Origin of the sequence: Bradyrhizobium sp. 27S5, assembly GCF_037217225.1 — a bacterium.
GTDB classification, from domain to species: Bacteria; Pseudomonadota; Alphaproteobacteria; order Rhizobiales; family Xanthobacteraceae; genus Bradyrhizobium; species Bradyrhizobium septentrionale.
Map to the genome: position 1 here is coordinate 8,954,062 of NZ_CP147714.1, position 55,949 is coordinate 9,010,010.

Consider the following 55,949-nt stretch of genomic DNA (forward strand, 5'->3'; position numbering starts at 1 on the left):
GATGACCGGCATGATCGCGGCCACCGGCTCGCCGGAGAGCGGCCCGATGCGCATCGGCGTGCCGCTGGTCGACATCACCACCGGTCTCTATGCGGCGATCGGCATCCTGATGGCGCTGTCGGAGCGGCAGCGCTCCGGGCTCGGCCAGTTCATCGAGACGACGCTGTACGAGACCGGGCTTGCGATCATGCATCCGCACACCGCGAACTATTTCATGCACGGCAAGCCGCCGTCGCTCACCGGCAACGAGCATCCCAACCTCGTGCCCTACGCGATCTTCCCGACCAAGACCGACAACATCTTCATCGGCGTCGGCAATGACGGCACCTTCCGCAAGCTCGCCAAGGAAATCGGCAAGCCGGAGCTCGGCACCGATCCGCGCTTTGCCCGCAACAAGGACCGCATCGCCAACCGCGATGCGCTGCGGGCGGAGCTTGCCGCGGTGTTCCGCCAGCACGAGGCCGAGCCGCTGTGCAACCGGCTGCTCGCGGCCGGCCTGCCGGCAGGCCCGGTGCAGAAGATCGACCAGGCGCTGACCAACCCGCACACCATCCATCGCGGCGACGTCATCGAGAAGGATTGGTACAAGGGCGTCGCCTCGCCGATCCGCCTCGAACGCACCAAGCCGAGCCTGCGCCGCACGCCGCCGAAGTTCAGCCAGCACGCCGCGGAAGTGCTCGGCGAGTTCGGCTACTCCAAGGACGAGATCAACGGCCTGGTTGAGAAGGGCGTGGTCTGCGGTCCCCAGCGCAAGCGCTAAACCTCACGCCTGCTCTGCGGTGCAACGTCGCGTCCGGCGTTGCACCGCACGGACGCGGCCGCAATCTCCGCCTTTTTTACCGCTTCCCTTTGCTTCGGCTTCCCCCCTACCATGACTTTCGTTTATACGGTCATTTGAACGTCATCCGGCGCTGTTAACGCGCGCAACGAAAGATGGCGTTCCAACCGGGAGGGGTTTTGATGATCTTTCGACGACTCGGCGCTGCTGCGGCAGCCGCTGCCGCGCTTGCATTCGCGTCGCCAGCATTTGCGGTGACCGAGATTCAGTGGTGGCACGCGATGACCGGCGCCAACAACGACGTCATCGTCAAGCTGGCCAACGACTTCAACGCCGCGCAATCCGACTACAAGGTCATCCCGACCTACAAGGGCGGCTACGCCGACACCATGAACGCCGGCATCGCCGCCTTCCGCGCCGGCAACGCGCCGCATATCATGCAGGTGTTCGAGGTCGGCACCGCGACGATGATGGCCGCCACCGGCGCCGTCAAACCGGTCTACAAGCTGATGGCCGATGCCGGCGAGAAGTTCGATCCGAGCGTCTACCTGCCCGCGATCACCGGCTACTACTCGACCTCGAAGGGCGAGATGCTGTCATTCCCCTTCAACTCGTCGTCGACCGTGATGTGGGTCAATCTCGACGCGCTGAAGAAGGCCAACATCGCGGAGATTCCGAAGACCTGGCCGCAACTGTTCGATGACGCCAAGAAGCTGAAGGCGGCCGGCTACGCCACCTGCGGCTTCTCCGGCTCCTGGGTCACCTGGGTCAATCTCGAGCAGCTGTCGGCCTGGCACAACGTGCCGCTCGCCAGCAAGGCCAACGGCCTCGACGGCTTCGACACCGTGCTCGAATTCAACGGCCCGTTGCAGGTCAAGCACCTCGAGACTCTGGTCGAGTTGCAGAAGGACAAGATCTACGACTATGCCGGCCGCACCAACACCGGCGAAGGCCGCTTCACCTCGGGTGAGTGCCCGATCTACCTGACCTCGTCGGCCTTCTTCGGCAACGTCAAGGCGCAGGCCAAGTTCAACTTCACCGCGGCGCCGATGCCGTACTATCCCGACGTCAAGGGCGCGCCGCAGAACTCGATCATCGGCGGCGCCTCGCTCTGGGTCATGGGCGGCAAATCGGCCGAGGAATACAAGGGCGTGGCCAAGTTCCTGACCTTCCTCTCGGACACCGACCGCCAGATCTGGATCCACAAGGCCTCGGGCTATCTGCCGATCACCAAGGCAGCCTATGCCAAGGCCAAGGAAGAGGGCTTCTACAAGGACCAGCCCTATCTCGAGACCCCGCTGCTCGAGCTCACCAACAAGGAGCCGACCGAGAATTCCCGCGGTCTGCGCCTCGGCAACATGGTGCAGCTGCGCGACATGTGGTCGGAGGAGATCGAGCAGGCGCTGGCCGGCAAGAAGACCGCCAAGCAGGCGCTGGACGCCGCCGTCGAGCGCGGCAACCAGATGCTGCGGCAGTTTGAAAAGACCGCCGTCCGCTGACATGATGCCTTCGGCATGATCCGGAAAAGTGCGAAGCGGTTTTCCGGAAAGATCATGCCCAAACGACGAGCTAAAGCGCGACGATCTCGTCGCGCTTTAGGGCCATCCCCCGGCAGGCCGCGACCTCGCGGCCTGCCCTTTTTGCCGAGACCATGCAAAAGCAAGCGATTTTCCAATCAAAGCTGTTGCCTTACGCGCTGGTTGCTCCGCAACTCGCGATCGTCCTGATCTTTTTCTACTGGCCGGCCGTGCAGGCGGTGATCCAGTCCTTCCTGCTGCAGGACGCCTTCGGCCTGTCCACCAGCTTCGTTTGGTTCGAGAACTATCTCGAACTGTTCAAGGACCCGACCTATTTCGCGGCGATCGTCAGGACCTTCGTGTTCTCGTTCGCGATCGCGGTCTCCTCGCTGTCGTTCGCACTGCTGCTCGCGGTGATGGCCGACAGGCCGCTGCGCGGCTCGACGCTCTACCGCACGCTGCTGATCTGGCCCTACGCGGTGGCTCCGCCGGTGGTCGGCGTGCTCTGGGTGTTCATGCTGCACCCCTCGCTCGGGGTGCTGTCGCGCTATTTGCGCGGCATGGGCATCGACTGGAATCCGCTGCTCAACGGCGACCAGGCGGCGGCCCTGATCATCCTCGCCGCGGCCTGGAAGCAGATCTCCTACAATTTCCTGTTCTTCCTCGCCGGCCTGCAGAGCATCCCGAAGAGCGTGATCGAAGCCGCCGCGATCGACGGCGCCCGTCCGATGCGGCGGTTCTGGACCGTGATCTTCCCGCTGCTGTCGCCGACCATCTTCTTCCTCCTGGTCATCAACATCGTCTACGCCTTCTTCGACACTTTCGGCATCATCGACACCATGACCCGCGGCGGTCCGGGCAAGGCGACCGAGACGCTGGTCTACAAGGTCTATACCGACGGTCTGCTCGGCGGCAATCTCGGCTCCTCGGCGGCGCAGTCGGTCATCCTGATGGTCATCGTCGTCGTGCTGACCGGCATCCAGTTCCGCTTCGTCGAACGCAAGGTGACCTACTGATGGTCGAGGAGGAAGGCTTCCAGCGCTATCTGGCTCACGCCATCCTGTGGATCGGGATCGCGATCGTTGCCTTCCCGGTCTATCTCGCGATCGTCGCCTCGACCCAGGACAACGCGGTCATCGCCAACGGCCAGATGTCGCTGTTGCCGGGCGGCCACTTCCTCGAGACCTACTACCAGACGCTGTTTGTCGGCACGAGCGGCTCGACCCGCGAGCCGGTGCTCAACATGATGCTGAACTCGCTGATCATGGCGCTCCTGATCGCGGTCGGCAAAATCGCGATCTCGATCATCTCGGCCTACGCGATCGTGTATTTCCGATTTCCCTTCCGGATGGCGATCTTCTGGATCATCTTCATCACCCTGATGCTGCCCGTCGAGGTGCGCATCTACCCGACCTACAAGATCGTCGCCGATCTGCATCTGCTCGACAGCTATGCCGGCCTGTCGCTGCCGCTGATCGCCTCGGCCACCGCGACGCTACTGTTCCGCCAGTTCTTCATGACCGTGCCGGATGAACTGCTCGAGGCCTCGCGGATCGACGGCGCGGGCCCGTTCCGCTTCTTCTGGGATACGCTACTGCCGCTGTCGCGCACCAACATGGCCGCGCTGTTCGTGATCCTGTTTATCCTCGGCTGGAATCAGTATCTCTGGCCGCTGTTGATCACCACGCGCGACGACATGCAGACCATCCAGGTCGGCATTCGCAAGATGATCACCACGACCGACGCGCTGACCGAATGGCCGGTGGTGATGGCGACCGCGCTGCTGGCGATGCTGCCGCCGGTGTTCGTCGTGGTCGCGATGCAGAAACTGTTCGTGCGCGGATTGGTGGAGACGGAAAAGTAATGGCTAACGTCACGCTGCGCAGCGTCCGCAAGACCTATCCCGGCGGCTTCGAGGCCATCAAGGGCGTCGATGTCGACGTCGGCGACGGCCAGTTCTGCGTGCTGGTCGGCCCCTCCGGCTGCGGCAAGTCCACGCTGCTGCGCATGGTCGCGGGGCTCGAGACCATCACCGGCGGCGAGATCGACATCGGCGGCCGCGTCGTCAACCAGATCGAGCCCGCCGATCGCGACATCGCGATGGTGTTCCAGAACTACGCGCTCTATCCGCACATGAGCGTCTACAACAACATGGCCTACGGCCTGCGCAACCGCGGCATGGCCGAGACCGAGATCAGGACCCGGGTGGAGGAAGCCGCCCGCGTGCTCGAGCTCTCGCCGATGCTGGAGCGCAAGCCGCGCCAGCTCTCCGGCGGCCAGCGCCAGCGCGTCGCGATGGGCCGCGCCATCGTGCGTCAGCCGAAAGTGTTCCTGTTCGACGAGCCGCTGTCGAACCTCGACGCCAAGCTGCGCATCGCGATGCGGGTCGAGATCCGCAAGCTGCAGCGCCGGCTCAACACCACCTCGATCTACGTCACCCACGACCAGCTCGAGGCGATGACGCTCGCCGACATCCTCGTGGTCATGAATGGCGGCCAGGTCGAGCAGATCGGCAATCCGCTCGACATCTATCAGAGGCCGGCGACCACCTTCGTCGCCTCGTTCATCGGCGCGCCGCCGATGAACCTGATGCCGCTGCGCTCGGACGAGCTGAAGTCCCAGATCACGGGCGCCGATGGCGCCGGCATTGCTGGGATCCGGCCGGAGGATTTCGTCATTACCAACGAGACGGTATCCGGCGGCGTCGCGCTCGGCCTGACCGTCGAGGCGATCGAGCATGTCGGCGCCGAGACCTTCGTCTATGGCAGCCGTCAGCGCGAGCAGCAAAGCGTGGCCGCCAATCCCGGCGAGCTGCCGCCGGGCGAGGTGATCGTCCGGGTTCCCGGCGCCACCGGCCCCGCCATCGGCGAGCAGATCCGGGCGGTCGCCCCGCGGGACAAACTGCATCTTTTTACCGCTGACGGCCGCAAGCGGGTCGGGCAATAACCAATCGGGAACGATTGGGAGCCATGCTGGCGCGTTTTCGAGCGAAGTGGACGCCGGTTCGCGTGAAGAAAACGCGGTCAAAACAAAAGGCTGGAGCTTCGGTTCTGATTTCATCAGACCCGATATGCTCCAGGCGGCATTTACGCTGGTTTCAGAGGCGCTTGAACGCTATCCAGATCACTCCCATATTGGCTTGTGACCGACGGGCAAGCGGCCCGCCGGTTGCATGGGGTGCCGCAAGGGCCCCTCAAAGTCGCTTCGAGAGGACTTTGTAATGTCTCGTGTTCCATCGTTGTCCAGTCCGTTCCTTCTGGGATTCGACGAGATCGAGCGTGCGCTCGACCGCGTCGTGAAGGGCGCCGACGGCTATCCTCCTTATAACATCGAGCGGTGCGACCGTACCAACGGGCAGCCTGAGCGGCTTCGCATCACACTGGCGGTGGCGGGCTTCACCCGTGACCAACTCGATGTGACCATTGAGGAAAATCAGCTCGTCATCCGCGGCCGCCAGCAGGACGACAAGGCTCGGCAATACATCCATCGCGGCATCGCCGCGCGCCACTTCCAGCGCACCTTCGTGCTGGCGGAGGGGATGCAGGTGCTGGGCGCGGATCTGAAGAACGGGCTGTTGTCGATCGACCTGGCCAGGCCAGAACCTGAACGGGTCGTTAAGACAATCGCTATCAGTGAACACGAATAATAGAAACCAGGAGCGGACTCGACCGCTTATCTGACTGAGGAGTCGAGACCATGAGTGAAGCGAGTATCATCTACCAGTCCGACAGCGTCACGCCGGAAGCGCTGGCCCATCTGGGCGAGGGCCATATCGCCTATGTGAAGCAGGTCCGTTCCGAGGACGTGCCCGACCTCTTTCCGCAGGCGCCGAAGATCGCGCCGGGCCTCAAGCTGTTCGCACTGCATGCCGCCGACGGCACGCCGATCATGCTGACCGACAGCCGCGAAGCCGCGATCGCGAACGCCTGGAGCAACGAACTGCAGGCCGTTAGCGTCCACTGACGCTGCGCTGAATTCAGCATCCGCGAATTCAATGCGCGGGCATGCCTCGACACCGGTCGAGGCGGCCCGCGCATTCTTATTTTGGGCTCCGTCCTGCGGGTAGTTGCAGTTGTCACAACTTTAACGAAGCCCGCGGTAAGCTTCCCCGATATGACGCCATGGGTGCGCGGTGCCTATGATCAGTAGATCGTCTAACTGGGGTGTTCTGTTTGGCGGACTGGCCTCGCTTGTCGTCGCCTGCTGCCTCACTCTTGCTTGGTCGAGAGAACCCGGCAGCTTTGTCATGTTGCTGGTGTTGTTCGTGCCCGCTGTCACGATCATGGGCGGCATCGCCGGCGGATTTCTGTTCGGCATCGTCGGTACCATCATTGCTCTCAGCAGGCATCGTATCGAACCGTCACCGCTGAGTTATGCGCTGCTGGGAGGACTTGTTTCCCTGGGAGCGCTGGTGCCGTACGCGTCGTGGATAGCGGGCGGGATCCTTCCAGCGCTGCAAGGGCGGCAGGGTGTTTATGTGTTGCTTCCGACCGGGCTGCTACCGGTTATGATCGCGGGCCTCCTTGTTGGATCGAAAGTTGCTTCGGAAGAGAACGCGCACGCGACGCATGGCGCGCAGACAACTCCACCCCCGCTCGGTGGGTCTCCTACTTGAGCCGCGGGCTGAGACTGGGCCGCGACAGGCGGCGGAACGCATCAATCATGTGACGATCCGCGTAGACGTGGCGAGCATCGGGCCCATGCACAGCTGCACCTCGCCCGGCACATTGTAGGTGCGCATGATCGCGCGGCTGTCGCGCATGCCACAAGCCTCCCGCTGCACCACGAACATCCAGAGCGCGTGGCCGGCCTCCCGCACCAGAACGCGCCGCGCCTGCGGCCTGGATGCAGGCGCGCCCGAGGCCAGTTGCGCGGCATCGAACTCGCGCAATTTGGCGAGGGCTTGTTCCAGCGCACGCCCCATTCGTCCGAGCGCAGAAGCCTTCTCCTCGGCGAGCTCGTAAGCGAGGACGTCGAGGGGAGTACGAAAGCGAAAGTCGAGGGACATCGGTATTCCCTGGGGCCGCGTGCATGATGATGCGCCCCAGATTCTTCTGGCGTGATGGAACGCTTGTCAATAGGCGCTCACGCCGGTGCTTTGGGCAGCAGACCCATGCAGCGGCCTCATTTCGCTCGGCGCCATTCCATGCTGTAATCAGGCCTCGCGACCAACGGTCCGCGCAGCGCTGAGCCTCGATGAACGCAACGCGATAGGGGAATTTGCAGCAAAAGATTATCCGCCGCCAAATCGATTGAGGGAGATGCGACCATGCAGAAGAGCTCGCTGATCAGTCTCATTGCTTCGGTGCCGATCGCCATCCTGGCAACCGGCATCGCGATTTCCGCGCAGGACAAATACACTCTGCAAGTGCCTGGTGGGCTCGCATTCTCCGAGTTCAGGGGATACGAGGACTGGTCGGTGATCGCGATCAGCGAGAACGAAGGCGTCATTGCCGTGATCCTGGGCAATCCGGCGATGATCGGCGCTTACAGGGAGGGCGTGCCCGGCAATGGCAAGCCGTTCCCGGACGGCGCCAAGATGGCGAAGATTCATTGGCTTCTGAAAAAGCAGGAAGCGTATCCCGGCCAGCCCACGGTGCCGGGCGCCCAGCACGACGTCGACTTCATGGTGAAGGACAGCAAGAGGTTCGCCGACAGCGGCGGATGGGGATACGGCGCGTTCGAGTATGACGCGGCGACCGAGGTATTCAGGCCCGCAACCACGGCGGACAATCCGCCGCAGGAAAACGACGCCAAGTGCGGCTATGCGTGCCACACGGTCGTGCAGAACCGCGACTATGTATTCACCGAGTACGGAAAGCGGTGAAAGGCCGGATTGCGCGAGCTAACGCTCCGTCAGCCGTGCGCGGATATCCGGCTTCAGTTTCTCGCTGAACCGAAGTTTTCCGCGCTGATGGCGCGGTCCAGGGCTTCGATCAACGCTTGAACCTCGACGAACTTGCTGCGTGCCCGCTCCGCCTTGTCACGGTCAAAGGGAGCGGCCAGCACCTTCGCATGTGTGTCCCTCTCCTCGATCATGCGATCGCGGGCCTTCTTCAGTGTTTCAAGTCGCTCGCTCATCCGGGTTTTCCCTTACATACCTTCCTCGTTCGCAACCAGGGCTTCAGCCGAACGCAGCCGGAAGATCGCCCTTCCGGAAGAAGACCATGGGCTCATCATCATAGTCGCCCATTTCCGGGTCGCCGGTGGACGAAAATGCAACGACGGCGAGCTTGCTCAACGCCAGTCTCTCCGCTGTTCGCAGCGCGCCATTTGCCGTCTTGCAGACGATTGGAGAGTCGGGCTTCAGATGTCCGCCCTTGCCGGCGTTGAATGCCTGCACGACGTAGGTTGTTTCGCGGGCCATGATGGCTCCTTAAGCTGCCGAGCGACGCGGTTGATGCCAACGACTGCGAACGGCCGCGCTCAGCGCTTCATCGCTTCTATGAGCGCAGAAATCTTGATCGTGGCGAAACTGGAAAAGGTGTCGGACACGGCATATGGCAAAACGATCTGGTCATTGTGCCTCATCGCACCGCAGGTATAGACGACGTTGGGGACGTAGCCTTCGCGCTCGGACGGTTCAGGCCGCAACAACGGCTCGCTCGAGCGTGCCAGCACCCTGGATGGGTCGCGCTTGTCGAGCAGCGCCGCCCCGATCGAGTATTTGCGGACCGGGCCAACACCGTGCGTCAGCAGCAGCCAACCCTCATCAAGCTCGATCGGCGACCCGCAATTGCCGATCTGGACGAACTCCCAGGGAAATTGCGGCCGCAGAACGGCCTGACCGCCTTCCCATGTATAGACGTCGTCTGAAAAGATCAGGTACAGGTTCTCGTTATCCTGTCGCGCGATCATGGCGTATCTGCCGTCGATCTTGCGCGGGAACAGCGCCATGCCCTTGTTGCGTGCCGCGGCGCCCCGCAAGGGCGTCAGTCGAAACGACATGAAGTCGCTGGTCTCGATCAATTCGGAACGGATCGCCCGTCCGCTGTAGGCCGTATAGGTCGCGTAGTAGGTTTTTCGATCACCGTCGCTGAATTCAACAAAGCGCGCATCCTCGATGCCGTTGGATTGGGATTCGGTGATGGGAAAGATGACGCGCTCGCTGAGCTCTTCCTCACCCTTGAAAGTCAACTCGACACGCTCGCCGTCCGGACCGGATATGCGATGGGAAATCCGGGGTAGCGAGGCGAGGCGCGCCGTCGGATCAACGGTCAGGCTGCCATCGGCAGCGATCGTTCCGGTTCGAAAAGTCAGTGACGACACGTGCCCTTCGCCGATCGCACGCAGACTGATGACGACGCGTATGCCGCCGTTCGGCGCACCCGATTGATCGGGGTGCGGCACGATGCTGGGATTGAACAAGGCGGAGGCTTCGAACGAATACTCACTGAGAAAATAGGCGCCAACCAGCTGGCGCTGGGTCTTTGAAAAGACGCCATGCGTCGCGAACGCGTCTTCCATTTCATCCGCGCGGGCTTCGAAGGTCTCCAACAGGTTCCGATGGCGGCCCTGGAAATTGTCCAGGACGTCCGCGAGCTGAGCGGCAACGGCATCCGGATCGAGTGCGAGAACCCGATCGACGATATGATTTGCGCGTATTTTATCGGTCGGATTCAGATCGCGCGGTTCAGTCGCCGGCTTGAACGGCCGCACGATGACCCGCGCGGGATCGGGGCGCAGATGAAGCGCCTGCCGATTCAGGAAAGTAGCTTGTGACACGGTATCCTCGGCTCGCTGGATTGGAGGTGAAATTCAGGCGCCTACAGCCCGCAAGGCCGCAGGCTTGGTCAGGCTGGTGTTGACGCGCGCGAGCTGGCGCATCTCTGCAAGTCCGAGGAGATAGCAAACAACCGATTCGCCACCGCGGTTTTCGTTGGCACGATCGGGGTGCAATCCATCGCGGCAACTTCCAGTTTGCGAATCGACCAACGCCACCGACAGATCGTTGCTGCCGAGAAACCAGCCGAAGGCGCGCGCTGCCATGGCCTTCCATTCAGCATCGCCGCTCGCGCGCCAGGCCGCAAGGCAGGCTGCGATCGTCGCCGTTGCTTCCACGGGCTGCTGATCGAAGGCACGGGGATGTTGCCGCTGCTCGCCGAACCCGGCGGTGCCGACCGGCCGGAAATGACCCGCTGCTGTGGTTTGTTGCGTCATGAGCCAGCGCAGGGACCTTAATCCAGCATCGAAATATTCTGGCACTTTCGTCGCCACGCCCGTCAGCATCAAGGCCTGCGGCAGCCGCGCGTTGTCGTAAGCCAGCCCTTCTTCAAACCACACCCAGTCCGGCGTCTCGACACACGCCAGGCAAGACATCAAGCGGTCGGCAAGAGACAGCCGGATCTCCCTGGCGTGGAGATCGTCCGGAGTCACTGCGCAATAGGCGTCCAGGCCCAGAAGCATGAATGCCCACGCTCGCGGTGAACGAAAGCTCTCCGCAGTCGACAATGCCTCGGCGAACAAGGCAGCGGCCCATCGGCGCCGCGACGGGCTCAGATCACTGCGCGCGGCCTCGCCCAAGGCCCATAGCGTTCGCCCATGGCTGTCTTCGGAACCTTTGTCTTCAAGCCAGGTTCGATTGAAGCCCATGAAATTGCGAAACTGCCTGGTATCGGGGTTCCACGCGTGCTGCACGAAAGCCGCAAAGCGAGTCGTCAACAGCTCCGGCAGCGGCTGTTCACCCGGATTGTTCAGTGCGCAGGCCAGCAGCAGTGCGCGGGCATTGTCGTCGACGCAATAGCCGTGCGCGCGATCGGGCACCGAATGGACCGCGTGCTGGAACAGGCCGGTATCGTCGCACATCGACAGGAAGTGGCCGATCTGCATGTCCGGCGGCGCGGGATTGCGGAGCTCCGGCGATCCTACGTCGGAGCGCGCGAAGAGCTTCGGCCTGTGCGCTTGCCGTGCAGTCTCGAAGACCGCCATGTAACGCTCGGCCGTGCGTTCCCATGTCATCGTTCGGCTCGCCGCGTAGGCGCGCCGCGACATCGCCTGCCGGCGAGCGTCATCGGTGAGCAACTTTGCGATTTCGTTGCCGATCGCCGAGGCGTTGCCGAAAGGCACCAGAACGCCGCATCCATCTGCCAGCAGCTCGCGCGCGTGCCAATAGGGCGTCGAAACGACCGGCCTCCCCAGTCCGAAGCTGTAGGCCAGGGTCCCTGACGTCATCTGGGCTTCGTTGAGATAGGGCGTGACGTAAACGTCGCACATCGAGATGAATTCGAGCAGTGTCGCCAGATCGACGAACCGGTCGAGGAACACCACCTGACCGTCTATTCCGAGTTCGCGCGCTCGCGCCATCAGGCCCTCGCGATACCCCTCGCCCTGGTTTCGAACCAGGTTGGGGTGTGTTGCGCCGAGCACGACGTACACCGCATCCGCGCAGCGTTTCAGGATCGACGGCATGGCGTCAATCATGACTTCGATGCCCTTGTTCGGTGACAACAGGCCGAATGTCAGGATGACTGACTTTTCCTCAAATCCGAGCCTCGCCTTCGCTGCATCAGGCTCGACAAAGGCGACATCGGGAATGCCGTGGGCGATGATCTCGATCTTGTCCTCCGGCACCAGATAGATATCGCGCAACAGCTCGCGCCCCTTGTCGGCCATTACCACGACCTTCGACGACAAATCGACGATGCGCTCCATGACCATACGTTGCCTGGCCGTCGGATCGGCCAGCACGGTATGGAACGTCGTCACCACCGGCATGGTAAGGCGCGACAGCAGCACGAGGATATGAGCACCGGCTTCACCGCCGAAAATCCCGAATTCGTGCTGCAGGCACACGATGTCGAACTGGCCGGCATTGAGGAAATCCGCGGCGCGCGTGTAATCTTCGAGATTGCCGTCCTTGATCTGAAAAGCGACCGCCAAGGGATAATCATAGACTTGACCGCGATCGGTCATCGCCACGATGCAGGCCTCAAGATCCGGGCGCGAAACCGATATCGCGTTTCGCAGGTCTGTCGTGAAGGTTGCAATTCCGCATCGGCGCGGCAACGAGTTGCCGATAATGGCGATACGGCGGGGCGGTGTCATGTCTGTACCTCGATGATCCGGCTTGATGTCGGAGCGTGCACGACGCCGGATGCGGCGGCAGATTTGGTCGTTCGTTCTGCGCAATCCTGCAGCAGGGCTGCAATTGGATCAGGTCCCGGATAGGCGATCAAAATACTCATCCCCTGCAGGCCAACCGCGATGTCGGCGCTGTCGCCTTCGGCAAAGATTGCGTCCCCAACGGAGGTAGCGGTCGACCCGATGCGCCCGCTCCCTTCGATCACAAGGATCCAGGTTTCCCGATCGGTATCGAGCGCCCAACGCGAATTCGCCTGAAGGTCGATCTGCTCAAGAATGAAATGCGGATTTGCGACGAGAACCTTCCGGACATCGGTGAGACGTCGTGGAGGCGATTGCGTTGGGGGTGGCCCCGCAACCGAGGCCGCCACGGCGCTATCCTCATGCAGCTCGCGATTCCGGCCAAAGTCGAACAAACGGAATGTCGTATCGCTGCGCTGCTGGATCTCGGCGAGCACGATGTCGGCTCCGAGCGCGTGAATTGTGCCGGCGGGGACGAAGATGACGTCGCCCTTCACGACAGGATACCATTGCGCCAGGCCGGCAATCGAGCCGTCCCTGATCGCTGCGCGCAAAGCCTGCGGCGTGAGATGTTGCTTTAGCCCCAGCGCAACCTGCGCGCCCGGCGCCGCCGAAAGGATGTACCAGGCCTCGGTTTTCCCGTTCGGCAGACCGAGGGCGTGCGCAAGCTCATCATCCGGATGAACCTGGATCGACAGGGGCTGGCTGGTGAACAGCAGTTTGAACAGGAGTGCCGGAATCGGCGCGCTCACGCCCGTACGCTCAAGCCACAATTCTCCCACCGGATCGGCGGAAGCGTCGATGCGGCTCCAGGGACGCAGATCGACACACCCCCACGGCTTGCGGGTGATCTGTATCGAGGCCTGCTCGATGGTCATCGATTGTCCTGACCCAAAACGCGCATGTCGAAACGACATGCCGCTGGTCGATTTCCGCTCAGACGGTTTGGCGTGGCTAAGACGTCGCGCTTCGCAACAGCGCGCTGTCACAACGATTCGATCACGACATCTGTTCCAATGGCCACTCTGACGCCCGGGAACAGCATTTGGACTGGCTGTGCCCTCTTCGGCCGCCCTCGCTGTCTCCCGTTGCCGTGCAGGCGCTGTCACAAACCTCAGCAGCCGCGACAGATATTCTTCAGCTTGGCCGCGATTCGGGCGTCTTCCGCAATCAACGGATCCTTGTATTCAGCTCGCGGGGCGCTGTTATCGACCGCCCGCGGCTCCTTCGATTTCAGAGGAAACGCCGCGTCGTAACAGCTGAGGCGCGCGCCCGTGCTTTCGATCGCGCGGCAGTTCAGTTCTGCGGCGAGAGCGCCTTGAGCGAATGTGCCAAGCGCCAAGGCGAGAATAAGCGTCCTCATGCAGGTGCCTTTCCGTTCAGTATTCAAACTGAACATCCAATCATCTTTCCTTTTGCCCGCCGATTGGTGCCTTGCTCGCCTTCGGCCGAGCCGTGCTCCGGCGAGGTATCGACGCAGCCATTGAAAATCTGCCGGCGTTTCTTCACGTTTCGAGCTGATCGAACTCATCAGGCATCAGGACCTGGCCTCGCGGCGTGCATATCCGCACGTCCATATAGCCGTCCTGCAGAAGCTCCCTTGCCTTCGACAAAGCAGCAGCGATCGTGGCGCGGCCAAGGTTGACGCGGCCGAACTGATGATTTCCACTGACCAGGTATTGGAGCTGCGTCGTCTTATCCATGCAAGGCGGCCGCAGCAGCCACCAAGAGCAGAAGAAATAGCGGGACGATCACCGGCGGCACGATCCAATCGGCCAGGCGAAATCGAGACACGTATGCTCCTCATCTTTTGGCGGGAGCCCTACGTTACCCTCAGTCACCGGTGAATGCCGTGGATGGACGGTGATGACGCGACTCTACGCTCAGGTCCGGCAAATAGCGAGCTTTTAAAACCTTGTGCGGCAACAGCGCCAGGTCCATGGCGCCCCGGAACCACGCAAGCGCCCTAGTTGCCTGAACGCTCCGTCAGCCGCGCGCGGATATCCGGCTTCAACACCTTGCCGACCTTGGAACGCGGGAGATCGTCCCAGACCTCGATCTGCTTCGGCGTCTTGATGCTGCCGATCTGCTGCTTGACGAAGGCGGCCAGCGCTGTTGCATCGATCTTTTGGCCGGCGCGCGGCTGCACCACCGCGACGATGCGCTCGCCCCATTTGTCATCGGCTAGCCCGATCACCGCGCAATCCTGCACAGCTTCATGCGCGCGCAACGCGTTCTCGACCTCGATCGAGTAGACGTTGAAGCCGCCCGTGATGATCATGTCCTTGGCGCGATCGACGATGTAGAGATAGCCGTCGCCGTCGATGTAGCCGATGTCGCCGGTATGGTGCCAGCCATGCGCCGAGGCCTCCGCCGTAGCCTGCGGGTTTTTGTAGTAACCCTCCATCACGAGCGAACCGCGGACCACGATTTCGCCGCGCGATCCGGCCGGCACGAGCTTGCCGTCGCCATCCATGATGCCGGCCTGCACCAACGGGCTGATCCGACCGGCGGACGATAGCCGCTGCATCGCGATCGTGCCGTCCGGATTGTAGTGATCGGCCGGCGCCATCATCGAGATCATCATCGGCGCCTCGGTCTGGCCGAACAGCTGCGCCATCGGCCCGATCCGCCGCAACGCTTCCGCAAGCCGCGCCGCCGAGATCGGCGCCGCGCCATACCAGAAGCATTGCAGCGAGCCGAGCTCGGCCGCGTCGAGCTTGGGATGATCGAGCAGCATGTAGATCACGGTCGGCGGCAGGAAGGTGTGGGTGACGCTGTAACGCGCGATCAGCGCCAGGAACTCGCCAATGTCAGGGTGGTGCATGATCACGATGCGGCCGCCGAGCGTCATGATCGGAAAACAAAGCACGCCCGCGGCATGCGTCAGCGGCGCCAGCGCGAGATAGACCGGACGGCCCTTGAACGGATAACCCATCAAGGTCAGCGCCGTCATCGCCTCGATGTTGCGTCCCGACAGCATCACGCCCTTCGGCTTGCCGGTGGTGCCGCCGGTGCCCGGGATCATGGCGAGATCGTCGATCGTGTCCCGTTCATAGGGATCGTCGGCGAGACCGCTCAGCCAGCGGTCGAACGACGGCGCGAACGGCAACTCGGTATCGAGGCAGACCAGCGTGCGCAGCCTGGGCAGGTCCTGCCTGACCGCCTCGACCATCGGTGCAAAGCTCGAATGGAACAGCAGCAGGCTGCAATCGAACTGGTCGAGGATGAACTTGTTCTCGGCCGCCTCGTTGCGCGGATTGATCGGGCACCACACGGCAGCAGCACGCGAGATGCCGAACACGCAGGCGAACGCGAGCGGATCGTTGCCGGACAGGATCGCGACCTTGTCGCCGGGCGCGACGCCGGATCGGTCGAGCCCGCGCGCTATCCGGTAACTCAGCCTTTGCACCTCGCCATAGCTGAGGTCGCGTCCGTCCATGGTGAGACACGGCGCGTCGGCGCCGAGCGAGGCGCCCTTGTCGAGATAATCGATGAAGCGCATGGCGGGCCTCGCGCGAGAGGCGGGTGGCGCGAACAACCGCGCCACCCGCGATTGACTCAGTCGTGCACAGTCAGGACCGGCTTGCCGACAAGCCCGAAGCTGCGCAATTGCCCGAGCAGTTCGTGATGGCCGAACGCCTGGCAGCCGGAGGCGAAGCCGACACGCTTGGGCGGCTGCTGCAGCAGGTGCGCAGCGGCATAGGCCTGCAGCATGCCGGTCTGCTTGTAGTTGCTGTTGCCGTAGATGACGCAGTGCGCGCGCCCCAGCGAGCCGGAGGCATACACCGAATCCATCGACTTGTTGACGCGCGGGTTCTCGCGCGGTGGCATGGTGTTCATCACGCCGGCAGCGGTCTGCGCCAGGGCTGCGTAGCGGTCGTCGGGGTTCATGTTCTTGGTCGCCTCCAGCGCGGCGGCGACGATCTGCGGCACGCCCAGCATCAGCGCGCGGTTGAACACGCCGCCCAGCACCTTCACGTTGGCCACGCGCGGATCGTGCTTGAACCACACCGGGTGCGAGGTGCCGCCCCAGGGCAGCGCCAGCGCCAGCTCGTGCTGGCCGGGGATCGCGAGGTTGTAGAGGCCGGCATCGGGCTGATGCTCGACATACTTGTTCTGCTCCAGGTAGTAGGCCTTGGCCATCGCGGCGTTGACCAGGATGGTCTGCGTCGAGGCGATGGTTGGGCTCCCGCCCCAGAACACGGCGATATCAAGCGTGTCGAGGCCGGGCGTCTCCAGGCAGAGCTGCGCGGCGATCTCGCCGGTGGTGTACATCTGCGCGATGCCCGGCGCCAACAGCAGGCCGGCATTGGCGAACCTTGTGCCAAACTCGTGTTCGAGCGTGATCAGCCAGTCCTGCTCGCCTGTCGTGTCGGTGTAGTGGCACTTGGCAGCCAGACAGGCCTGCACCACCTCGACGCCGAACTTGGCGAACGGGCCCACGGTGTTGAGCACCACCGAGGCGCCCTTGAACAATTCAGTCAGTGCGGCCGCGGTGTGCGGCACCGTCACCACCTCGTAGTCGGCGGTCTCGATACCGGCCACGTTCGACTTCATCGCGGCGTTGAGCTTCTCGGCGCTGCGGCCGGCGGCGATGAAGGGGATGTTGTACTCGCGCAGATATTCGCAGACCAGCCGGCCGGTGTAGCCGGAAGCGCCATAGACGATGACGGGCTTCTTCTCGCTCATTGCGATCCTCCGAAATGCTTGTTGTCGGCTTTGTTGCTACATGCCCATGCCGCCATCGACCGGCAGGCCGATGCCGGTGATGAAGCGGGCGTCGTTCGAGCACAGGAACACCGCGGCGTCTGCGATGTCGGAAACCTCGGCGAGCTTGCCGAGCGGCGTCTGCTCCACCACCGAGCCGACGGCGGCGTTGACGTCGGGCGCCAGACCGATCTTCACGATGTCATTGGCGAGCTGCAGGCCCATGTCGGTCGGGATCAGGCCGGGATAGATGCAGTTGACGCGCACGCCGTAGCCGAGCTTGCCGGCTTCCATCGCCGCGACCCGCGTCATGCGGTCGACCGCGGATTTGGTGCCGGAGTAGACGGCGATGCTCGGGAACGCGATCGTCGCCGCAACGGAAGCGATATTGACGATCGCGCCGCCCTTGCCGGCGGCGCCGCCCGGCCGCATCGCGCGGAAGGCGTGCTTCATGCCGAGCACGGTGCCGACGATATTGACGTCGCACATGCGGCGCGCGTCCTCGGCCTTGATCTCGCTGACCAGCGAGGTGATCTCGATGCCGGCATTGTTGATCAGGATGTCGTAGCCGCCGAGGGTTTCGATCGTCGCGGCGGCGGCCCGCTCCCATTGCGCGTCGTCGGTGACGTCGAGCTTGACGAAGCCGGTTTTCACGCCGGCCTTGGCGATCTCGCCGGCGGTGTCTTTGCCGACGCTTTCAAGAATATCGCCGATCATGACCGCGGCGCCGGACCGCGCCAGCGCCTGCGCGATCGCCGCGCCAATCCCCCGGGCGCCGCCGGTGACCAGGGCTTTCCTGCCTTCAAGGCTCTTCGCACTCATGACGTAGTCCTCCCTTTGCTTGGTGATTGATCGGTGCTGTGGCGATCGGCGGCACGGCCTGCGGCCTTGCGCATTCTCTGCGCACTGGTGGTCGCGGCCGGTCGGCGGGCGCAGCGTTGGCGCGCCCGGCGGTGCATTTCCTCCTGTCTGTCGTTAGGTCAGCCGTCTTGACGGTTGTCCAAATTATTGCGCCAACCCTCGTCCAGGAACTTGACACTTGTCAAGCCTGAATTTGACAAGTGTCAAATAGGATGGTGTGAAGGGATGGAGCGTGCCGCGGTCCGCGCGGTATAGTCTCAGCAAGGAACAGTCAGACGAAAGGCACGAGATGGCGCGGCAAGCGACGGGAGCGGCCCAACGCGTGGCGGTGGCGGCCGAGGCGCTGCGCGACGAGAAGTTCAATGCGCGGCGCATCGAGCTTGCGGAAGCCGCGCTGGAAACGCTCGGCGAGCTCGGCTTCGCGCGCACCAGCCTGCGCGAGATCGCGCAGAACTCCGCCTTCACGCACGGCGTGTTTCACTACTACTTCAGCGACAAGCTCGACCTGATCTGCTGCTGCGTCCGTCACTACAAGGCGAAATGCGTGACGCGCTATGACGAGGTGGTGACGTCGGCGCAAAGCCGCGACGAATTGACCGAAGGTTTTCTCGCCAAGCTCGCGGCAACGTTGCGGGACGAAGCCCGCATGCACCGGCTCTGGTACGATATGCGCTCGCAGGCGATGTTCGAGCCGGCGTTTCGCAAGGACGTGCTCGAGATCGACAAGAGCCTGGAAGCGATGATCTGGCGCATCGCCACGCGCTACGCCGAGCTCGGCGGAAAGCAGCCGGCATCCTCTCCGGCCGCGCTCTACGCGTTGCTCGACGGCCTGTTCCAGAGTGCGCTGCTCAGGCACCTCGCCAACGACGAGATGGCCGTTCCGGATCTGCTCGACGAAGTCCGTCGTCTGCTGCCGACGATCTGCTGAAACGATTGCGAATCTTTCGTAGCCCGGATGAAGCGCAGCGAAATCCGGGGCTACGCGGCAAAGATCGCAGAATGGCTCCAACCTCCCGTTGAAAAGGGGAGGTCGCTTTGCTCGTCAGAGCAAAGCGGGTGGGGATCTGCTCTCTCCGCAAACACCGTTGTCCGCGACTGACCCCCATCCCGACCTTCCCCCTTTCAGGGGGAAGGAGAAGATGAGGATGCCTCGCTGCATGCGTGCTACGGATTGAATGCGACAGTGCTTTGTTGCGCGGACGCGCAATAAAGCACGTTTGCCGTGACGACAGTCGCCCGAATGCGAAATGGGTTCGCGAATGCGAACGATTACGCCGCGCTCGCCGGCGGCAGTGCGAGCACCGAGTAGATCGCCTGCGCGTCGCGCGAGGCACGCAGCTTCTTGGCGACGTCCTGGTCGCGCAGCAGGCGGGCGATCCGCGCCAGCGCCTTGAGGTGGTCGGCACCGGCGCCTTCGGGCGCCAGCAACAGGAAGATCAGATCGACCGGCTGGCCGTCCATCGCCTCGAAATCGATCGGGCGCTCGAGGCGGGCGAAGAAGCCGAACAGCTTCTCCAGCTTGGGCAGCTTGCCGTGCGGAATGGCGACGCCATAGCCGACCGCCGTGGTGCCGAGCTTCTCGCGCTGCAGCAGCACCTCGAAGACGGCGCGCTCGTTCTGCCCGGTCAGAGCCGACGCGCGCGCGGCAAGTTCCTGCAGCGCCTGCTTCTTGCTGATGACTTTTAAAGCCGGGAGAATCGCCTCGGGTGCGACCAAATCGGTAATCGGCATTGGGACGTATGAACCGTCAGGTTGCGAAATAGGCTTTACAGCGGCGGCGTCAAGAAGTTGAGGTGGGATGCGGGCTTAGCCCGGGTCCAGCTGGCAGGGCTTCTACTCCAACGTATCGGCGGTGCCAACACCTGCGAACCCTGTTCCGCCCCCCTTATTCCTGGAGGCGGCGGACCATAAGCAGGGCCGGCTTCGGACGTCAATGCCATCTGCCAACTATCCTCAAGGGCTCACCGCGGGCGGGTCGACCCAGCCGACATTGCCGTCCGTACGGCGGTAAATGATGTTCACCCGGCCGCTGCCGCCATGCTGGAACACCAGGCAGGAGGCGCCGGACAGGTCGAGCTCCATCACCGCTTCGCTGACCGACAGCCGCTTCAGCGCGGTGGTTGCCTCGGCAATGATCACCGGGCTGTATTCGGTGACCTCGTCGTCGTTCTCGGGCGCCTCGATGACGTAGCTCGGCGCGTCGAGCCCGACGCCGTTCAATTCGGCAAGCGCCGCGTTGGCGGCATAGGTCTTGCGGTGGGAGCGATCCTTGAGCCGGCTCTTGTAGCGGCGCAGGCGCTTCTCGATCATCAGGAGCGCAACATCCGCGCTGGCATAGGCGTCGGCGGCGTTGGATTCGGCTTCCAGCGTGATGCCGGAATCCAGATGCAGCGAGCAATCGGTTCGGAAGCCGAAGCCATCTTTGCTCAGCGTGATGTGACCCGAATAGTTGCCATCAAAATACTTTCGCAGGACCTCGTCGGTGCGCTCGCTGACGCGCGCGCGAAGCGCCTCGCCGATGCTGATGCTCTTTCCCGAGATACGAAGGGTCATTTGATGCCTCAATTGCTGGATGCCTCGATCACTCTTGCAGGAGCATGATGCTTGCTGGGATTCCGGTCACCTTCCTTCCTGGACGACGCTTCACCTGGAAAGGTTGAGACTATCGCGATTTGACGCGAACGCAACGAGCGCATGGTCCGGTCCGTACTTGGACGGGGTCATGCTCAAAGAGTAACCTAAACGGGGGCTGTATCGCGCGACCGGTCGGACGAGGAGGCGGGAGCCGAAAGGGCGTTGCCAAGCATGCTCTGTTTATCACGGCGGCGCTGCACCGAAGATGGGATCCGCATCGCTTCGCGGTACTTCGCGACGGTGCGGCGGGCAATATCAATGCCCGAGGCGCGCAAACGTTCCACGATCGTGTCGTCCGACAGGATCGCCGACGGCGCCTCGCCGTCGATCAGTTGCTTGATGTGGTGACGCACCGCTTCGGCCGAATGCGCCTCGCCGCCGTCGGCGGACGCGATCGAGGCGGTGAAAAAATACTTCAATTCAAAACTGCCGCGATTGGTCGCCATGTATTTGTTGGCGGTGACACGCGACACCGTCGATTCATGCATCTGAATCGCATCCGCCACCGCCTTCAGATTGAGCGGCCTCAAGTGCGCGACGCCATAGGTGAAGAACCCGTCCTGCTGGCGGACGATTTCGGTTGCGACCTTCAGGATGGTGCGGGCGCGCTGATCGAGCGCGCGCACCAGCCAGGTCGCGTTCTGCAGGCAGTCGGTGAAGTACGACTTGTCACCGTCCTTGCGGATCGTCTTCGACAATTCAGCGTAATAGGTCTGATTGACCAGCACGCGTGGCAGAGTGTCGCTATTGAGCTCGACATGCCAGCCGCCGTCGGGTCCAGGACGGACATAGACGTCGGGCACCATGGTCTGCGTCCGCGCGGTGCCGAACTTCAGACCGGGCTTCGGATCGAGCCGGCGGATCTCCGCGATCATGTCTGTGATGTCTTCGTCGTCGACGCCGCAGAGCTTTCGCAAGGCCGCGATGTCACGCTTGGCGAGCAGGTCGAGATGCTCGACCAGCGCCTGCATCGCCGGATCGTAGCGATCGAGTTCGCGCAGCTGGATCGCCAGGCACTCACTCAGGTTTCGCGCACACACCCCCGGCGGATCGAATTTCTGCAGCACCGCGACGACCTCGTCGACCGCCTGCTGCGACGCACCGAGCCGCTCGGCGGCCTGGCCGAGATCGGCGGGCAAATAGCCGGCGTCGTCGACCAGGTCGATCAGATACTGCCCGATCATGCGCTGCGCCGGCGCCGAGAACGCCACCGCAAGCTGTTCGGCGAGATGGTCGGCGAGCGTCAGCTCGGCGGCCACGAAGGCTTCGAGATTGTACTCGTCGTCGCTGGAGGCGCCACCGCCCCATTCGGTATAGACCGAGGGTGGCGCGTCCTGCGCGGCGCGCGCCGCCGCCTCCGCCGGCTCCTCGGAGAACACGTTGTCGAGACCGGTATCCAGCGTCTGCTCGATCTCGGCGCGGGTGCCGAGGTCGCGGTTCATCCATTCCTCCTGGCCGGGCTCGAAGGCGGTCTCGCCGCCCGAGCTTGCCGCCATGTCGGAATGGTCGCCGTCATCCCCGTAGCTGCTGGAACCTTCGGAATCGCCGTAGTCGGACCGTTCCATGGCCGGCTCGCCCGCCACCGGCGGTTCCGGCCCGTCGGCGGCGCGATCGAGCAGCGGGTTGCGTTCCAGCTCTTCCTCGACAAAGGCCGACAGATCGAGGTTCGACAGTTGCAGCAGCTTGATCGCCTGCATCAGCTGCGGCGTCATCACCAGCGACTGCGACTGGCGGAACTCTAGTCTTTGCGTCAGCGCCATGGAGGCAAGAACGACCCTAAAAGTTGGCTCGATTCTTGCTTATCTTAGTCCGCGAAGCTTGTATACGGCTTGACGGATGCAATTTTTGGAGTAAGCGCGACCAGCAAGAGTGAACGCCCGGTTTTGCGTCAGATCGCGCGTCAGATTCTCTAATTAGCGCATGATCTTGTCGCCAAACCGCTTCACACTTTGGCGGATCATGCGCTAGAGGCGGAATTCCTCGCCAAGGTAAAGCCGACGTACATCGGGATCATTAACGATCTCCTCCGGGCTTCCCTCAGTCAAGATCTCACCGGCATAGACGATGTAGGCGCGGTCGGTCAGACCGAGCGTCTCGCGGACATTGTGGTCGGTGATGAGGACGCCGATGCCGCGGTTGGTGAGATGGCGGACGAGATCCTGGATGTCGCCGACCGCGATCGGGTCGATGCCGGCGAACGGCTCGTCGAGCAGCATGTAGTTCGGGCGGGTCGCCAGCGCGCGCGCGATCTCGACGCGGCGGCGCTCGCCGCCGGACAGCGCGATCGACGGGCTTTTGCGCAGCCGCGTGATGTTGAATTCGTCGAGCAGCGAATCCAGCTCGTGCTCGCGCTTCTTCTTGGAGGGCTCGACGACCTCGAGCACGGCGCGGATGTTCTGCTCGACCGAAAGGCCGCGGAAGATCGAGGCTTCCTGCGGCAGATAGCCGATGCCGAGGCGCGCGCGCTGATACATCGGCAGCTTGGTGACGTCGTGGCCATCGAGCTCGATCGCGCCGCGATCGGCCTTGATCAGGCCGGTGATCATGTAGAACACGGTGGTCTTGCCGGCGCCGTTGGGCCCGAGCAGGCCGACCGCTTCGCCGCGGCGCACATAGATGCTGACGCCGCGCACGACCTGCCGGCTGCCAAAACTCTTTTCCACGCTATGCACAGCCAGATAGCCCGGCCGCTTGATCAGCTGCGGCGCAGCCGGAGCGCTGTTCCTCGCGGGCCGCGCACGCGCCGGCGCTGCAGCGGGCTGCGATCGCGGCAACTCGACGTCGGGAACGGGGGCGGCGCGCGCCATCGGCGGCGCGTCGCGCACCGGTGACGTCAGCATCTCGCCGAAGGAATCGCCGAGCGCCGTGATGTCGTCATGCGAGCGCGCAAATCCGGTGCTGCGTTTCGCAGGGCGCCGCCGGAACATGCCGAGAAAATCCACCATCCCCGCTTCGCTTCAGCCTTTCACGGTAATCCCGCGACTTTGCCTGCGGACCAATCGATTCGCACGCGAAGGCGCAAGCATGATCCGGAAATCTGGATTCCGGCCTCCCCTCGCGACAACAGCGGACGCGTTTGCGCGGAGATCATGCTCAAACAACACGGCAAAGCGCGATCACCCGCGCCTTGAATGAATGGATGCCCCTGACCGGCCAACATGACTCCCCCTCAAGGCGCATCGTTCGGCCGGACCGCTGCAGTAGATACAGCCTCACCCCGCGCGCTTCAACCTCGCGGCCGCAAAATATTATCTAATGCATTGATTTATCTTGATTTTGGTGGTTTGGCGGAAGCTGACGGGGGACTTACGGGTGCCGTCGGCGCCGGCGCGCCGCTGCAGTCTTGCCCCTGAGCGACCATGGCTTGCACCCTGCCGGTGTCGGATTCCACGCGCGAGACGCCGGTCGTCATGTCCACCAGCAGGCGATCGCCGCGCACCACGTTCTGGCACTGGGTCAGCACCACCTGGCTGCCGCTGCCGCCGAGCATGGTGATCAAATTGGTCTTGGTGTCGAAGATCGCAGTGGTGCCGGTGACGACCTGATCCTTCTGGGTCACGACGACATCGCCCTTTGCCTCCAGCCGCTTGATCGAGGACGCGCCGGCGGGGACGGACGTCGCCGGTTGCACCGCAGGATCCTTGGGCGCCCCCTTGGCCGCGGGTGACCCCGGGGCAGTCGCCGGCGGCTGGGTCGATTTATCCTCGTAGAACACGACCAGGATCTTCGAGGTCATGGTGGTGTCGCCCTGCACGACCTTCACATTGCCGGAGAAAGTCGCCTCCTTCTTCTTGTCACGCATTTCGAGCACGGCCGCCTCGATCTTGACCGGCTGGTTGCGGTTCTGCGCGAAGCCCTGCATGGCATTGGGCACCGACGCAGTGCCCTGTCCGCGCGCCGTGTCGGACGCCATCAGAACGAGGACGGCAACGATTGCGGCGCGCGAAAGCAGCATCGGCATGACGACCCTCGCGCCACCGGCGCCTATTTTGGCTTGCCCGGGATGAGCTGAAGCGGCGACGGGGCAGCTGGGGCGGCAGGGGCCGCGCCGGGGGCAGCCGGCGCTGGGCAGCCTCCCTTGCCGCTCTGTCCGCCCTGGGACTGGATGAACAGGCCCTGCACCTTGCCGTTGTTGGATTCCACCCGCGAGACGCCGGTGGTCATGTCCACCAGCAGGCGGTCACCGCGCAGCACGTTCTGGCACTGGGTCAGCACCACCTGGCCGCCGGCGCCGCCGAGCATGGTGATCAAATTGGTCTTGGTGTCGAAGATCGCGGTCTCGCCGGTGACGACCTGATCCTTCTGGGTCACGACGACATCGCCCTTCGCCTCCAACCGCTTGATCGAGGACGCGCCGCCGGGGCCGGGTGTTGCCGACTGCATCGGCGCAGCACCCTTGGCGGCCGCGGCCTTGGTGCCGGCCGGCGCAGGCGCCGGCGCCTGGGTCGACTTATCCTCGTAGAACACGACCAGGATCTTCGAGGTCATGGTGGTGTCGCCCTGCACGACCTTCACATTGCCGGCGAAGGTCGCCTCCTTCTTCTTGTCGCGCATTTCGAGCGAGGCCGCCTCGATCTGGATCGGCTGGTCGCGGTTCTGCGAAAAGCCCTGCATGGCGTTGGGAACGCCGGTCATCGTGCCCTGCGCGGAAGCAATGCCGGCTGCGAACAGCGCGAGCAGAAAGGCCGCCATTGCGATGCCGTGCGGAAAACGTCTCATCATCAAAATCATTTCGTGTTGGCAGATTTGCGCGACTTCGGTGGCGGCGGAGGAGGCGGCGCGGGCTCGGCAGGCGGGTTGTTGTCGCCGAGCTTGTCCAGATTCATCACGACATTGCCTTCGAACCGCACGAGCTCGCCGCTGTTGTAGATCCGCAGGCGGTCGGAGGTCAGCGTGCCCTCGAGCAGCTTGACGTCGACATGCTCGTCCGACGACACATTGCCCTTGTTGATGTCGACGAAGGCCTGCGTCAGCTTCGCCTCATAGCCGGTGGACGATTGCAGGAAGATATCCTGGCGCAGGTCGAGCAATTGCTTCTTGTTGTCGAAGAAGCCGGTGCGCGCATCCATCGTGACCGTCGACTGATCCTGCTGCGCCACCTTGGCGCGGATGGTCTTCAGCTCGACATGGTCGGGATCGGTGACGTCCTGGATCGCCGCCTTGGCCCACATCTCATAGGGCCGCCCTTCGGCCGAGAAGCCGGCGATATGCGGCGATTCCATCGTGATCTTGGTGCCCGACACCACGAGGTTGTCCATCTCGAGCGGCAGCTTGGGGATCACGTCGTGGAATGGATTGAACACCGAGATGGAGATGATCGAGGCCATCGACAGCCCGACCACCGCAGGCACCGCGATGCGCAGGATCCGCACCATACGGCTGTGCCGCGCGGCGGCGGCAAAGCGCGCCTCGAGGCCCGTGACATAGGCTGGATTCTGAACCGAATTCACCTGAGCTCCAGAGGCGCGAAATCGCCCCTATTCTAGCCGGAGCCGCCCAAATATGCAGCCCGGACCCGGCGTCGCGCCCCCGCTGGGGGACCACGCGTGAACAGTTTGGCCGAAACGGGGCGGAATCGCCCCTGCTGCGACGAATTCGGCGCCCATTATGAATGGGCGAAAATGTCCTCGGCCTCCCAGCCGTCGAGATCGAGCCTGGCGCGCGTCGGCAGGAATTCGAAGCAGGCCCTGGCGAGATCCGTCCGTCCCTCGCGCGCCAGCATGACATCGAGTCTGTCGCGTAGCGCGTGCAGGTGCAGCACGTCGGAGGCGGCGTAGGCGAGCTGGGCCTCGCTCAGGCTTTGCGCGCCCCAGTCGCTCGACTGCTGCTGCTTCGACAATTCGACGTTCAGCACCTCGCGCACCAGATCCTTCAGGCCGTGGCGGTCGGTGTAGGTGCGCGACAGGCGCGAGGCGATCTTGGTGCAATAGACCGGCGCCGGCATCACGCCGAAAGTGTTGTAGAGCACCGCGACGTCGAACCGCGCGAAATGGAAGATCTTGGTGACTTTCGGATTGGCGAGCAGCGCCTTCAGGTTCGGCGAATCGGTGTGTCCCTTCGGAATCTGGATCACGTCGGCGGTGCCGTCGCCGTTCGACATCTGCACCACGCAGAGCCGGTCACGATGCGGATGCAGTCCCATGGTCTCGGTGTCGATCGCCACCGAATCGGTGTAGCGGGACAGATCGGGCAGATCGCCGCGATGCAGGCGGATGGTCATGCTGTCAAAAACCTCGTCGAATCGCTGTCGGGACAGGCTATCGCTGGCACAGTTGGTTCACGGTGTAGCGCCATTGTGCAGCGGAGACAATGGCTTGCTGCCCCACACCGTCCGACGCCGGCGCACCGCTACTGCCAGCTGACGCGCAGCCCGAACCGGCCGGTGATGTCCTCGCGATGCGTCGAGTCCACCGAGGTGGTGTAGCCCGCCCTCGCATAGGCGCTGACCGCGCGATTGAGCTGCGCGGAGACGCCGGCGCCGATCTCGACCGCGGTGCCGCGGCTTTGCACGCCGATCAGGTCTGTCGTGGCGAAGGCGATGCTGCGGTCGTTCGCGGCGGTGTGCCAGAGATTGGCCTCGAGATAGGGACGCAGTTCGGCGGTGCCAACCGTGAAGGTCGCGGGAACGCGGACCCCGAGCCGGCCAGTCAGCGTATCGGCGCTGCCGAGTGCGACGCTGGAGAACATGTCGTTGAAGCTGTCGAACGATTGGCGTTGCCAGATCAGCTGCGCCTGCGGCTCGATCGCGACGAAACGGTTCAGTGGGATCGGCACGCCCGCCTCCAGCGACGCCGCGACGCCGGTGCCCGACACACGCGCGCCGACCTGGCGATCCGATTGCGGACTTGCACCGTAGAAGCTGCCCATCAGAACGGCGTCGACATACCAGCCCGAGGGCCCGATATGGGTCCAGTAGCCGCCGACATTCTGGCTGTCGATCGAGAGCGTGCCGGTGCGGACATCATTCAAGCCGAGCGCAAAACCGTTAACGGTGCCGCTGGCCCAGCCATAGGCATAGAAGATGCCCGCGCGATCATGGTGATCGGGCGCGGACTGAAAGCGCAGGATGTCGACGCCGACCTGCACGCCGGCCATGGTGCCGTCGAACGAGGGGCTGACCGTGCCGGCCCAGCTCTGCGAGCTGTGCGAGCCATAGGCGCGCGCCCACGCCGCCGGCTGTTCACCGCCGCCGGTCAGCAGGGCCTGATCGCCCTGGCGCTGATGGAAGGTGCCGAGCGTCGCAAGCCCGAGCTTCTGTGCGACCTGCGGCAGCGCCGAATAGACCGAGGCTTCCTCGCGATAGAGCTCGACCGGCGCGGCACCCGCCGGCGGCGGCGTCAACGCCGACACGTCGGGCGCGAGCGGCGTCGATGGCGGCGGGACCACATCGGGCGATGCCGGCGGCGGCGGCGGAGGCGCAAGCGGCGGCGCAGGCGCAGCCGTGCCGGGCAACAACGTTGAGCGCAGATACCAATTGTCGGCGCTGCCCGCGGACACGCCGCCACGGAACAGGAGATATTCGTGCGCACCCGCCACCACGGCGTTGGTCAGACCGAATGCGCCTGCCGCCGTGGTGCCGCCATTGACGGCCTGCACCACCATGATTCCGTCGGCGGTGGTGAGCGCGCCCGCGCCGCCGGCATTGCTGACGGTGACGGCAGTCGAGCCCGACGCATTGCCGCCGGAGATGACGAGACGATCTGACGGCGAACCGTCGCCACCGAGCACGGTGCGCAGAAAGAGCCCGCCGCCATTGCCGACATAGTTGCCCGCGATCGTGAGACTGTTCGCAGCGGTGGCGCCGCCATTGGTCAGGTTGATGACGCCGGCATTGGTGACGGTAACAGGCGGTCCGCCCGGAAACGGCGTGATCGACGGATTGGCGCCGTTGCCGGCCAGCAGGCTGGTGCCTGATGCAATCGTCACATTGCCGGTCAGCGACGTCTGCAGCGTCAGCGAGCCGCTGTTGATGAAGGTGTTGGCGAAGGTGCCGGTGCCGGCCCAGGTCCAGTCGGCACCTTCCATCGTCAGCGTCTGGAATCGCGTGAACGGGTTGTTCACCGTGCCGCTGCCCTGCAGCCGCACCTGGTTGTTGCCGCCGCCGCCATCCGCGAGGCCAACGATCTGCGAGCCGGTTTGCAGGATCATCGTCACCGCACCGCCGCCGCCCGCGAGCGCCGTGCCGCTGTTGCCGGCGATCAGGCCGGCATTGACGATGGTGGTGGCGCCGTTGAGCGTGCGGATCGCGGGCCCCGACTGGCTGATGATCCGGCCGCCGGCGAGATTCTCGATGCGGGCGGTGAATGACGATCCCGCGGTGTTGGAGAACACGCCGTCGGCATTGACGCCGCGCGCCTCGATGGTGCCGCTGTTGCGCAGCACGCCGGCATTGCCTTGCATGAAAACGGTGTTGTTGGCGGTGCCGCCGGCATCGCCGCCGGTCGTCAGCAGCGTGCCGGTGTTGGTCATGTTTGCGAACTGTCCGGCGGAGAAGATCGCGCGCGCGCCGGCGCCCGCCGTGGTGATGGTGCCGCTGTTGGTGAAGCTGTTGCTGTCGCCGGTCTGCACATAGAGGCCGTGCGACTGCGGGCCCTGGGTCGTGATCGTGCCGGTATTGATCAGCGTATTGTTGTTGTGTTGCGTCAGACCGGTGATGGCAAGCCCGCGCGAGGTGCCGTTCTGCGTCGTGATGGTGCCGTTGTTGATCAGCGTGTTGCCGTTGCTGCTGGCGGCGATCGCGTTGCTGCCGGCACCTGTGGTCGTGATCACACCGGACGCACCGTTGGTGAAGACATTGCCGTTGCCGCCGCCGAAGATTCCGGTGCCGCCGCCGCTGATGGTCAGCGTGCCGTTGTTGGTGGCGGCGCTGCCCGCGACAAGGCCGATCGCGGTCGCTCCGGCGCCCGGCGTGATGCCGGCGCCTGGCAGCACGTTCACGGTGACGTTCGAGCTGCCGGCTGCGGCCTGCACGCCGACGGCTGATGCATTCGGCGCAGCGGTCGAGCAGGTCACCGTCTGGCCGCTCACCGGCGCGAGACTGTCGCAGGCGGCGAACGCCTGCGACACGGACAGACAACAGCCGCCACCCAAAGTGCACGACAGGATCGCCGCGAGCCGCGATGAAACCATGCCCTTCTCCAATATCGGCGCGAACCCGAGCCCCCGGCCTCGCGCCCTCTGCTACCCCCTGCCCCGCTCTCAGCGTCGGCTGATCGCTCCGTTCAAGCTTGAGACAATTTGCAGCGGTCTGTTGCGCCATCGCCACAGATGGAACCATGAGCTGCATCGTTCCGATTCACATCCTTGACGTGCGTACGCTTTCAAGGTTGTGAAGACCACCACTCACCCGTTGCAGTTATCGTCCGACACAACCGGAAACAATTGCCGTTGCGGGCCGGACGTCCGGCTGTCCGCGTTTTCGCGCCAGTTTCCACGTGATGCGCACGGCCAAGCCATTCCTCAAGCTCGCGATTTCGATGGAACTGTTGCCCGCGCGCCCCATGAAATCCTCCCGCGCCCTCCCTATCTGTGGCCAGCCCCACCCAGCCTCGCAGTGAAATGAGCCTCATGTCGGAACAGACCATTGCCGCGCCGATCGACGACGACCAGCAGGAGCGCGGCTTTACGCGCTATCAATCGTTCCTGATCGCGCTGCTTGCCTTCACGCAATTCACCCTGATCCTCGACTTCATCATCATGTCGCCGCTCGGCGCCATCCTGATGCCGTCGCTCAACATCACGGCCGGGCAGTTCGGCGTCGCGGTGTCCGCCTACGCTTTCGCCGCCGGATTTTCCGGCATCCTCGCTGCCGGCTTTGCCGATCGCTTCGACCGCAAGCGGCTGCTGCTGTTCTTCTATGTCGGCTTCATGCTCGGCACCGTGCTTTGCGCGGTGGCGCAGAATTTCCAAGTGCTGCTGCTCGGCCGCATCGTCACCGGCCTGTTCGGCGGCGTGATCGGGTCCGTCGTGCTTGCGATCGTCACCGACCTGTTTCCGCTGCAACAGCGCGGCCGCGCGATGGGCGTGCTGCAGACGGCGTTCGCCGCGAGCCAGGTGCTCGGCGTCCCGGCCGGACTTTTCTTGGCCAATCACTGGAACTGGCACATCTGCTTTGTCGCCATCGTCGGCCTGTCGATCGCGGCAATCGCCGTCATCGCGCTGGTGATGGAGCCGGTCGACGGGCATCTCAAGCTGCAGCACGACAGCAATCCGTTCCGCCATCTGGTCGCAACCGTCGGGCAGCCGCGCTACACGCTGGCCTTCCTGGTGACGACGCTGCTGGCGACCGGCGGCTTCATGCTGATACCGTTCGGCAGCGCCTTCACCGTGCACAATCTCGGCATCGATATTGTCCATCTGCCGACGATCTATCTGGTCTCCGGGCTGTTCAGCATCCTCATCGGGCCGCTGGTCGGCCGCGCCAGCGACAAATTCGGCAAATATCCGACCTTCGCGTTCGGCTGCGTGGTGTCCGTCATCATGGTGCTGATCTACACCAATCTCGGCCACGTCTCGCTGCTGACCGCGATCGTCGTCAATGTGCTGATGTTCGTCGGCATCTTCTCGCGCATGATCCCGTCGCAGGCGCTGATGTCGGCGATCCCCGATGCCAGCCAGCGCGGCTCGTTCAGCGCGGTCTCAGCGTCCGTGCAGCAGCTGTCGGGCGGCTTGGGCTCGGTGTTCGCGGCAGCGATCATCGCCGAGAACCCGGACGGTTCGCTGCTGCACTTCGACCGTCTCGGCTACATCGTCGTTGCCACGACCCTGATCTCGCTGACTGCGATGTATTTCGTGCAGCGGCCGATCGCGCGCCGCGCCGGCCGGCGCATCGTCTGACGGGAGGTGCCGGGCGGTTGACGAAGTTCGACGGCTACATTTGAAGCAGGGAAACGAGAGGAATTGCGCAGAATGCCTTGTCAAGCAAGACCTTGCGAAGGTGCTGCGCAACGCCGCGGAGCTTCGGGTGGTGCTCCACCAACCGCTTGGTACGATCGACCGCGGACATCACTCCGGCGGCTTGTCGGCCGAGCCTGGTGAGCGGAATGAAACTGTCGAACAATGGTTCGTCGTCCTTACAGAACAGCCGCTTGTATTCATGCGAGCCGAGGCCGAAGTCGAAGGCGCGATACTGCCGGCCGGCAAAATGATGGATGATTTCCTGCATCAAGAGCAGGCCGGGGCTGAATTTCGCATTTTCCGACAAAGTGTAGGTGTTGAACATCGTCGAGAAGCGGTGGCCGTCGGCAACCACGGCGAAGATCGCGATCACTTCCTCGTCGCTTTCGAGCGCGTGGATTTCGATGGCACGGCCGCCGTGGGGCAGCTTTGTCATGCAGGCTGTGCGGATGAATGTCTCTACGGCGCGTTCGGCGAACACATTGGACAGCTTCCGCTCGGCCAACCGCTCCGACTTCACACGAAAGAACCAGTCGAGCAGACGGGCGATGTCGGCGTCGGCAGAGGCGACGTGATAGCGGTAGCCGGTCAGCTCCAGCAGTTTGCGCTGCTTGAGCTTCATGCGGCGGGAGGGATTGCCGATCAGGTTCGCGGCCGTTGCGCCCGGCTCGATTGTGCGCATCGGGCAGTTGAAGACCGGGGGTTCATGAGGCAGCAGCGCCAGCGGATTTTGCACGTCGCGCCACTGCGCCGGCTGTTGGCGCAGCACCAGTACGTCGGCCTCGTCGCGCTTGGCGAGCATCGCGATGACTGCGTCGAGATCGGCCTTCGTGGCACCGGCCGCGAACTCGCGATCCCACAAGCCTATGTTGAAGGTTGCGTGCTCGCCGCCCATGAAGCTCGCGCGGCGCACGCCCAGCGCTGTTTGCAGGGCAAGCGGCAGCAAGCCCCGTGGTTGGCCGTCGCCGTCACGCATAACAACGATGAAAGGCGATAATCCCTCGCGCTCACCGACCTCACGCTGCCACGGGGCGAGGAAGTCGAAGCGCTGAAAGGGCGTGATGGAATGGTTGGAGTTCTCGAGACTCCGCCAGATCGCCTCGGCGGCGTCGAGATCGTGGACGATGTCGACGGTGGCGATGCGCGCTGGTTGAGCCCGCGCCGCGTGGCTTTCGATCGCGATCATCCCCTAGCCCTGTCGTAGTGCATAGTCTCAGCGCAGCTGAGGCCGTCCGGTCGGCGCGCCATCTGAGCGTAATTCGATGTCGGGACAAAAATGGTAAAGTGTCGCAGGACGAGAGAAGGGGGGTTACCTCCATCGTTTACCTGCTGGTCATGAGGCTATCGGTTCCGTTTTGGCTACACCGACCGTCAGGCTCCATGTTGACAACGGAACGACGTATTCGGCGGCCGCGTGGTTAACACACCTCACGGTCCATCTCGTGATATCATGGAGCGAAGGTGGACCGCTCAGTGCAACCCGGCATTATCGAAATTGCGATCGAGCCTAAGTCGCAAGCCGACCATCAGAGGCTTAAGGCTGCACTCGCCGAGCTGACCGCGGAGGATCCCTCCTTCCGCGTGTCGACCGATCCCGAGTCCGGCCAGATCATCCTGAGGGGCATCAGCGAGCTGCAGCTCGACACCAAGATCGACCTCTTGAAGCGCGTCCCTGCGCCGTGCCACGATTCAGAATCAAAGCGCGCACAGCGACAACGTCGTCATCGCGGCAATGGTGCCGCTGATGAACATGTTCGGGTACACGAATGGCCTGCGCGTGGCAGGCCGGGGCCGCGCGACCTTCACCATGCAATTCGATCACTACGCGCCGGCGCCGCCGAACGATGATGACCCGCCGTTTGGTCCTGCGGTTGGAATGCGCGCCTAGACTCGTTTTGGTGGCCGCCGGAGGCGTTGATAATGAAGATCGGGGACAGAGTTGAAGTCGTGGCTGTTCCGGAGGCGCTGCCGGAAGACATGGAGACGCGGGCACTATTCATGAGGTGCCTCGGCCGCCATTTTCCAGTCGTCGATCTCAAAGGAGACCTGGTCGAACTCGAAGTCGGGGAGGTCTTGGAGGAGCCAAGCTACATGCACTCCATTTGGATCGAACGAGACTGCGTCCGCGTCGTCTAACGGCTCGGAAATGAGCAACCGACGACAGGTATAGCGCGGAGGGCCAACGGTATAATCGCCGTCTCGCCCCACCCTCGGCGGGTTACGGCCTCGCCGCACCCACCCTTAGGGATGTTGAGCGATTTCAATCGCTTAAAAAGGGGGTGGTGCCCAGGAAAGGACTCGAACCTTCACGGCCGTTAAGCCACTGGCACCTGAAGCCAGCGCGTCTACCAATTCCGCCACCTGGGCATGTGGAGCGGCTTAGTAAGGATCGGTTACGCGCTTGTCAAATTCGGGATTGGAAATTCAAATAGCCTGTACAGGATTGGGCTGATGGCGTATCGCGAGAGGCGCTAAATACGCTCAATCGCTCTCGAATCCGGCAGGAATTTACCTCATGGCATCGAACCTGGAAACGCTCGTCACGGTCTTCGGCGGATCGGGTTTTCTGGGACGGAACGTGGTCCGGGCGCTCTGCAAGCGCGATTATCGCGTGCGAGTCGCGGTGCGGCGGCCCGAACTGGCCTTCCATCTGCAGCCGCTCGGCCGCGTCGGGCAGATTCATGCGGTTCAGGCCAATGTGCGCTATCCGGCCTCGGTCGAGGCGGCGATGCGCGATTCGCATATCGCGATCAATCTGGTCGGCATCCTGGCCGAGGGCGGCGGACAGAGCTTTGACGCCGTGCAGGTGAAGGGCGCCGAGACCATCGCCAAGGCAGCGGCCACGGCCGGCGCCCGGATGGTCCATGTCTCGGCGATCGGCGCCGACGAGAATTCGCTGTCGGGTTACTACCGCGCCAAGGCGGCCGGCGAGGCGGCGGTGCAGGCGGCCTTGCCACAGGCCACCATCATGCGGCCATCGCTGCTGTTCGGGCCGGAGGATCAGTTCACCAACCGCTTTGCGGCGCTGGCGCGGATGTCGCCGGTGCTGCCGCTGGTCGGCGGCGGCACCAACAAGCTGCAGCCGGCCTATGTCGCCGACGTCGCCGACGCGGTGGCCGATGCCGTCGACGGCAAGGCCAAGCCGGGCGCGACCTACGAGCTCGGCGGTCCTGAGGTGCTGACCATGCGCGAGGTGATGGAGATCATCCTCCAGATCACCCAGCGCGATCGCATGCTGGCGCCGCTGCCGTTCGGCCTCGCCAAGCTGCAATCGTATGTCCTGCAGTTTGCGCCCGACCCCTTCACGCTGACGCCCGACCAGGTCGCGATGCTGCGTTCGGACAATGTGGTGTCGGATGCCGCCAAGGCCGCCGGGCTCACTTTCGCCGGCCTCGGCATCACGCCCGACTCGATGGAAGCGATCGCCCCGCAATATCTCTGGCGCTTCCGCGCGACCGGGCAGTTCCAGAAGAAGAGCGCTTAGCCTGCGCTCCCCAATTCTCCCCGTCATCCTGAGGTGCGAGCGCAGCGAGCCTCGAAGGATGAACGGCCGAGAGCTGGGCCGTGCATCCTTCGAGACGCCGCTCCGCGGCTCCTCAGGATGACGGTGATGGATGGAAATTCACGCTGTGCCTGAGCTGCAAGCCTCTCCCCGCAAGCGGGGCGAGGTAAGACAACGCGTTACCGCCCCATCGCCAGCGCGATCAGGCCGAGGGTGCCGACGATCACGCGCCACCAGGCAAAGAACGTGAAGCCGCGGCGGGTGACGAAGTTGAGGAACGCCCGCACCACGATCATCGCCGTGATGAACGACACCACGAAGCCGACCGCGATGACGCTGAGATTGTCCGACGTGAAGTCGGCGCGGTTCTTGTAGAAATCATAGGCGAACGCGCCGACCATGGTCGGGATCGCGAGGAAGAACGAGAACTCCGCCGCCGAGCGCTTGTCGGCGCCGAGCAGCATCGCGGCCACGATGCTGGCGCCGGAGCGCGACACGCCGGGGATCATCGCCAGGCACTGCGCGACGCCGATCCAGAAATACATCAACAGCGGGAACCGGGTCGCATCGTCCTCGTACACCTTGAGATCGAGCTGATCGACCCAGAGCAGGACGGCGCCGCCGACGATCAGCGTGAAGCAGACCACCCACGGATTGAACAGGAATTCCTTGATGTATTTGCCGGCGATCAGGCCGATCACGACGGCAGGCAGGAAGGCGACCAGCACGCCGATCACGAAGCGGCGGTCGTCGGGATTGGAGAACATGCCGAGCGCGACGCGCCACAATTTGGTGAAGTAGAGCGCGAGGATCGCGAGGATCGCACCGAGCTGAATCAGGATCGCAAAGCTCTTCCAGAAATTTCCTTCGCCGAGATTGAAGAAGCGTTCCGCGAGCAGCAGGTGGCCTGTCGAGGAGACCGGCAGGAACTCTGTGACGCCCTCGACGATGCCGAGAATCACCGCTCGCAGCATATCCGTCATCATGATGTGGCCTGCCCTGTGTGGAAAACGGGATTCTTCTCGCTTATTCGCACATTGGCCGCAATCGCAAAAAATCGTCAAACAATGGGTTACCTGACCGATTTGCTGGGCTATAGCGTTTTTGTGACCCGCACCATCTGCGGGGGTGGCTACCGGTTTGCGTGCTGACGCGACATAGAGACGACCGGAGCAGGTCTGGCCAAATTGCAGGCTCAGGTCACACAGGTTGATGGTTTCTTAATCGCCGCGGAACTACCAAGGACTTCATGTACACGCTGTATCACCATCCGTTCTGTCCGCATTCGCGATTCATTCGCCTCGTGCTCGGCGAGTACGGGCTCGATCTGCGGCTGGTGGAGGAGCGGGTGTGGGAGCGGCGCGAGGCGTATCTCGCGCTCAATCCGGCGGCAACCACGCCGGTCCTGATCGCCGAGGGCTTTCCGCCGGTTCCGGGCGCGCCTGTGATCGCCGAATATGTCGACGAGGCGCATGGCCTCGATGCCGGCGAGCGGCGACTGCTGCCGACGTCGACCGCCGAGCGCGTCGAGGTGCGCCGGCTGATGGCGTGGTTCAACGAAAAATTCTTCGAGGAAGCCTCCAACCCGCTGGTGACCGAGCGGATCTACAAGCGCTTCATGAGCGAGGACAATGGCGGCGGCCCGCCGGCCCCCGACATCATGCGCGCCGCCAAGGTCAATGTGCGCTATCATCTGAGCTATATCGGCTGGCTCGCGAAGACCCGGAACTATCTCGCCGGCGACCGCCTCACCTACGCGGACCTCGCCGCCGCGGCGCATCTTTCGGCGATCGACTATCTGGGCGACGTGCCATGGAGCGAGGACGACGCAGCAAAGGCGTGGTACGCGCGGGTGAAATCCCGCCCGTCGTTCCGCCCGCTGCTCAGCGAATGGCTGGCGGGGGTGCCGGCGTCGCGGACCTATGTGGACCTCGACTTCTGAACCCGGCGGTCCGGCTCTCTCCTGCCGATCTCAAGGCGGCACTGACGCGCGAGGCGCGTGCGCTCGGCTTCGATGCCATCGGCTTCACCGCTCCTGACGCGACGGGCGAAGCCGGACAGTATTTCCTCGAGTTCCTCGGCTCCGGCGGCCATGGCGACATGGACTGGCTTGCCGCCAATCCGGAGCGGCGCGCCGATCCGCGCGTGCTGTGGGGCGGCGTGCGCTCGATCATCATGCTCGGCGTCAATTACGGGCCGGACGACAATCCGCTAAAAATTCTCGCGCGCCGATCGCATGGCGCGATCTCGGTTTATGCCCAGGGCGACGACTATCACGACGTGATCAAGAAGCGGCTGAAGACACTGGCGCGCTGGCTCGCTGCTGCGACCGGCGACGAGGTGAAGGTGTTCGTCGACACCGCTGCCGTGATGGAGAAGCCGTTGGCGCAGGCCGCCGGCATCGGCTGGCAGGGCAAGCACACCAATCTGGTGTCGCGCGAATTCGGCTCGTGGCTGTTTCTCGGCGCGATCTATTCCGCCACCGAACTGCCGCGCGACGATAGCGAAGCCGATCATTGCGGCAGCTGCCGCGCCTGCCAGGACATCTGCCCGACCGCGGCGTTTCCGGGCCCCTACAAGCTCGATGCGCGGCGCTGCATCTCGTATCTGACGATCGAGAACAAAGGCCCGATCCCGCACGAATTCCGCAGGAGCATCGGCAACCGCATCTATGGCTGCGACGATTGCCTCGCGGTGTGTCCGTGGAACAAGTTCGCGCAAGCGGGACGCGAGCAGAAGCTTGCCGCGCGCGATGCGTTGCGCGCACCTGCGCTCGGCGAGCTGGCGCGGCTCGACGATGCAGCTTTTCGCGCGCTGTTCACGAAGTCGCCGGTCAAGCGCATCGGCCGCGACCGCTTCATCCGCAATGTGCTGATCGCGATCGGCAATTCCGGCGATGCAAGCCTTGCCGACGAGGCGCAGCGTTTGCTCGACGATGCGAGCCCGCTGGTGCGCGGCGCCGCGGTGTGGGCACTGTCGCAACTGATCGCCCGCGATGCGTTCGCGGCGCTGGCCTCACGCGCCGGCGGCGAGCCTGATGTCAGCGTGCAGCAGGAGTGGCGCGCGGCAGCGGCCTCTTGATTTCATCGCGGCATTCCCGTGATGGTCGCGGACCATGACAAACCAGCCCTTCTTCACCAGGCACGGCGACGGCTTCATGCCGACATCCGTTGCGAACGGACCGTGGAGTCCGGAATCGATGCACGGCCGCGTCGTGATCGGCCTGCTCGGCTTCGCCATCGAGGAGCGTCACGGCTCCGACGACTTCGTCCCGGCGCGGCTGACAGTCGACATGTTCCGGCTGCCCAACATCACGACGCCGGTCGAGGTGACGACGAAGCTCGTCCGCGACGGGCTCCGCATCAAGGTGATCGAGGCCGAGTTTGTCTCCGGCGGCACCAGCATGGCGCGCGCCTCCTGCCAGTTGTTGCGCCGGACGGAAAATGCGCCGGGCAATGTGTGGTCGCCGCCGAACTGGCAGGTGCCGGCGCCCGCGGAGATTCCGAAGCCGCCCGATCCCAGGCTCGGCATGAACGGCAAATGGGAGACGCGGCCAATTGTCGGCCACATGGGTTCGCTCGGCGAGCGCCGGCTCTGGATGAGCGAGGTGCGCGAGCTCGTCGCCGGCGTGAAGATGACGCCGTTCATCCATGTCGCGACCGGCGCGGATTTCGCGAGCCCCTTTGCCAATGCCGGCGACCAGGGGCTCGGCTACATCAACAGCGACGTCACGATCTATCTGCACCGTTTGCCGGTGACCAACTGGATCGGCTTCGAGGTCGTCAACCACCACGCCACCGACGGCGTCGCGATCGGCGAATGCTGGCTCTATGACGAGCAGGGCCCGATCGGCACGTCGACCGTGGCGGCGCTGGCGCAGCGCAAGCCGATGACCAATCCGCCGCCGCCGTAACAATGGTCGTCATTCCGGGGCGCGCGAAGCGCGAGCCCGGAATCTCGCGCCACAACTTCCAGATTCCGGGTTCATCGCTGCGCGATGCCCCCAGGTGCGCAATTGCGCACCGGGGAATGACGGCGCTAGGTGAGATGCCGCTTCATCTCCGGCCGCGCCCTCAGCGCGGCACCCTGCTTGCCGACGATCTTGGCGATCCGTTCCGACGCAAAATTCAGGTCGACGAAGGCCGGCGCGGTGTTGGCGACCTCGTGATATTCGGTGATCTTGCCGTCGCGCAGCCGCATGATCGCGACGCCCTCGAACATCGCGCGCGCGCCTTTGGCTTCCGGCAAGGTCGAGCGGTAGCTGAACGTGTAGCGCGCATAGAGCGTCGCGCCGTCAGAGACGGGATCATGCATGACCCAGCGGAAATCGGTCGCGGTCCGGTAGAACCAGTCGTCGATCATCTCGGCTATTTTGGCGTGCCCCTTGAACGCGCCGTAGAACACGTCGTGATAGACGCCATCCTCGGTGAAGAGCTTTGCAAACGCCTTGCCGTTGCGCTGCTCGACCGCGTCGCAGAACGCGCGCAGCATCATTGTCGTTTCCATGGCGTCTCTCCCAACCACTCTGTCATGCCCCGCGCAGGCGGGGCATCCAGTATTCCAGAGCCGTTGCCTTGAATCGAGGGGCCGCGGCGTACTGGATCATCCGCTTTCGCGGATGATGACATCGCGCAAGATGAAAAACCTTAGCCGATCTCCGCCACCGCGGCGATGATCCGCGCGATGTCCTGCGGACGGGACAGGCGGTGGTCGCCGTCCTGGATCATGGTCAGCACCACGTCCTCGGCCGGCAGGCGATGCACCAGCGCGAAGGCGTGCTTCCACGGCACGTCGGGATCCTGCGCGCCCTGCAGGATGCGCACCGGACAGCCGACGTCGATCTTGCTGCCGAGCAGCAGATGATTGCGGCCCTCCTCGATCAGGTTGCGGGTGATCGGATAGGGCGAGCCGTCGCCATAGTCCGACGGCCGCAGCCACAGGCCCTTGGTCTCGATCTCGGCGCGAATCTCCGGCGGGAACGCCTTCCACATCAGCTCCTCGGTGAAATCAGGCGCCGGCGCGATCAACACGAGGCCGGCGAGCCACGCACGGCCGCTTCCGCCAGCATTGCCCCGTTTGGCGATCTCGCGCGCCAGCAGCAGCGCCATCCAGCCGCCCATCGAGGAGCCGATCACGACTTGCGGCCCGCTGCAGAACTGCGAGAACACCGCGACGCTCTCCTCGAGCCAGCGGCCGATCGTGCCGTCAGCGAAATCGCCGGCGGATTCGCCATGGCCGGAATAGTCGAACCTGACCGAGCCGCGGCCGTGCTCGGCGGCCCATGCGTCGAGCGCGATCGCCTTGGTGCCGGTCATGTCGGACTTGAAGCCGCCGAGCCAGAACAGCCCGGGCGCGCCAATTGCGCCGCCGGGAGCGGCACCGGCACGGGCGCGCACCGCGATCCGGCGTGCCCCACTGCCCTCGCCGACCTCGATAAAGGCGGGTTCCTGCCCGGATGCGGCGGTTTGGCTCATGGTTCGGTCACTCGCGTGTCAGACATCTGCTTTTCAATCCTCGCGCGGCACCGGTCAACGGCAGCAGACCCGCCTTGCGGAGCAGCTGCGCCCGCTATATGTGCCGGGCGTGGCTAAAATGCCTCGCAATTGACGGTTTTGCCGCTTAGAAAGCGAGTTCGCTTGCCCGTTGCAGCGTCTTGCTTCAAAATATCCGCCTTCCCTTTCACAACTTTGGAGAGTTACCCATTCGCCGTCCCAATAGAGCCCCGCCCACAGTCGCCAAAGACGGGCCGCGCACCAATGATGAGATTCGCAACGCGCAGATCCAGCTGATCGATGCCGCCGGTGTCAACCAGGGCACCGTCGAAACCATGGTGGCCATCAAGATGGCCATGGAAGCCGGCATGGACCTCGTCGAGATTTCGCCGAATGTCAGTCCTCCGGTCTGCAAGATCATGGACTACGGCAAGTACAAATATTCCGCGCAGAAGAAGGCCGCCGAAGCCCGCAAGAAGCAGAAGGTCGTGGAGATCAAGGAGATCAAGCTCCGCCCGATGATCGACGATCACGACTATGACGTGAAGATGCGCGCCATGCAGCGCTTCTTCGAGGAAGGCGACAAGGTCAAGATCACCTTGCGCTACCGCGGTCGTGAGATGGCGCACCAGGAGATCGGCACCAAGCTTCTGGACAAGGTGAAGGCCGACGTGGCCGAGTTCGCCAAGGTCGAGCAGGACGCGAGGTTCGAGGGCCGCCAGGTCGTGATGGTGCTGGCGCCGCGCTAGTTCGAGTTAGTCGATTTCAGCATTTGGAGCGGCCCGCCGGATCGGCGGGCTGTTTCGTTTCGTAGATGGGGTAACGGGCCGGCCGCCCGCTCGCTACGGCGCGATTTGGAAGCGCGCTCGCGAGCGGCCTGTTGGTTGGAAGGCGGTCGTCCCTCAAACTGATGGTGTCAATAAACGGAGTCGGGCAAGCCCGCTCCAAGCATCATTAAGGGACGACCATGTACCACTATGCAGGAATCGACGTGTCTTTGGAATGCTCGAGCGTCTGCCTTGTCGATGGGACAGGTAAGATTTTGCGCGAGGCGAGGGTTGCGAGTGAGCCGGAGGCCTTGATCACCTGGTTGCGGTCGCTGGGGTTGGTGCTGGAACGGATCGGGCTGGAGGCTGGTCCGCTGTCGCAATGGCTCTACGCAGCGATGCGGGATGCGGGCCTGGCAGTCGAACTGTTGGAGACGCGGCACGTCCGCGATGCCTTCAAGGCGATGCCGGTGAAGTCGGACCGCAACGATGCCCGCGGGATCGCGCAACTGATGCGGCTGGGCTGGTTCCGGCCGGTGCACTGCAAGTCGATCGAAGCGCAGGAGACGCGGGCGGTTCTGACGGCACGCAAGCTGCTGCAGTCCAAGCTGCGCGACATCGAGAACAGCCTGCGCGGCGTGCTCCGCGGCTTCGGTCTGAAGGTCGGCACGACCACCGAGCGCACGTTCGCCGAACGCATCCGGGAGCTCGTAGCGGGCCATCCCGGACTTGAGATCGTGGCACAGGCGCTGCTCGAAGCCCACGCCGTGCTGCGGCGCGAGTTCAATGGCCTGGATAAGCACACCCAAAAGCTCGCCAGGTCGCACCCTCAAGCCCGCCTCCTGATGACGACACCGTCCGTCGGCCCGATCGTGGCGCTTACCTACGCCGCGGCGGTCGACGACCCGAAGCGCTTCCGGTCCTCGAAGGCGACGGGAGCGCATTTTGGCCTCACCCCGAAGAAGTACCAATCGGGCGAAACCGACTATACCGGCCGCATCAGCAAGATCGGCGATGCCTCCGTGCGCGAGGCGCTCTATCAGGCGGCTCACGTCATGCTGACCAAGCCGGTCAGGAACTGCTCGGCGCTGAAAGGCTGGGCGATGCGGATCGCCCGGCGCGCAGGCCTGCGCAAGGCCAAGGTGGCGCTCGCACGCAAGCTCGCCGTCGTTCTGCATCGCATGCTCGCCGACGCCAAACCGTTCAACCCGATGGCCAAGGCCTCGGCAACCTAAGCAAGGAGCAGCAATCGGTTCTGGGCGGGCCACGACACCAGGCTCTCCCTGAGCGAGGTCCCTGCGCCGGGACGATGGATCCGGTCAGGCCGCCATCCGGGAAGTGGCTCACAACCACGCTTCCGTAGATTGGCCGGCCGGCTCCTCAATGCACCCCATCAGGCGACGGCCTTCGCGCCGATCCCGTACAGAAGCAAGTGCCCGGCGAGTGGATCACGCAAAAAGGGATTGACTTACAAAGGCCCGTTACAGAAGCCCGGATGGAGCCAACCTCCCCTAGAAAAGGGGGGGTCGCCTTGCTCGCCAGAGCAAAGCGGTGGGGATCTGCTCTCTCCACGTGCGGCGGCGTCTGCGGCTGGACCCCCATCCCGGCCTTCCCCCTTTCAGGGGGAAGGAGAAGAGGCCGGGTCCCACCCGCCGGTTCCATCCCGCAAAACGTTGCAAAACCGCCGATCCTCTGGCATAAGCCGGGCCTTCGCCGCCCGGCTGATCAAGGGCTGCCGTGGCGACGTATCGTGCAGGTTCTTTCAATTCGGAAAAAACCATAGCACTTCCAACGCTCTAACGAGCATTTTAGCCGGCCGGACCCCTCTCGGGGCGATTTTCGCGCTGTGCAGTAGGAGAGCCAAATGCCCAAGTTGAAGACCAAGTCGGGCGCTAAAAAGCGCTTCAAGGTGACTGCCACTGGCAAAGTCATGCACGCCCAGCGCGGCAAGCGCCACGGCATGATCAAGCGGACGAAGAAGCAGATCCGTCAGCTCCGCGGCACCCGCGTGCTGTTCAAGACCGACGGCGACAACGTCAAGAAGTACTTCTTGCCGAACGCCTGATCGCGCTGATCCGCTTGAACCCCGCCGCAACTGTGCGGCGCCCCGTCACCTCTTCTTAGATCTCAAGGATTTCCGTCATGTCTCGCGTCAAACGCGGTGTGACCTCTCACGCCAAGCACAAGAAAGTCTTCAAGGCCGCCAAGGGCTATTACGGCCGCCGCAAGAACACCATCCGCACGGCCAAGCAGGCCGTCGAAAAGGCCGGCCAGTACGCCTTCCGCGATCGCAAGCGCAAGAAGCGCACCTTCCGCGCGCTCTGGATCCAGCGCATCAACGCCGCGGTCCGTCCGTTCGGCATGACCTACAGCGTCTTCATCAACGGCCTGTCCAAGTCGGGTGTCGTCGTCGACCGCAAGGTGCTGTCGGATCTCGCGATCCACGAGCCGGTTGCGTTCCAGGCGATCGCCGAGAAGGCCAAGGCCGCGCTGGCGGCCTGATCCTAGCGGGCGTTTAGCGCCTTGTGCGAATAGCGCTGGGCGACTTCCGCCCGGCAGAACGCCGTGAACGAGATGTACATGGTGCCGGATTGATTCCGGTACTTGCGGTCGCAGACCTGCATCTCATGCTGGTACGCCCGCTTCGGCGCGCCCTTGAGGCCGGACAGGAAGTCCGCCTCGCATTTCCTCTCGACGGCGGCGCCAAGCAGGACGTCGCCGCTCGCCCCGAACTCGCAGACCCGAAACACCTTCATCGCGCCGTCACAGCTGCGCTTGGCGTTGATGGTGTCGACGATCTCGTCCTGGGTCATGGACTTGTCCATGCAAACCGCCGCCAGTGCCGATGTGGCTGATATCGACATGATGGCGGCCAAAATGGCTAGGGCAACTCGGGCGGCGGTCGGGCGGGGTCTCACGGGCATCGCGCAGTCTCCTGATATCCCACTTGGGTAGCGCCCCCCGCGCGCCGGGTTCAACCCTGCCGGTCATATGCCCGAAATGACCGGCTTTTTGCTTGACGTTACGGCCTTCGGGCGGCGACAACCCAGCCGAATTTTTGGCGCATGGTCCGCAAAGGCGAGCACCGGTTCGGGTACCGGTTTGTCCCGCCAGATCATGCGCCGCTCAAGCGCAGGAATTGACCGTGTCCGACCTCGCAACGCTCGAAAAGTCCATCCTCGACCAGATCGTCGCAGCCGGTGACGAAGCCGCCCTCGAGGCGGTGCGCGTCTCCGCCCTTGGCAAGAAGGGCTCGATCTCGGCCTTGCTCGCCACCCTCGGCAAGATGTCGCCGGAGGAGCGCAAGACCGAAGGCGCCAGGATCAACCTCGCCAAGGATGCGGTGACCCAGGCGCTCGCAGCCAGGCGCGACGTGCTGAAAGCGGCCGCGCTCGATGCGCGCCTCGCCGCCGAGACCATCGACGTCACGCTGCCGCTGCGCGAGGCGCCGGCGGAGACCGGCCGCATCCATCCGCTGAGCCAGGTGTTCGAAGAGGTCAACACCATCTTCGCCGACATGGGATTTGCAATCGCCGACGGTCCCGACATCGAGACCGACGACTACAACTTCACCAAGCTGAACTTCCCGATCGGCCATCCGGCGCGCGAGATGCACGACACCTTCTTCTTCAATCCGAAGGAGGACGGCTCGCGCATGCTGCTGCGGACCCACACCTCGCCGGTGCAGGTGCGCACGATGCTGACGCAGAAGCCGCCGATCCGCGTGATCTGCCCCGGCCGCACCTATCGCATCGACTCCGACGCGACCCACACGCCGCAGTTCCACCAGGTCGAAGGGCTCGTGATCGACAAGGGCTCGCATCTCGGCCACCTCAAATGGATCCTGCACGAGTTCTGCAAGGCGTTCTTCGAGGTCGACCACATCAACATGCGGTTCCGGCCGTCGTTCTTCCCGTTCACCGAGCCGTCGCTCGAGGTCGACATCCAGTGCCGCCGCGACAAGGGCGAGATCCGCTTCGGCGAGGGCGAGGACTGGATGGAGATTCTCGGCTGCGGCATGGTGCACCCGAACGTGCTGCGCGCCTGCGGCATCGATCCCGACGTCTACCAGGGTTTTGCCTGGGGCATGGGCATCGACCGCATCACGATGCTGAAATACGGCATCGCCGATTTGCGCCAACTGTTCGAAAACGACGTCCGCTGGCTCAACCACTACGGCTTCAAGCCGCTCGACATCCCGACGATCGCGGGGGGATTGAGTACGTGAGCCTGGACTTCGTTCCCACCGTGGAGAAAGCCCCCACCCTAACCCTCCCCCGCAGGGAATGGATAGGACTTGCTCAAGTGGATACGAAGACTCCATCGCCGCGGACGGTCGGACTCCCTCTCCCGCTTGCGGGGGAGGGCTGGGGTGGGGGTGTCTCCGCAAAGGGGCTGGCAATGGTCGATCCTGAGCATCCGGATTGGAAGGTGTCCGATAGACTTCGGTCCAACGCGCGCGCGCTCAGACGCAACTCGACCGACGTGGAACGAATTCTCTGGTCGGAGCTCCGCGGCAATCGCCTGAACGGCGCAACCTTCCGCCGCCAGGTGCCGATCGATAACTACATCGCCGACTTCGTCTGCCACGCGGCAACGCTGGTAATCGAACTCGATGGCGGCCAGCATTTTTCGAACGAAGGCGAACGCACCGATGCCGCGCGTTCGGCCGTCATCGAAGCGAAAGGCTTCAAGGTTCTTCGCTTCAGCAATCTCGACGTCATGACAAATCGCGCAGGCGTCCTTGAAACAATTGCCGCTGCCATCGCGGAGAGAGCCCCCACCCTAACCCTCCCCCGCAAGCGGGAGAGGGGACAAGAGAAATCATCGTCATGAAGTTCACCCTCTCCTGGCTGAAGGAACATCTCGAGACCGACGAGCCGCTCGACAGGCTGGCCGACAAGCTCACCATGATCGGGCTCGAGGTCGAGAACATCGAGGACAAGGCGAAGGCGCTCGCTCCGTTCACCATCGCGCGCGTGATCTCGGCCGAGCAGCATCCGAATGCCGATCGGCTACGCGTGTGCATGGTCGACACCGGCGACGGCGGCGCACCGGTGCAGGTGGTGTGCGGCGCGCCGAATGCGCGCGCCGGGCTGATCAGCGTGTTCTCAGCCCCCGGCACCTACATCCCGGGCAAGAACATCACGCTCGGCGTCGGCACCATCAGAGGCGTCGAGAGCCGCGGCATGCTGTGCTCGGCGGCCGAACTGCAGATCTCCGAGGATCACGACGGCATCATGGAGCTGCCGGCCGATGCACCGCTCGGCAAGGGCTATGCCGACTGGGCCGGGCTCGGCGATCCCACCATCGAGATCAATCTGACGCCGAACCGGCAGGACTGCACCGGCGTGCACGGCATCGCGCGCGATCTCTCCGCCGCCGACATGGGCAAGTTCAAGGACCAGGGCATCAAGCAGATCAAGGGCGAATTCTCCTGCCCGGTTCAGGTGACGGTGGAAGACCCGACGCTGTGCCCGGGCTTCGCGCTGCGGCTGGTGCGCGGGGTGAAGAACGGCCCGTCGCCGGAATGGCTGCAGAAGCGGCTGACCTCGATCGGCCTGCGTCCGATCAACGCGCTGGTCGACATCACCAACTTCATGACCTTCGACCGCGCCCGTCCGCTGCACGTGTTCGACGCCAAAAAGGTGACGGGCAACCTCACCGTCCGCCGCGCCAAGGACGGCGAGACGCTGCTCGCGCTCGACGGCCGCACCTACACGCTCGACAACAATGTCTGCGTGATCGCGGACGAGCACGGCGTCGAATCGCTCGCCGGCATCATGGGCGGCGAGGCCTCGGGCTGCGACGACAACACCACCGACGTGCTGATCGAATCGGCGCTGTGGAACGAGATCAACATCGCGCAGACCGGCCGCAAGCTCGGCATCAATTCGGATGCGCGCTATCGCTTCGAGCGCGGCGTCGATCCGGCCTTCATGGTGCCCGGGCTCGAGCTCGCGACCAAACTGGTGCTGGAGCTGTGCGGCGGCACGCCGTCCGAGAACGTCGTGGTCGGCAAGCAGTTCGGCGAGGACCGCGTCATCGACTTCCCGCTCAGCGAGGTGAAACGCCTTGCCGGCATCGAGGTACCGCTGGTCGAGGTGAAGCTGATCCTCACCCGGCTCGGCTTCATGCTGGCCGGCAGCGGCCCCGTGGTGAAGGTCGCGGTTCCGTCCTGGCGCACCGATGTGCACGGCAAGGCCGACATCGTCGAGGAGATCGTGCGCATCGTCGGCGTCGACAAGGTGCCGATGACGCCGTTCGAGCGTGGCGAGGAGCCGCGCAAGCCGGTGCTGACGCCGATGCAGCTGCGCACCCGCCGCGCCAAGCGCGCGCTCGGCGCGCGCGGCATGGTGGAGGCCGTGACCTGGTCGTTCATCACCAACGACGCGGCAAAGCTGTTCGGCGGCGGCCAGAGCGAGCTCGTGCTCGCCAACCCGATCGCGGCCGATCTGTCCGACATGCGGCCGAGCCTGCTGCCCGGCCTCGTCGCGGCGGCTCAGGCCAATATCAACCGCGGCTATCCCGACGTCGCGCTGTTCGAGGTCGGCCAGGTGTTCCGCGGCGACCGGCCGGAAGACCAGCTGGTGGCCGCCTCCGGCGTACGCCATGGCTATGCCTCGACGAAGGGAGCGGGCCGTTCCTGGACCGGCTCGGCGACGGCGGACGCGATGGACGCCAAGGCCGATGCCTTCGCCGTGCTGGCGGCCGCCGGCGCGCCGATGCAGGCGCTGCAGATCGTCCCCGGCGGCCCCGCCTGGCTGCATCCGGGACGTTCCGGCACCATCCAGATTGGCCCACAGAACGTGCTCGGCACTTTCGGCGAGCTGCATCCGCGTACGGCGGAGGCGCTCGGCGCCGATGGTCCGATGATCGTGTTCGAGGTGATCCTCGAGCGGATTCCGGAAGGCAAGCAGAGGGCAACCCGCGCCAAGCCGGTGCTGGAGCTCTCGGCATTCCAGCCGGTGTCGCGCGACTTCGCCTTCATCGTCGACCGCAGCGTCAAGGCGGGCGACATCGTCCGTGCGGCGCAGAATGTCGACAAGAAGCTGATCACGGCCGTGACCGTGTTCGACGTCTATGAAGGCAAGGGCATCGATCCCGACAAGAAGTCGATCGCGATCGCAGTCACGATCCAGCCGCGCGAGAAGACGATGACCGACCAGGAGATCGACGCCGTCGCCGCCAAGGTCGTCGCCGAGGTGACGAAGAAGACCGGCGGCACGCTTCGGGCGTGATGCCGGTCGCAGGCGCTGTATTGGCACCGTCACCCTGAGGAGGCCGCGTAGCGGCCGTCTCGAAGGGTCGACGGCCCCGCCTGTGGCCGATTCATCCTTCGAGGCTCGCTCCGCTCGCACCTCAGGATGACGGGTTTGACGGAATACCGTCCTGATTTGAACCATACCAGTGCGCCCGCTGGACACCAGATCGAGGCTCATCGCCCACCCCTCCCATGACCCCCTTCACCCTCCTCCCCTCCGACATCTCGACCAGCATCGCGCTCGCGATCTGCGCGATCGCGTTCGTGTCGGGCACGGCGCGCGGCTTCTCGGGGTTCGGCTCGGCGCTGATCTTCATGCCGCTCGCAAGCAGCGTCGCGGGACCACGGTTGGTGGCAGCACTCCTGCTCATCATCGATTTCGTCGCCGCGGCGCCGCTGCTGCCGAACGCCTGGACCCACGCCGACCGCAAGGCGACCGCGGTGATGGTGGCCGGCGCGCTGGTCGGCGTTCCCATCGGCACCTATTTCCTGACGGTGCTGGAGGCCGTGACCACGCGCTGGATCATCTCCGGCTTTGTCGCGGCACTGCTCGCGCTGCTGCTGTCAGGCTGGCGTTACCACGGCAAGGATCACGCCGCGCTGTCGGTCGGCGTCGGCGGCCTCTCGGGCTTTTGCAGCGGACTTGCGCAGACCGGCGGCCCGCCGATCGTCGCCTACTGGCTGGGCCGCCCGATCTCGTCGATGATCTCGCGCGCCAACATCGTGCTGTTCTTCGGCGCCTCGGATTTCTTCTCGCTGGTGAGCTACTGGTTCACCGGACTGATCACGATCGAGTCGATCAAGTTCTCGCTGATCGTGGGCCCGGTCTACGGCGTCGGCGTCTGGTTCGGCGCCTCGCTGTTCGGCAAGGCGAGCGAGCAGGTGTTTCGTGCCATCTGCTACGCGCTGATCGCGGCGGCCGTCATCGTCGGCCTGCCCGCGCTTGATGGCATCTTGCGCGGCGGCTAGGGTCGCCGCGGTTCAGAAGACCGAGGGAGGAAACGATGATCGATCGCCGCAATGCATTGAAACTGGCGCTCGGCAGCGCTGCCATGCTCGCGTCGCCGGTGCGCGCGCAGGGTACAAAGCCGCGCACCCGCATCGTGTTCCTCGGCACCAAGGGCGGCCCTCGCGTCGGCAACGGCGCCTCCAATCCGGCCAATGTCGTCGTCGTCAACGACACGCCGTTCGTGATCGATTGCGGCATGGGCGTCAGCCGTCAGCTGGTCAATGCCGGCGTGCCGATCCCGTCGGTGAAGTACATCTTCATCAGCCACCATCATTCCGATCACAATCTGGAATACGGCAATCTGTTCTACAACGCCTGGGCGGCCGGTCTCTCGACGCCGATCCATTCGTTCGGTCCCAAGGGCATCGAGGCGATGACCAAAGACTATTGGGAGCTGAACAAGTTCGACGTCGAGACCCGGATCGAGGACGAAGGCCGGCCCGATCCGCGCAAACTGCTGATCGCGAAAGACATCACCGACGACGGCATGGTGCTGAAAACATCAGATGTCACCGTCACCGCGTTCCGCACGCCGCATCCGCCGATCACCGACAATTTCGCCTACAAGTTCGAGACCCCGGACGGCACCATCGTGTTCTCCAGCGACACCGCCTACAATCCAAAGCTCGCCGAGTTTGCGGGGGGTGCCGACGTGCTGGTGCACGAATGCCTCTACGTCCCCGCGGTCGATCGGCTGGTCGCCAAGACCCGGAATGGCGCGACGCTGAAGAAGCATCTGCTCGACAGCCACACCTCGACCGAGGATGTCGGCCGCATCGCAGCCGCCGCAGGCGTCAAGACGCTGGTGCTGAGCCACTTCGTCCCCGGCGACGATCCCCTCGTCACCGACGACGACTGGACCCGGGACGTGAAGACGAATTTCAAGGGCCGGATCGTGGTGGCGAAGGACCTGATGGAGCTGAAGCTGCCGGTGTGAAGGGCGGCCGGTGTCTCCCCGCAAAACGCGAATGCGTTTTGCGGAGACGGTGACAAAAAGGCCCAGTCTCGCCGGGGAGAGCACGAGGTAAGCCGTAAAACCATCGCGCAGGGAAAGCCGGGATGTTTCCGGTTACACCTGTGGTCCTACCCCCGTGCTTTCTGCCTTTGCACGGGGCCCATGGGCGCGATCGGCATCCGGCTTTCCAGCGCCCTCTGATCGAAGAGCGGCGAAACGAAAGACAAAACTCGGGCAGATCATGTCGCGAGGATGTGAAGTTGCGTCACCACCCACACCCGTCATAGCCAGCTCGACCGGGCGATCCAGTACGCCGCGGCCTCTCGATTCAAGCACCGGCGCCTCTGGAATACTGGATCACCCGCATGCGCGGGTGATGACACCGCGTGTTTGAGATCTTGAATCGAGAACCTATCCCACCGCGGCCCGCGATGTCCAATCTCATCCGCCCATCAATTCATCGGCCCGGCGGATCGATGCGGCGCGCGGCGCTTCTGTTTTGCGACCGGCGCTGCTGGCTCCGGCGCCGCATCCTTCAGCGCGCCGATCCGGCGCAGTGCGGCGTCGGCAGCGCGCTCGCCGCTGTCCCAGGCGCCATCGACGGTGCCCCACAGCGTCTCATGGGTGGCTTCGCCGGCGAGATACATCGCGCCGATCGGCTCGGTCAGGATCTTGCGGGAGAATTGCGCGCCGGGCACTGCTGCCGACATCGCGCCGAGGATGAAGGGCGATGCATTCCAGCGCGTCGCGCTGGTCTGCTTCACCGCGGCGCCGACCTCGCTGCCATAGAGCTTGGTCAGCCATTCCACCGCGAAGGCGGACATTGCCTTCTCGCCCTGCGCCGACAGATCGCGACCGAAGGACCCCGCGACGTCGATCGTGCACAGCGAGGATCCCGCGATGTTGCCGTAGAGCAGCGCCGTCCTCGTCGAATTGCTCTGCTCGATAATGACGTCGTCGCGCGACAGTCCGAGCGGATTGCCAGGGAGCTGCAACGCGATGCGATCATAGCTGCCGAGGCTGAGCTTGGCCGCGGCATCGAGCGCGCGCTTCGGAAGTTCCGGCGCAAACTTGATATTGCCGCTCGCAAGCACATTGCTCGAGACGGTGACGATGGCGGCGCGCGCGGTGATCTTGCCTGTGGGCGTCTCGACCATCACGTCGCGATTGCTCCACAGGATGCGCTGCGCCGGCGTCGAGAGCACCATCGGCAGCTGCTCGGCAAACTTGGCGATCAGCGTGCCGAGCCCCTGCCGGCAAGCAATCGCGGTGTTGCGATCCTGCGCGCGCACCTTGTCGACGGCAGAGAGGTCCTTCAGATCCTTGCCGCTGAAATTGGCGCCGAGCAGGAATTCAGCGGTGCCGGCCCAATCGCCGAGATCCTTCGGCATCGCCGCGGCGCAGGCAATATCGGCCTTGCGCGACGCGTCGTCGACGGCGCGGTTGGCGCGGACCAGCGCCGCCAGGAATTCCTCGGTCTCGCCCGGGCGGGCGTAGCGCCGGCCGATGCGAATCTTCTGACCTGCGGGCGCCGTGACGATGTCAAGGCCCGCCGAGCGCGCCAGCCGGATCATCGGATTGGTCTCGGGATTGTGCATCCAGCGCGCGCCACGGTCGAACGGCACGCCGAATGTCGATGCATCGGTCTGGCAGCGCCCGCCGACCTGGCCGGACGCCTCCACCACGATCACCTTGCGGTTGGCGGCGGCGATCCTCCGCGCCGCGGCAATGCCCGCGGCACCCGCGCCGATCACGACGATGTCGGCCTCGCGCGGCGGCGGCGCGGCAAGCACCCGGCCGCCCAGCGCGGGCGCCAGCGCGAGAGCTGCGGACGCCGACAGGAAATCGCGGCGGGTCACTGTCATGACATAGCTTCGAGCATGGTTTCCGGGGACTTGCAGAAAACGGGAACGCTTCACGAACTGTGCCGTATCTCACCGACCGCAGCAACCATCATGGTAAATCAATCATGATTGATCCGCTGATGGCATGAACTAAATTGCAACGGCTTGCGACCATGATTAAGCCAACACAAGCGGTCGTAGAACCGCTGGGGGGAATCCATGGGCTTAATGCTCGATACCGTCGGTAAATGGATCGCGGGGTACCTGCAGAAGGAAGTCCCCGGTTACGAGCCGTTCACGCCGAGCGACCCGGACCATCTGCGGGGCATCATGCAGCCCGGCGATGTGCTGCTGGTCGAAGGCAACAACCGGATTTCCGGCATCATCAAATACCTCACGCAATCGACCTGGTCGCACGCCGCACTCTTTGTCGGACCGATCGACGGTGCGTTCGAGCCTGACGGCGAACAGCATGTGCTGATCGAGGCCAATATCGGCGAGGGCGTGACCTCGGCGCCGCTTTCGAAATATCTGTCCTATCACACCCGCCTCTGCCGTCCGGTCGGCCTGTCATTCGAGGACCGCACCACGGTGTGCCGCTACGCGATCAACCGGATCGGCTTCGGCTACGACACCAAGAACATCGTCGATCTCGCGCGCTTCTTGTTTCCGCTGCCGATCCCGCAGCGCTGGCGCCGCCGCATGATCGCGTTCGGCTCCGGCGATCCGACCAAGATCATCTGCTCGGCGCTGATCGCGCAGGCGTTCGACGCCGTGCGCTATCCGATCCTGCCCAAGATCACGCGCGCCGCCAGCCGAAAGGCGCGCCGCGAGATCCTGCATATCCGCGATTCCTCGCTCTACATGCCGCGCGACTTCGACATCTCGCCCTATTTCGAAGTCGTCAAACCCACCATCGTGCACGGTTTCGACTACACGGCCCTGCACTGGGCCGACAAGCAGAAGCCGCTCCAGGAGGTAGCGGGCGAATTCAGTGTGTTTCCAGAATCTAAGTCGCCGCCGCTTGTTCCTGAAGCGATTGACGAAGAGGCGACGCTTCCGGCTGCGGCTGCGGAAGTGATCACCGCGGAGCCCACGCCGGGCTGAGCGTTCAGAACGTCGCCGCCAGCGTCAGCCTCACGGCAAGCGGTTCGGCGGGATGCACATGGCGGTCGGCGACGCCGTCGATCGGTTCGCCCGGCAGCCGCGACAGATAGTAATATTCGATCTGGTTGGTCTGTGCGTTGAAGAGATTGAAGGCGTCGAGCTGCAGCCGCATCCCGTTGTCGAATTTGTAGCCGGCGCGGGCGTTGACGATGAACGACGACAGCGAACGGACGCTGTCATCCTCGATCAGCGGGCGCCGGCCGAAATAACGGGCGCGCAGGCTGCCGAACCAGCCGCTCTCGCGGCCGAAAGTAACGCCGCCGCTGGCGACCCAGGCCGGCGCGCCGGGAATGAAGTTGCCCACCGGATCATAATCCGTGAAGCGCGCGCGGGTATAGGCGAGGTCGAAATCGAGACTCATCCACGGCGAGAGCCTGTATTGGTTGGTCCACTCGACGCCGACGCGCCGGCTCGGCCGGCTCGGCTCGGTGGTGCCGGCATCGCCGACGAACAGCAATTCGGAATCGAAGTCGAGCACGAACACCGCGAGCGACGAGGTCAGGCCGTCGACCGCCCTGGTACGGATGCCGAGCTCGGCGCCCTTCGAGCGTACCAGCAGCGGCACGCGATCGAGCGGCGTGACCTTGTCGTTGGGATCGACCGTGATGGTCGCACCGCGGATATCATTGGAGTGCAGGCCGAAGCCGGCATTGCCGTAGAACTCGGTCTTGGCCCAGGGACCGAGCACGATGCCGGCCTTCGGGCTCGTCATCGCCGCGTGCGCGTTGCCGGAATTCTGCGGCGTGTCGCTCAGCACGTGGCCGGCGAAATAATCCTCGCGGATGCCGACCGTGGTGCGCAGCCAGTCGGTCCAGCGCGCGGTGGTATCGGCCCACAGCCCGACATTGCCCTCCTGCACCTCGTCGTTGCGCACGGTGGAGAGGATCTCGCGTTGCGCAGTCTTGAACAGGCCGACATTGATGTCGTCGTAACGGGTCTGCACGCCGACCCGCGTCTGGGTGTCGATGCCGGCGATGCGGATATCGACGGCGTGGCTGGCATCGAAGCCATAGACGGTGCGCCTGTCGGTCTGGCTGAACTGGTCGCCATTGACGGGATCATCGAGAAAATAGGTGAAGTCGTTGTAGAGCTGCAACGAGGAGCGGATCACATAGGCGTTGGCCTTGGTCTGCCCGTACTCGCTGGACTGCGCCCAATTGCCCGACAGGCTGAAGCGGCTCGAGGTGCCGCCGTCGGTCGGATTGAGCGAGCCGTAGCGGCCGATCAGGCCTTGGTCGATGGCGCGCTGCGCCACCTGGTCGGTCGAATTCCAGCCGTTGGAATAGGCCATCGCGGTCAGCGAGAAGCCGTCAGTCGCGGTGCCCTGGCTGTAGCGCAGCACCCCGTTCAGCTTGCGGATGTCGTCGGGTACGGCCCACGGGCCGTTATATTTGTTGGCCTCGAAAGCCGCCAGCAGCGTGCCGTCACCGACCTTGGTCGAGCCCGCGGCCATCGCGCGCTGATAGCCGAAGCTGCCGGCGGTCAGCTCCACGATGTTCTTCGGCAGCCTGCTCAGATAGTTGATGTCGACGGCGCCGGCGGAGGCGAAGTCGCCCTTGTCGGCGTAGTAGGGGCCCTTGCGGACATCCATCGACTGGATCAGCTCCGGGATCAGGAAGTTGATGTCGGCATAGCCCTGGCCGTGACCGTGGGTCGGCATGTTGACCGGCATGCCGTCGACGGTGATGGCAAGATCGGTTCCGTGATCGAGATTGAAGCCGCGCAAGAAATACTGGTTGGCTTTGCCTTCGCCGGAATGCTGGGTGACGATCAGGCCCGGCACCGCCTCCAGAACTTCGCCGACGCGCGAGACCGGCCGTGCATTCACTTCGTCGCCGCTGATCTGCCGCGCGCTGGCTGCGGTCGGCTGCAGGCTGGAAGACACCGTTGCGGAGCCGCCGGTGACGCCGCTTGCCGCAGAGGTGGACTGGCTCGGCTGCGGCGCGGCCGGCTTGCGGCCGCTGGCAGCGACATGGTGCGGACGCTGAACCGGCCTGGCACGCTTGGGCTTCACCTGATCGGGGGACGTCACCGTCACCGGCGGCAACTGGCCGGGCGCGCCGACGGTCTGCGCTACGGCAGCGGGCACAAAGGCTGCAATGGATGCGGCGGCGGGAAATATCCGCCATACAGTCCGACGCAACGCCCATGCCCCCGCATGATACCTGCTACAGTCACGCGACGACCGCACCAGCTCCAACCAACCCGGCGAAGCGACGCTAGCAAGCACAGTATGACCTTACAAGAAAAATGTCATACCGCCGCGGCGGCCCGCCAACACGGATAGTCCATGCAACGCATCACCATCACCATCGAGGACGATCTGCTCGCGGAGATCGACGCGGCCGCAGAGGCGCGCGGCTATCAGAACCGCTCCGAGATGATCCGCGACCTTGCGCGCGCCGGCCTGCAGCAGAGCGCGGAGGAGGCGCCGTCAGGGCAATGCGTCGCG

At 64.1% G+C, this 55,949-nt stretch carries 56 protein-coding genes, 1 tRNA gene and 1 pseudogene (2 of these 58 only partly in view); 30 read left to right on the plus strand and 28 right to left on the minus strand.

Features of this window, described 5'->3' with window-relative positions:
- The 9 genes from WDM24_RS42015 to WDM24_RS42055 all read left to right on the plus strand — a co-directional run.
- Positions 1–760: the 3' portion of a CaiB/BaiF CoA-transferase family protein gene (locus tag WDM24_RS42015; protein ID WP_338829877.1), read on the plus strand. It extends 446 nt beyond the left edge of the window; only the last 760 of its 1,206 coding nucleotides appear in the window; the start codon falls outside the window, past its left edge; its stop codon occupies positions 758–760.
- A 200-nt stretch (positions 761–960) separates the two neighbouring features.
- Positions 961–2,277 carry a sn-glycerol-3-phosphate ABC transporter substrate-binding protein UgpB gene (gene ugpB, locus WDM24_RS42020; RefSeq protein WP_338694224.1) on the plus strand — a complete coding sequence of 439 codons (1,317 nt, stop codon included), beginning with the start codon at positions 961–963 and terminating at the stop codon, positions 2,275–2,277.
- A gap of 152 nt (positions 2,278–2,429) precedes the next feature.
- On the plus strand, positions 2,430–3,311 hold the full coding sequence (gene ugpA / locus WDM24_RS42025) for a sn-glycerol-3-phosphate ABC transporter permease UgpA (protein ID WP_338829878.1): 882 nt from the start codon (positions 2,430–2,432) through the stop codon (positions 3,309–3,311).
- Positions 3,311–4,159: a sn-glycerol-3-phosphate ABC transporter permease UgpE gene (gene ugpE, locus WDM24_RS42030; RefSeq protein ID WP_029082488.1), complete on the plus strand. Its 849-nt coding sequence runs from the start codon at positions 3,311–3,313 to the stop codon at positions 4,157–4,159. Before ugpA ends, ugpE begins: the two co-directional genes overlap by 1 nt.
- A complete protein-coding gene (locus WDM24_RS42035; RefSeq protein WP_166300077.1) occupies positions 4,159–5,241 on the plus strand; it encodes a sn-glycerol-3-phosphate import ATP-binding protein UgpC in 1,083 nt (360 codons plus the stop codon). Before ugpE ends, WDM24_RS42035 begins: the two co-directional genes overlap by 1 nt.
- Positions 5,242–5,287: 46 nt before the next feature.
- Entirely contained in the window at positions 5,288–5,440 is a 153-nt protein-coding gene (locus tag WDM24_RS42040) for a hypothetical protein (protein ID WP_338829879.1), read from the plus strand.
- A gap of 75 nt (positions 5,441–5,515) precedes the next feature.
- On the plus strand, positions 5,516–5,941 hold the full coding sequence (locus WDM24_RS42045) for an Hsp20 family protein (protein WP_029082490.1): 426 nt from the start codon (positions 5,516–5,518) through the stop codon (positions 5,939–5,941).
- Between the two features lie 50 nt (positions 5,942–5,991).
- Positions 5,992–6,258 carry a DUF1150 family protein gene (locus WDM24_RS42050; protein WP_029082491.1) on the plus strand — a complete coding sequence of 89 codons (267 nt, stop codon included), beginning with the start codon at positions 5,992–5,994 and terminating at the stop codon, positions 6,256–6,258.
- A gap of 283 nt (positions 6,259–6,541) precedes the next feature.
- Positions 6,542–6,910: a hypothetical protein gene (locus WDM24_RS42055; protein WP_166300081.1), complete on the plus strand. Its 369-nt coding sequence runs from the start codon at positions 6,542–6,544 to the stop codon at positions 6,908–6,910.
- A 45-nt stretch (positions 6,911–6,955) separates the two neighbouring features.
- Here WDM24_RS42055 and WDM24_RS42060 read toward each other — a convergent pair whose 3' ends face one another.
- Complete coding sequence (locus WDM24_RS42060; RefSeq protein ID WP_338829880.1) at positions 6,956–7,303, minus strand: DUF6665 family protein; 348 nt, start codon at positions 7,301–7,303, stop codon at positions 6,956–6,958.
- 261 nt (positions 7,304–7,564) lie between these two features.
- Here WDM24_RS42060 and WDM24_RS42065 point away from each other — a divergent pair, with 261 nt between their 5' ends.
- Positions 7,565–8,122, plus strand: a complete 558-nt coding sequence (locus WDM24_RS42065; RefSeq protein ID WP_338829881.1) for a cytochrome P460 family protein — start codon at positions 7,565–7,567, stop codon at positions 8,120–8,122.
- Between the two features lie 53 nt (positions 8,123–8,175).
- Here the strand turns inward: WDM24_RS42065 and WDM24_RS42070 are convergent, their stop codons facing one another.
- The 10 genes from WDM24_RS42070 to WDM24_RS42115 all read right to left on the minus strand — a co-directional run bounded on the left by WDM24_RS42070 (position 8,176) and on the right by WDM24_RS42115 (position 17,928).
- Positions 8,176–8,376, minus strand: a complete 201-nt coding sequence (locus WDM24_RS42070) for a hypothetical protein (RefSeq protein WP_029082495.1) — start codon at positions 8,374–8,376, stop codon at positions 8,176–8,178.
- A gap of 43 nt (positions 8,377–8,419) precedes the next feature.
- A complete protein-coding gene (locus tag WDM24_RS42075) occupies positions 8,420–8,662 on the minus strand; it encodes a hypothetical protein (protein ID WP_029082496.1) in 243 nt (80 codons plus the stop codon).
- Between the two features lie 59 nt (positions 8,663–8,721).
- On the minus strand, positions 8,722–10,020 hold the full coding sequence (locus WDM24_RS42080) for a glycoside hydrolase family 130 protein (RefSeq protein ID WP_338829882.1): 1,299 nt from the start codon (positions 10,018–10,020) through the stop codon (positions 8,722–8,724).
- Positions 10,021–10,053: 33 nt separating this feature from the next.
- The gene (locus WDM24_RS42085; protein ID WP_338829883.1) at positions 10,054–12,339 is read right to left on the minus strand and encodes a glycosyltransferase family 4 protein; all 2,286 of its coding nucleotides are present in this window, start codon (positions 12,337–12,339) and stop codon (positions 10,054–10,056) included.
- Positions 12,336–13,274 carry a class I mannose-6-phosphate isomerase gene (locus WDM24_RS42090; protein ID WP_338829884.1) on the minus strand — a complete coding sequence of 313 codons (939 nt, stop codon included), beginning with the start codon at positions 13,272–13,274 and terminating at the stop codon, positions 12,336–12,338. The genes WDM24_RS42085 and WDM24_RS42090 overlap by 4 nt, the downstream gene beginning before the upstream one ends.
- Positions 13,275–13,510: 236 nt before the next feature.
- Positions 13,511–13,927 (minus strand): hypothetical protein, encoded by a 417-nt coding sequence (locus tag WDM24_RS42095; protein WP_338829885.1) that lies wholly within the window; start codon positions 13,925–13,927, stop codon positions 13,511–13,513.
- A complete protein-coding gene (locus WDM24_RS42100; protein WP_166212812.1) occupies positions 13,902–14,099 on the minus strand; it encodes a hypothetical protein in 198 nt (65 codons plus the stop codon). The genes WDM24_RS42095 and WDM24_RS42100 overlap by 26 nt, the downstream gene beginning before the upstream one ends.
- A gap of 263 nt (positions 14,100–14,362) precedes the next feature.
- Entirely contained in the window at positions 14,363–15,901 is a 1,539-nt protein-coding gene (locus WDM24_RS42105; RefSeq protein ID WP_338829886.1) for an AMP-binding protein, read from the minus strand.
- A gap of 56 nt (positions 15,902–15,957) precedes the next feature.
- The gene (locus tag WDM24_RS42110; RefSeq protein WP_338829887.1) at positions 15,958–17,088 is read right to left on the minus strand and encodes a DUF5938 domain-containing protein; all 1,131 of its coding nucleotides are present in this window, start codon (positions 17,086–17,088) and stop codon (positions 15,958–15,960) included.
- Between the two features lie 36 nt (positions 17,089–17,124).
- Positions 17,125–17,928: an SDR family NAD(P)-dependent oxidoreductase gene (locus WDM24_RS42115; RefSeq protein WP_338829888.1), complete on the minus strand. Its 804-nt coding sequence runs from the start codon at positions 17,926–17,928 to the stop codon at positions 17,125–17,127.
- Positions 17,929–18,256: 328 nt separating this feature from the next.
- Between WDM24_RS42115 and WDM24_RS42120 the strand changes: the two genes are divergently transcribed.
- Positions 18,257–18,895: a TetR/AcrR family transcriptional regulator gene (locus WDM24_RS42120; protein WP_166300103.1), complete on the plus strand. Its 639-nt coding sequence runs from the start codon at positions 18,257–18,259 to the stop codon at positions 18,893–18,895.
- A gap of 341 nt (positions 18,896–19,236) precedes the next feature.
- Here the strand turns inward: WDM24_RS42120 and ptsN are convergent, their stop codons facing one another.
- The 9 genes from ptsN to WDM24_RS42165 form a co-directional block, all read right to left on the minus strand.
- Positions 19,237–19,698 (minus strand): PTS IIA-like nitrogen regulatory protein PtsN, encoded by a 462-nt coding sequence (gene ptsN / locus WDM24_RS42125; RefSeq protein WP_029082506.1) that lies wholly within the window; start codon positions 19,696–19,698, stop codon positions 19,237–19,239.
- Between the two features lie 222 nt (positions 19,699–19,920).
- On the minus strand, positions 19,921–20,520 hold the full coding sequence (hpf, locus tag WDM24_RS42130; RefSeq protein WP_166300105.1) for a ribosome hibernation-promoting factor, HPF/YfiA family: 600 nt from the start codon (positions 20,518–20,520) through the stop codon (positions 19,921–19,923).
- A gap of 185 nt (positions 20,521–20,705) precedes the next feature.
- Positions 20,706–22,361 carry an RNA polymerase factor sigma-54 gene (gene rpoN / locus WDM24_RS42135; RefSeq protein ID WP_338829889.1) on the minus strand — a complete coding sequence of 552 codons (1,656 nt, stop codon included), beginning with the start codon at positions 22,359–22,361 and terminating at the stop codon, positions 20,706–20,708.
- A 204-nt stretch (positions 22,362–22,565) separates the two neighbouring features.
- Positions 22,566–23,546: an LPS export ABC transporter ATP-binding protein gene (gene lptB, locus WDM24_RS42140; protein ID WP_166300181.1), complete on the minus strand. Its 981-nt coding sequence runs from the start codon at positions 23,544–23,546 to the stop codon at positions 22,566–22,568.
- A gap of 320 nt (positions 23,547–23,866) precedes the next feature.
- Positions 23,867–24,562, minus strand: a complete 696-nt coding sequence (locus WDM24_RS42145; protein ID WP_414645658.1) for an LptA/OstA family protein — start codon at positions 24,560–24,562, stop codon at positions 23,867–23,869.
- Between the two features lie 23 nt (positions 24,563–24,585).
- Positions 24,586–25,323 (minus strand): LptA/OstA family protein, encoded by a 738-nt coding sequence (locus WDM24_RS42150; RefSeq protein ID WP_338829890.1) that lies wholly within the window; start codon positions 25,321–25,323, stop codon positions 24,586–24,588.
- A 5-nt stretch (positions 25,324–25,328) separates the two neighbouring features.
- Positions 25,329–26,051, minus strand: a complete 723-nt coding sequence (gene lptC, locus WDM24_RS42155) for an LPS export ABC transporter periplasmic protein LptC (RefSeq protein ID WP_338829891.1) — start codon at positions 26,049–26,051, stop codon at positions 25,329–25,331.
- Positions 26,052–26,206: 155 nt separating this feature from the next.
- The gene (locus WDM24_RS42160) at positions 26,207–26,821 is read right to left on the minus strand and encodes a ribonuclease D (RefSeq protein WP_029082513.1); all 615 of its coding nucleotides are present in this window, start codon (positions 26,819–26,821) and stop codon (positions 26,207–26,209) included.
- A gap of 128 nt (positions 26,822–26,949) precedes the next feature.
- Entirely contained in the window at positions 26,950–29,730 is a 2,781-nt protein-coding gene (locus WDM24_RS42165; RefSeq protein WP_338829892.1) for an autotransporter outer membrane beta-barrel domain-containing protein, read from the minus strand.
- A 438-nt stretch (positions 29,731–30,168) separates the two neighbouring features.
- Between WDM24_RS42165 and WDM24_RS42170 the strand changes: the two genes are divergently transcribed.
- Positions 30,169–31,437, plus strand: a complete 1,269-nt coding sequence (locus WDM24_RS42170; RefSeq protein WP_338829893.1) for an MFS transporter — start codon at positions 30,169–30,171, stop codon at positions 31,435–31,437.
- A gap of 34 nt (positions 31,438–31,471) precedes the next feature.
- Here WDM24_RS42170 and WDM24_RS42175 read toward each other — a convergent pair whose 3' ends face one another.
- Complete coding sequence (locus WDM24_RS42175) at positions 31,472–32,683, minus strand: GNAT family N-acetyltransferase (RefSeq protein ID WP_338829894.1); 1,212 nt, start codon at positions 32,681–32,683, stop codon at positions 31,472–31,474.
- Positions 32,684–32,982: 299 nt separating this feature from the next.
- Between WDM24_RS42175 and WDM24_RS44585 the strand changes: the two are divergent.
- The 3 genes and pseudogenes from WDM24_RS44585 to WDM24_RS42185 form a co-directional block, all read left to right on the plus strand.
- Positions 32,983–33,165: pseudogene (locus tag WDM24_RS44585) on the plus strand (hypothetical protein); the annotation flags it as partial.
- 64 nt (positions 33,166–33,229) lie between these two features.
- Positions 33,230–33,385, plus strand: a complete 156-nt coding sequence (locus tag WDM24_RS44590) for a hypothetical protein (protein WP_371261198.1) — start codon at positions 33,230–33,232, stop codon at positions 33,383–33,385.
- A 32-nt stretch (positions 33,386–33,417) separates the two neighbouring features.
- Positions 33,418–33,633, plus strand: coding sequence for a hypothetical protein (locus tag WDM24_RS42185; protein WP_338694170.1), 216 nt, complete (start codon positions 33,418–33,420; stop codon positions 33,631–33,633).
- A gap of 144 nt (positions 33,634–33,777) precedes the next feature.
- Here the strand turns inward: WDM24_RS42185 and WDM24_RS42190 are convergent.
- Positions 33,778–33,864, minus strand: a tRNA-Leu gene (locus tag WDM24_RS42190).
- Between the two features lie 148 nt (positions 33,865–34,012).
- Between WDM24_RS42190 and WDM24_RS42195 the strand changes: the two genes are divergently transcribed.
- Positions 34,013–34,981 carry a complex I NDUFA9 subunit family protein gene (locus WDM24_RS42195; RefSeq protein WP_338829895.1) on the plus strand — a complete coding sequence of 323 codons (969 nt, stop codon included), beginning with the start codon at positions 34,013–34,015 and terminating at the stop codon, positions 34,979–34,981.
- A 197-nt stretch (positions 34,982–35,178) separates the two neighbouring features.
- Here WDM24_RS42195 and WDM24_RS42200 read toward each other — a convergent pair whose 3' ends face one another.
- Positions 35,179–35,985 carry an undecaprenyl-diphosphate phosphatase gene (locus WDM24_RS42200; protein ID WP_166300165.1) on the minus strand — a complete coding sequence of 269 codons (807 nt, stop codon included), beginning with the start codon at positions 35,983–35,985 and terminating at the stop codon, positions 35,179–35,181.
- A 263-nt stretch (positions 35,986–36,248) separates the two neighbouring features.
- Here WDM24_RS42200 and WDM24_RS42205 point away from each other — a divergent pair, with 263 nt between their 5' ends.
- The 3 genes from WDM24_RS42205 to WDM24_RS42215 are packed head-to-tail and all read left to right on the plus strand — an operon-like array spanning position 36,249 to position 38,912.
- Positions 36,249–36,941, plus strand: a complete 693-nt coding sequence (locus WDM24_RS42205; RefSeq protein WP_029081039.1) for a glutathione S-transferase family protein — start codon at positions 36,249–36,251, stop codon at positions 36,939–36,941.
- A complete protein-coding gene (queG, locus tag WDM24_RS42210; RefSeq protein ID WP_338829896.1) occupies positions 36,890–38,080 on the plus strand; it encodes a tRNA epoxyqueuosine(34) reductase QueG in 1,191 nt (396 codons plus the stop codon). Before WDM24_RS42205 ends, queG begins: the two co-directional genes overlap by 52 nt.
- A gap of 34 nt (positions 38,081–38,114) precedes the next feature.
- Positions 38,115–38,912, plus strand: coding sequence for an acyl-CoA thioesterase domain-containing protein (locus WDM24_RS42215; protein ID WP_338829897.1), 798 nt, complete (start codon positions 38,115–38,117; stop codon positions 38,910–38,912).
- Between the two features lie 125 nt (positions 38,913–39,037).
- Here WDM24_RS42215 and WDM24_RS42220 read toward each other — a convergent pair whose 3' ends face one another.
- Positions 39,038–39,505, minus strand: a complete 468-nt coding sequence (locus WDM24_RS42220; RefSeq protein WP_338829898.1) for a nuclear transport factor 2 family protein — start codon at positions 39,503–39,505, stop codon at positions 39,038–39,040.
- 140 nt (positions 39,506–39,645) lie between these two features.
- On the minus strand, positions 39,646–40,473 hold the full coding sequence (locus WDM24_RS42225; RefSeq protein WP_338829899.1) for an alpha/beta hydrolase: 828 nt from the start codon (positions 40,471–40,473) through the stop codon (positions 39,646–39,648).
- Between the two features lie 227 nt (positions 40,474–40,700).
- Here WDM24_RS42225 and infC point away from each other — a divergent pair, with 227 nt between their 5' ends.
- From infC to rplT, 4 genes are all read left to right on the plus strand, one after another.
- Entirely contained in the window at positions 40,701–41,240 is a 540-nt protein-coding gene (gene infC, locus WDM24_RS42230; protein ID WP_029081034.1) for a translation initiation factor IF-3, read from the plus strand.
- Positions 41,241–41,458: 218 nt separating this feature from the next.
- Positions 41,459–42,493 (plus strand): IS110 family transposase, encoded by a 1,035-nt coding sequence (locus WDM24_RS42235; RefSeq protein WP_338826979.1) that lies wholly within the window; start codon positions 41,459–41,461, stop codon positions 42,491–42,493.
- Positions 42,494–43,122: 629 nt separating this feature from the next.
- A complete protein-coding gene (gene rpmI / locus WDM24_RS42240; protein WP_008539890.1) occupies positions 43,123–43,323 on the plus strand; it encodes a 50S ribosomal protein L35 in 201 nt (66 codons plus the stop codon).
- 77 nt (positions 43,324–43,400) lie between these two features.
- Positions 43,401–43,760 carry a 50S ribosomal protein L20 gene (gene rplT / locus WDM24_RS42245; RefSeq protein WP_029081033.1) on the plus strand — a complete coding sequence of 120 codons (360 nt, stop codon included), beginning with the start codon at positions 43,401–43,403 and terminating at the stop codon, positions 43,758–43,760.
- Between the two features lie 2 nt (positions 43,761–43,762).
- On the opposite strand, the gene WDM24_RS42250 is transcribed toward rplT, so the two are convergent.
- A complete protein-coding gene (locus WDM24_RS42250; protein ID WP_338829900.1) occupies positions 43,763–44,083 on the minus strand; it encodes a hypothetical protein in 321 nt (106 codons plus the stop codon).
- Positions 44,084–44,403: 320 nt separating this feature from the next.
- Between WDM24_RS42250 and pheS the strand changes: the two genes are divergently transcribed.
- The 5 genes from pheS (at position 44,404) to WDM24_RS42275 (ending at position 50,468) form a co-directional block, all read left to right on the plus strand.
- Positions 44,404–45,486 carry a phenylalanine--tRNA ligase subunit alpha gene (pheS, locus tag WDM24_RS42255; protein ID WP_166300239.1) on the plus strand — a complete coding sequence of 361 codons (1,083 nt, stop codon included), beginning with the start codon at positions 44,404–44,406 and terminating at the stop codon, positions 45,484–45,486.
- Positions 45,487–45,659: 173 nt separating this feature from the next.
- A complete protein-coding gene (locus tag WDM24_RS42260; RefSeq protein ID WP_338829901.1) occupies positions 45,660–46,094 on the plus strand; it encodes an endonuclease domain-containing protein in 435 nt (144 codons plus the stop codon).
- Complete coding sequence (gene pheT / locus WDM24_RS42265; protein WP_338829902.1) at positions 46,091–48,499, plus strand: phenylalanine--tRNA ligase subunit beta; 2,409 nt, start codon at positions 46,091–46,093, stop codon at positions 48,497–48,499. Before WDM24_RS42260 ends, pheT begins: the two co-directional genes overlap by 4 nt.
- A gap of 215 nt (positions 48,500–48,714) precedes the next feature.
- The gene (locus WDM24_RS42270) at positions 48,715–49,491 is read left to right on the plus strand and encodes a sulfite exporter TauE/SafE family protein (RefSeq protein WP_338829903.1); all 777 of its coding nucleotides are present in this window, start codon (positions 48,715–48,717) and stop codon (positions 49,489–49,491) included.
- Positions 49,492–49,526: 35 nt separating this feature from the next.
- Positions 49,527–50,468: an MBL fold metallo-hydrolase gene (locus tag WDM24_RS42275; protein ID WP_338829904.1), complete on the plus strand. Its 942-nt coding sequence runs from the start codon at positions 49,527–49,529 to the stop codon at positions 50,466–50,468.
- A 470-nt stretch (positions 50,469–50,938) separates the two neighbouring features.
- On the opposite strand, the gene WDM24_RS42280 is transcribed toward WDM24_RS42275, so the two are convergent.
- Positions 50,939–52,351 (minus strand): NAD(P)/FAD-dependent oxidoreductase, encoded by a 1,413-nt coding sequence (locus tag WDM24_RS42280; protein WP_338829905.1) that lies wholly within the window; start codon positions 52,349–52,351, stop codon positions 50,939–50,941.
- A gap of 198 nt (positions 52,352–52,549) precedes the next feature.
- Here WDM24_RS42280 and WDM24_RS42285 point away from each other — a divergent pair, with 198 nt between their 5' ends.
- Positions 52,550–53,437, plus strand: coding sequence for a YiiX/YebB-like N1pC/P60 family cysteine hydrolase (locus tag WDM24_RS42285; RefSeq protein WP_338829906.1), 888 nt, complete (start codon positions 52,550–52,552; stop codon positions 53,435–53,437).
- Between the two features lie 4 nt (positions 53,438–53,441).
- Here the strand turns inward: WDM24_RS42285 and WDM24_RS42290 are convergent, their stop codons facing one another.
- Positions 53,442–55,586 carry a TonB-dependent receptor gene (locus WDM24_RS42290; RefSeq protein ID WP_338829907.1) on the minus strand — a complete coding sequence of 715 codons (2,145 nt, stop codon included), beginning with the start codon at positions 55,584–55,586 and terminating at the stop codon, positions 53,442–53,444.
- A gap of 201 nt (positions 55,587–55,787) precedes the next feature.
- Between WDM24_RS42290 and nikR the strand changes: the two genes are divergently transcribed.
- Positions 55,788–55,949, plus strand: partial view of a nickel-responsive transcriptional regulator NikR gene (nikR, locus tag WDM24_RS42295; protein WP_338829908.1) — the start only. 282 nt of this gene lie beyond the right edge of the window; the window shows 162 of its 444 coding nt (coding positions 1–162); it begins with the start codon at positions 55,788–55,790; the stop codon falls past the right edge of the window.

Coding starts and splice junctions, on each gene's coding strand:
- WDM24_RS42050 (WP_029082491.1), top strand. CDS start 5,992: ATGAGTGAAGCGAGTATCATCTACCAGTCCGACAGCGTCACGCCGGAA.
- WDM24_RS42250 (WP_338829900.1), bottom strand. CDS start 44,083: ATGGACAAGTCCATGACCCAGGACGAGATCGTCGACACCATCAACGCC.
- WDM24_RS42100 (WP_166212812.1), bottom strand. CDS start 14,099: ATGGATAAGACGACGCAGCTCCAATACCTGGTCAGTGGAAATCATCAG.
- WDM24_RS42070 (WP_029082495.1), bottom strand. CDS start 8,376: ATGAGCGAGCGACTTGAAACACTGAAGAAGGCCCGCGATCGCATGATC.
- WDM24_RS42105 (WP_338829886.1), bottom strand. CDS start 15,901: ATGCGCTTCATCGATTATCTCGACAAGGGCGCCTCGCTCGGCGCCGAC.
- WDM24_RS42275 (WP_338829904.1), top strand. CDS start 49,527: ATGATCGATCGCCGCAATGCATTGAAACTGGCGCTCGGCAGCGCTGCC.
- pheT (WP_338829902.1), top strand. CDS start 46,091: ATGAAGTTCACCCTCTCCTGGCTGAAGGAACATCTCGAGACCGACGAG.
- WDM24_RS42280 (WP_338829905.1), bottom strand. CDS start 52,351: ATGACAGTGACCCGCCGCGATTTCCTGTCGGCGTCCGCAGCTCTCGCG.
- WDM24_RS42150 (WP_338829890.1), bottom strand. CDS start 25,323: ATGATGAGACGTTTTCCGCACGGCATCGCAATGGCGGCCTTTCTGCTC.
- WDM24_RS42170 (WP_338829893.1), top strand. CDS start 30,169: ATGTCGGAACAGACCATTGCCGCGCCGATCGACGACGACCAGCAGGAG.
- WDM24_RS42215 (WP_338829897.1), top strand. CDS start 38,115: ATGACAAACCAGCCCTTCTTCACCAGGCACGGCGACGGCTTCATGCCG.
- WDM24_RS42120 (WP_166300103.1), top strand. CDS start 18,257: ATGGCGCGGCAAGCGACGGGAGCGGCCCAACGCGTGGCGGTGGCGGCC.
- hpf (WP_166300105.1), bottom strand. CDS start 20,520: ATGACCCTTCGTATCTCGGGAAAGAGCATCAGCATCGGCGAGGCGCTT.
- WDM24_RS42270 (WP_338829903.1), top strand. CDS start 48,715: ATGACCCCCTTCACCCTCCTCCCCTCCGACATCTCGACCAGCATCGCG.
- WDM24_RS42225 (WP_338829899.1), bottom strand. CDS start 40,473: ATGAGCCAAACCGCCGCATCCGGGCAGGAACCCGCCTTTATCGAGGTC.
- ugpA (WP_338829878.1), top strand. CDS start 2,430: ATGCAAAAGCAAGCGATTTTCCAATCAAAGCTGTTGCCTTACGCGCTG.
- WDM24_RS42160 (WP_029082513.1), bottom strand. CDS start 26,821: ATGACCATCCGCCTGCATCGCGGCGATCTGCCCGATCTGTCCCGCTAC.
- WDM24_RS42185 (WP_338694170.1), top strand. CDS start 33,418: ATGAAGATCGGGGACAGAGTTGAAGTCGTGGCTGTTCCGGAGGCGCTG.
- WDM24_RS42055 (WP_166300081.1), top strand. CDS start 6,542: ATGTTGCTGGTGTTGTTCGTGCCCGCTGTCACGATCATGGGCGGCATC.
- queG (WP_338829896.1), top strand. CDS start 36,890: ATGGCTGGCGGGGGTGCCGGCGTCGCGGACCTATGTGGACCTCGACTT.
- WDM24_RS42060 (WP_338829880.1), bottom strand. CDS start 7,303: ATGTCCCTCGACTTTCGCTTTCGTACTCCCCTCGACGTCCTCGCTTAC.
- WDM24_RS42075 (WP_029082496.1), bottom strand. CDS start 8,662: ATGGCCCGCGAAACAACCTACGTCGTGCAGGCATTCAACGCCGGCAAG.
- WDM24_RS44590 (WP_371261198.1), top strand. CDS start 33,230: ATGGTGCCGCTGATGAACATGTTCGGGTACACGAATGGCCTGCGCGTG.
- WDM24_RS42035 (WP_166300077.1), top strand. CDS start 4,159: ATGGCTAACGTCACGCTGCGCAGCGTCCGCAAGACCTATCCCGGCGGC.
- WDM24_RS42145 (WP_414645658.1), bottom strand. CDS start 24,562: ATGCCGATGCTGCTTTCGCGCGCCGCAATCGTTGCCGTCCTCGTTCTG.
- WDM24_RS42115 (WP_338829888.1), bottom strand. CDS start 17,928: ATGAGTGCGAAGAGCCTTGAAGGCAGGAAAGCCCTGGTCACCGGCGGC.
- WDM24_RS42260 (WP_338829901.1), top strand. CDS start 45,660: ATGGTCGATCCTGAGCATCCGGATTGGAAGGTGTCCGATAGACTTCGG.
- WDM24_RS42165 (WP_338829892.1), bottom strand. CDS start 29,730: ATGGTTTCATCGCGGCTCGCGGCGATCCTGTCGTGCACTTTGGGTGGC.
- WDM24_RS42205 (WP_029081039.1), top strand. CDS start 36,249: ATGTACACGCTGTATCACCATCCGTTCTGTCCGCATTCGCGATTCATT.
- WDM24_RS42095 (WP_338829885.1), bottom strand. CDS start 13,927: ATGAGTTCGATCAGCTCGAAACGTGAAGAAACGCCGGCAGATTTTCAA.
- WDM24_RS42175 (WP_338829894.1), bottom strand. CDS start 32,683: ATGATCGCGATCGAAAGCCACGCGGCGCGGGCTCAACCAGCGCGCATC.
- WDM24_RS42090 (WP_338829884.1), bottom strand. CDS start 13,274: ATGACCATCGAGCAGGCCTCGATACAGATCACCCGCAAGCCGTGGGGG.
- rplT (WP_029081033.1), top strand. CDS start 43,401: ATGTCTCGCGTCAAACGCGGTGTGACCTCTCACGCCAAGCACAAGAAA.
- WDM24_RS42110 (WP_338829887.1), bottom strand. CDS start 17,088: ATGAGCGAGAAGAAGCCCGTCATCGTCTATGGCGCTTCCGGCTACACC.
- WDM24_RS42285 (WP_338829906.1), top strand. CDS start 52,550: ATGGGCTTAATGCTCGATACCGTCGGTAAATGGATCGCGGGGTACCTG.
- WDM24_RS42200 (WP_166300165.1), bottom strand. CDS start 35,985: ATGATGACGGATATGCTGCGAGCGGTGATTCTCGGCATCGTCGAGGGC.
- ptsN (WP_029082506.1), bottom strand. CDS start 19,698: ATGCCGATTACCGATTTGGTCGCACCCGAGGCGATTCTCCCGGCTTTA.
- WDM24_RS42220 (WP_338829898.1), bottom strand. CDS start 39,505: ATGGAAACGACAATGATGCTGCGCGCGTTCTGCGACGCGGTCGAGCAG.
- WDM24_RS42065 (WP_338829881.1), top strand. CDS start 7,565: ATGCAGAAGAGCTCGCTGATCAGTCTCATTGCTTCGGTGCCGATCGCC.
- rpmI (WP_008539890.1), top strand. CDS start 43,123: ATGCCCAAGTTGAAGACCAAGTCGGGCGCTAAAAAGCGCTTCAAGGTG.
- ugpB (WP_338694224.1), top strand. CDS start 961: ATGATCTTTCGACGACTCGGCGCTGCTGCGGCAGCCGCTGCCGCGCTT.
- WDM24_RS42085 (WP_338829883.1), bottom strand. CDS start 12,339: ATGACACCGCCCCGCCGTATCGCCATTATCGGCAACTCGTTGCCGCGC.
- WDM24_RS42235 (WP_338826979.1), top strand. CDS start 41,459: ATGTACCACTATGCAGGAATCGACGTGTCTTTGGAATGCTCGAGCGTC.
- WDM24_RS42045 (WP_029082490.1), top strand. CDS start 5,516: ATGTCTCGTGTTCCATCGTTGTCCAGTCCGTTCCTTCTGGGATTCGAC.
- WDM24_RS42195 (WP_338829895.1), top strand. CDS start 34,013: ATGGCATCGAACCTGGAAACGCTCGTCACGGTCTTCGGCGGATCGGGT.
- lptB (WP_166300181.1), bottom strand. CDS start 23,546: ATGGTGGATTTTCTCGGCATGTTCCGGCGGCGCCCTGCGAAACGCAGC.
- rpoN (WP_338829889.1), bottom strand. CDS start 22,361: ATGGCGCTGACGCAAAGACTAGAGTTCCGCCAGTCGCAGTCGCTGGTG.
- ugpE (WP_029082488.1), top strand. CDS start 3,311: ATGGTCGAGGAGGAAGGCTTCCAGCGCTATCTGGCTCACGCCATCCTG.